44 protein-coding genes (1 of these 44 running past the window's edge) are annotated in these 57,671 nt (G+C 72.5%); 30 read left to right on the top strand and 14 right to left on the bottom strand.

Annotated features, from left to right (window positions below; all coding sequences use genetic code 11):
- Together HW837_RS26540 and HW837_RS26535 are read left to right on the top strand one after the other, a co-directional pair.
- On the top strand, nucleotides 1–210 hold the final stretch of the coding sequence (locus HW837_RS26540; protein WP_045562496.1) for a Pvc16 family protein. The gene continues 447 nt to the left of window position 1, outside the view; only the last 210 of its 657 coding nucleotides appear in the window; the start codon falls outside the window, past its left edge; it ends in the stop codon at nucleotides 208–210.
- Nucleotides 207–2,273 (top strand): ATP-binding protein, encoded by a 2,067-nt coding sequence (locus HW837_RS26535; protein WP_193381751.1) that lies wholly within the window; start codon nucleotides 207–209, stop codon nucleotides 2,271–2,273. Before HW837_RS26540 ends, HW837_RS26535 begins: the two co-directional genes overlap by 4 nt.
- A gap of 13 nt (nucleotides 2,274–2,286) precedes the next feature.
- Here the strand turns inward: HW837_RS26535 and HW837_RS26530 are convergent, their stop codons facing one another.
- The 3 genes from HW837_RS26530 to HW837_RS50410 form a co-directional block, all read right to left on the bottom strand.
- Nucleotides 2,287–3,705 (bottom strand): ricin-type beta-trefoil lectin domain protein, encoded by a 1,419-nt coding sequence (locus tag HW837_RS26530; protein WP_193381752.1) that lies wholly within the window; start codon nucleotides 3,703–3,705, stop codon nucleotides 2,287–2,289.
- Between the two features lie 95 nt (nucleotides 3,706–3,800).
- On the bottom strand, nucleotides 3,801–5,249 hold the full coding sequence (locus HW837_RS26525; protein ID WP_193381753.1) for a hydrolase: 1,449 nt from the start codon (nucleotides 5,247–5,249) through the stop codon (nucleotides 3,801–3,803).
- An 87-nt stretch (nucleotides 5,250–5,336) separates the two neighbouring features.
- Nucleotides 5,337–7,328, bottom strand: coding sequence for an eCIS core domain-containing protein (locus HW837_RS50410; protein ID WP_390623559.1), 1,992 nt, complete (start codon nucleotides 7,326–7,328; stop codon nucleotides 5,337–5,339).
- Between the two features lie 233 nt (nucleotides 7,329–7,561).
- Between HW837_RS50410 and HW837_RS26515 the strand changes: the two genes are divergently transcribed.
- The 4 genes from HW837_RS26515 (at nucleotide 7,562) to HW837_RS26500 (ending at nucleotide 10,391) form a co-directional block, all read left to right on the top strand.
- The gene (locus HW837_RS26515) at nucleotides 7,562–9,139 is read left to right on the top strand and encodes a phage tail sheath family protein (protein ID WP_045562500.1); all 1,578 of its coding nucleotides are present in this window, start codon (nucleotides 7,562–7,564) and stop codon (nucleotides 9,137–9,139) included.
- 75 nt (nucleotides 9,140–9,214) lie between these two features.
- The gene (locus HW837_RS26510; protein WP_033526822.1) at nucleotides 9,215–9,658 is read left to right on the top strand and encodes a phage tail protein; all 444 of its coding nucleotides are present in this window, start codon (nucleotides 9,215–9,217) and stop codon (nucleotides 9,656–9,658) included.
- Nucleotides 9,658–10,236, top strand: a complete 579-nt coding sequence (locus tag HW837_RS26505; protein WP_193381754.1) for a hypothetical protein — start codon at nucleotides 9,658–9,660, stop codon at nucleotides 10,234–10,236. Before HW837_RS26510 ends, HW837_RS26505 begins: the two co-directional genes overlap by 1 nt.
- Nucleotides 10,233–10,391, top strand: a complete 159-nt coding sequence (locus tag HW837_RS26500; RefSeq protein ID WP_086786782.1) for a DUF6760 family protein — start codon at nucleotides 10,233–10,235, stop codon at nucleotides 10,389–10,391. The genes HW837_RS26505 and HW837_RS26500 overlap by 4 nt, the downstream gene beginning before the upstream one ends.
- 780 nt (nucleotides 10,392–11,171) lie before the next feature.
- Here the strand turns inward: HW837_RS26500 and HW837_RS26495 are convergent.
- Nucleotides 11,172–11,864 (bottom strand): hypothetical protein, encoded by a 693-nt coding sequence (locus HW837_RS26495; protein ID WP_193381755.1) that lies wholly within the window; start codon nucleotides 11,862–11,864, stop codon nucleotides 11,172–11,174.
- A 997-nt stretch (nucleotides 11,865–12,861) separates the two neighbouring features.
- Between HW837_RS26495 and HW837_RS26490 the strand changes: the two genes are divergently transcribed.
- The 11 genes from HW837_RS26490 (at nucleotide 12,862) to HW837_RS26440 (ending at nucleotide 26,422) form a co-directional block, all read left to right on the top strand.
- Entirely contained in the window at nucleotides 12,862–14,052 is a 1,191-nt protein-coding gene (locus tag HW837_RS26490) for a hypothetical protein (protein WP_193382703.1), read from the top strand.
- A gap of 58 nt (nucleotides 14,053–14,110) precedes the next feature.
- A complete protein-coding gene (locus HW837_RS26485) occupies nucleotides 14,111–14,536 on the top strand; it encodes a phage tail protein (RefSeq protein ID WP_045563263.1) in 426 nt (141 codons plus the stop codon).
- Between the two features lie 16 nt (nucleotides 14,537–14,552).
- Complete coding sequence (locus HW837_RS26480; protein ID WP_193382704.1) at nucleotides 14,553–15,278, top strand: CIS tube protein; 726 nt, start codon at nucleotides 14,553–14,555, stop codon at nucleotides 15,276–15,278.
- Nucleotides 15,278–17,194: a VgrG-related protein gene (locus HW837_RS26475; protein ID WP_093792348.1), complete on the top strand. Its 1,917-nt coding sequence runs from the start codon at nucleotides 15,278–15,280 to the stop codon at nucleotides 17,192–17,194. Before HW837_RS26480 ends, HW837_RS26475 begins: the two co-directional genes overlap by 1 nt.
- Nucleotides 17,195–17,279: 85 nt before the next feature.
- Nucleotides 17,280–17,750, top strand: a complete 471-nt coding sequence (locus HW837_RS26470; protein WP_060883216.1) for a GPW/gp25 family protein — start codon at nucleotides 17,280–17,282, stop codon at nucleotides 17,748–17,750.
- Entirely contained in the window at nucleotides 17,750–19,708 is a 1,959-nt protein-coding gene (locus tag HW837_RS26465) for a putative baseplate assembly protein (protein ID WP_086786155.1), read from the top strand. The genes HW837_RS26470 and HW837_RS26465 overlap by 1 nt, the downstream gene beginning before the upstream one ends.
- 112 nt (nucleotides 19,709–19,820) lie before the next feature.
- Nucleotides 19,821–20,378: a phage tail protein gene (locus tag HW837_RS26460; protein WP_045563258.1), complete on the top strand. Its 558-nt coding sequence runs from the start codon at nucleotides 19,821–19,823 to the stop codon at nucleotides 20,376–20,378.
- Nucleotides 20,375–21,985: an NADase-type glycan-binding domain-containing protein gene (locus HW837_RS26455; protein WP_193383460.1), complete on the top strand. Its 1,611-nt coding sequence runs from the start codon at nucleotides 20,375–20,377 to the stop codon at nucleotides 21,983–21,985. The genes HW837_RS26460 and HW837_RS26455 overlap by 4 nt, the downstream gene beginning before the upstream one ends.
- A gap of 287 nt (nucleotides 21,986–22,272) precedes the next feature.
- Nucleotides 22,273–24,471: an McrB family protein gene (locus tag HW837_RS26450; protein ID WP_193382672.1), complete on the top strand. Its 2,199-nt coding sequence runs from the start codon at nucleotides 22,273–22,275 to the stop codon at nucleotides 24,469–24,471.
- Nucleotides 24,468–25,841, top strand: a complete 1,374-nt coding sequence (locus HW837_RS26445) for an McrC family protein (protein WP_078853978.1) — start codon at nucleotides 24,468–24,470, stop codon at nucleotides 25,839–25,841. The genes HW837_RS26450 and HW837_RS26445 overlap by 4 nt, the downstream gene beginning before the upstream one ends.
- A gap of 26 nt (nucleotides 25,842–25,867) precedes the next feature.
- Nucleotides 25,868–26,422, top strand: coding sequence for a glycoside hydrolase family 25 protein (locus tag HW837_RS26440; RefSeq protein ID WP_045563255.1), 555 nt, complete (start codon nucleotides 25,868–25,870; stop codon nucleotides 26,420–26,422).
- Between the two features lie 27 nt (nucleotides 26,423–26,449).
- Here HW837_RS26440 and HW837_RS26435 read toward each other — a convergent pair whose 3' ends face one another.
- A complete protein-coding gene (locus HW837_RS26435) occupies nucleotides 26,450–27,148 on the bottom strand; it encodes an NADPH-dependent F420 reductase (protein WP_390623562.1) in 699 nt (232 codons plus the stop codon).
- A gap of 117 nt (nucleotides 27,149–27,265) precedes the next feature.
- On the bottom strand, nucleotides 27,266–27,478 hold the full coding sequence (locus tag HW837_RS26430) for an EF-hand domain-containing protein (RefSeq protein WP_045563253.1): 213 nt from the start codon (nucleotides 27,476–27,478) through the stop codon (nucleotides 27,266–27,268).
- A gap of 240 nt (nucleotides 27,479–27,718) precedes the next feature.
- Between HW837_RS26430 and HW837_RS26420 the strand changes: the two genes are divergently transcribed.
- Nucleotides 27,719–28,369, top strand: coding sequence for a GNAT family N-acetyltransferase (locus tag HW837_RS26420; RefSeq protein ID WP_193382188.1), 651 nt, complete (start codon nucleotides 27,719–27,721; stop codon nucleotides 28,367–28,369).
- 28 nt (nucleotides 28,370–28,397) lie between these two features.
- On the opposite strand, the gene HW837_RS26415 is transcribed toward HW837_RS26420, so the two are convergent.
- The 6 genes from HW837_RS26415 to HW837_RS26390 all read right to left on the bottom strand — a co-directional run bounded on the left by HW837_RS26415 (nucleotide 28,398) and on the right by HW837_RS26390 (nucleotide 34,885).
- A complete protein-coding gene (locus tag HW837_RS26415; protein ID WP_193382187.1) occupies nucleotides 28,398–29,021 on the bottom strand; it encodes an ADP-ribosyltransferase in 624 nt (207 codons plus the stop codon).
- Between the two features lie 125 nt (nucleotides 29,022–29,146).
- Nucleotides 29,147–30,370, bottom strand: coding sequence for a YncE family protein (locus HW837_RS26410; RefSeq protein WP_193382186.1), 1,224 nt, complete (start codon nucleotides 30,368–30,370; stop codon nucleotides 29,147–29,149).
- Nucleotides 30,371–30,488: 118 nt separating this feature from the next.
- On the bottom strand, nucleotides 30,489–30,992 hold the full coding sequence (locus HW837_RS26405; protein ID WP_045563249.1) for an ATP-binding protein: 504 nt from the start codon (nucleotides 30,990–30,992) through the stop codon (nucleotides 30,489–30,491).
- A 352-nt stretch (nucleotides 30,993–31,344) separates the two neighbouring features.
- On the bottom strand, nucleotides 31,345–32,112 hold the full coding sequence (locus HW837_RS26400) for an enoyl-CoA hydratase/isomerase family protein (RefSeq protein ID WP_045563248.1): 768 nt from the start codon (nucleotides 32,110–32,112) through the stop codon (nucleotides 31,345–31,347).
- A 96-nt stretch (nucleotides 32,113–32,208) separates the two neighbouring features.
- Nucleotides 32,209–33,465, bottom strand: a complete 1,257-nt coding sequence (locus HW837_RS26395; protein ID WP_193382185.1) for a L,D-transpeptidase — start codon at nucleotides 33,463–33,465, stop codon at nucleotides 32,209–32,211.
- 193 nt (nucleotides 33,466–33,658) lie between these two features.
- On the bottom strand, nucleotides 33,659–34,885 hold the full coding sequence (locus HW837_RS26390; protein WP_193382184.1) for a L,D-transpeptidase: 1,227 nt from the start codon (nucleotides 34,883–34,885) through the stop codon (nucleotides 33,659–33,661).
- Nucleotides 34,886–35,035: 150 nt separating this feature from the next.
- Between HW837_RS26390 and glgX the strand changes: the two genes are divergently transcribed.
- The 11 genes from glgX to HW837_RS26335 all read left to right on the top strand — a co-directional run bounded on the left by glgX (nucleotide 35,036) and on the right by HW837_RS26335 (nucleotide 52,561).
- Nucleotides 35,036–37,291 carry a glycogen debranching protein GlgX gene (gene glgX / locus HW837_RS26385; protein WP_193382183.1) on the top strand — a complete coding sequence of 752 codons (2,256 nt, stop codon included), beginning with the start codon at nucleotides 35,036–35,038 and terminating at the stop codon, nucleotides 37,289–37,291.
- Nucleotides 37,292–37,378: 87 nt separating this feature from the next.
- Nucleotides 37,379–39,268: an ABC transporter ATP-binding protein gene (locus tag HW837_RS26380; RefSeq protein ID WP_093792330.1), complete on the top strand. Its 1,890-nt coding sequence runs from the start codon at nucleotides 37,379–37,381 to the stop codon at nucleotides 39,266–39,268.
- Entirely contained in the window at nucleotides 39,265–41,223 is a 1,959-nt protein-coding gene (locus HW837_RS26375) for an ABC transporter ATP-binding protein (RefSeq protein WP_045563243.1), read from the top strand. Before HW837_RS26380 ends, HW837_RS26375 begins: the two co-directional genes overlap by 4 nt.
- A 128-nt stretch (nucleotides 41,224–41,351) precedes the next feature.
- The gene (locus HW837_RS26370; protein WP_193382182.1) at nucleotides 41,352–43,148 is read left to right on the top strand and encodes an ABC transporter ATP-binding protein; all 1,797 of its coding nucleotides are present in this window, start codon (nucleotides 41,352–41,354) and stop codon (nucleotides 43,146–43,148) included.
- Entirely contained in the window at nucleotides 43,145–44,956 is a 1,812-nt protein-coding gene (locus HW837_RS26365) for an ABC transporter ATP-binding protein (protein ID WP_237270395.1), read from the top strand. Before HW837_RS26370 ends, HW837_RS26365 begins: the two co-directional genes overlap by 4 nt.
- Nucleotides 44,957–45,015: 59 nt before the next feature.
- Nucleotides 45,016–46,278 carry a hypothetical protein gene (locus HW837_RS26360; protein WP_193382181.1) on the top strand — a complete coding sequence of 421 codons (1,263 nt, stop codon included), beginning with the start codon at nucleotides 45,016–45,018 and terminating at the stop codon, nucleotides 46,276–46,278.
- A gap of 71 nt (nucleotides 46,279–46,349) precedes the next feature.
- Nucleotides 46,350–46,571, top strand: coding sequence for a hypothetical protein (locus HW837_RS26355; protein WP_045563242.1), 222 nt, complete (start codon nucleotides 46,350–46,352; stop codon nucleotides 46,569–46,571).
- Between the two features lie 266 nt (nucleotides 46,572–46,837).
- Nucleotides 46,838–48,904, top strand: coding sequence for a M4 family metallopeptidase (locus HW837_RS26350; RefSeq protein ID WP_371272014.1), 2,067 nt, complete (start codon nucleotides 46,838–46,840; stop codon nucleotides 48,902–48,904).
- A gap of 240 nt (nucleotides 48,905–49,144) precedes the next feature.
- Nucleotides 49,145–50,815, top strand: coding sequence for a M4 family metallopeptidase (locus tag HW837_RS26345; protein WP_193382180.1), 1,671 nt, complete (start codon nucleotides 49,145–49,147; stop codon nucleotides 50,813–50,815).
- A 68-nt stretch (nucleotides 50,816–50,883) separates the two neighbouring features.
- Nucleotides 50,884–51,417 carry a DUF1990 family protein gene (locus HW837_RS26340; protein ID WP_193382179.1) on the top strand — a complete coding sequence of 178 codons (534 nt, stop codon included), beginning with the start codon at nucleotides 50,884–50,886 and terminating at the stop codon, nucleotides 51,415–51,417.
- Nucleotides 51,418–51,490: 73 nt separating this feature from the next.
- Nucleotides 51,491–52,561, top strand: coding sequence for a hypothetical protein (locus tag HW837_RS26335; RefSeq protein ID WP_093792354.1), 1,071 nt, complete (start codon nucleotides 51,491–51,493; stop codon nucleotides 52,559–52,561).
- A gap of 47 nt (nucleotides 52,562–52,608) precedes the next feature.
- Here the strand turns inward: HW837_RS26335 and HW837_RS26330 are convergent, their stop codons facing one another.
- Both HW837_RS26330 and HW837_RS26325 read right to left on the bottom strand, forming a co-directional pair.
- Nucleotides 52,609–53,013, bottom strand: coding sequence for a hypothetical protein (locus HW837_RS26330; protein WP_045563237.1), 405 nt, complete (start codon nucleotides 53,011–53,013; stop codon nucleotides 52,609–52,611).
- Nucleotides 53,014–53,145: 132 nt separating this feature from the next.
- Entirely contained in the window at nucleotides 53,146–55,776 is a 2,631-nt protein-coding gene (locus HW837_RS26325; protein WP_045563236.1) for a glycosyltransferase family 1 protein, read from the bottom strand.
- A 345-nt stretch (nucleotides 55,777–56,121) separates the two neighbouring features.
- On the opposite strand from HW837_RS26325, the gene HW837_RS26320 reads away from it, so the two are divergent.
- A complete protein-coding gene (locus tag HW837_RS26320) occupies nucleotides 56,122–57,333 on the top strand; it encodes a S8 family peptidase (protein ID WP_193382178.1) in 1,212 nt (403 codons plus the stop codon).
- Nucleotides 57,334–57,671 lie beyond the last annotated feature (338 nt).

Below are 57,671 nucleotides of genomic sequence, written 5' to 3'. Positions count from 1 at the left end.
GCGTTGGGAGGCGAGCTGAAGCCGTCCCTCGACCTCGTGGTCACCGCACCGTTCCCGGCCTTCCCCGAGTACGACGCCGGTCCCCCGGTCACCGAGGGTGCGGCGATCCGGGTGCGCGGCATCGACGGCTCGCCGGAGGGCTCGGAGGAACGCGCCCACCGACCGGGGCAGTTGGCGTCGGCGCCGGTCACCGAGGAGCGGCGCCGGTGACCGTGCACGTAGGCGCGGACACCGAGGGGCTCCTGATCCGGCTGGCCCGACTGCGGGGACGTGTGGCCGAGTTGGTGGCGGAGCGCGGCGCCGGTGATCCGACGGCGAGCGATCCGCTGCGGGGCCTCTACCTGTCCGAGGAGGGCGTACGGCACCTCCTGGAACCGTCCACGCGCCCGCACCCGTCCGTCTTCGCCGACCCGGAGCACGACCCGGACCCCGGCCGGAGGGCCGCCCCGGACGATCCGTTGGAGGCGCTCGCGGGGCGGCTGGGGCTGACCGAGCTGGACACACGGATCCTGCTCATCGCCCTGGCGCCCGATCTGGACCGCTCCTACGAGCAGTTGTACGGCTATCTCAACGACGACGTGAGCAGGCGTCGGGCCACGGTCGGGCTCGCGCTCGATCTGTGCGGGCTGCCCGTGCATCTGGCGCGGGCGCGGGCCCGGTTCCGCCCCTCGGCACCACTGAGCGCGCTCGGACTGCTGACCGTCGAGGACCCCGAACGCCCCTTCCTCGGACGCGGGTTGCGGGTGCCGGACCGGCTGGTCGCGCATCTCCTCGGGGACGACACGCTGGACCCGGCGCTGGTCGGCCATGCCCGTCCCTTCGGGTCGCCGTCGCCGTCCGCGTCCGCATCGGCGTCGGCGGTAACTCCTGGCGCGCCCTCGTCCGGGGAGGACGGCGGGTTCACGGCCCGGCTGGCCGCCCGGCTCGCCGCCGCTCCGGTCACCGTGCATCTGCGGGAGCACCGCGAGGGCGACGGCCTGCTGCGCGCGGGAGCCGCCCTGCGACTGGCCGGGACGGACGCGCTGCACTTCACGCCCCCGGCGGCCGAGGGCGAGCTGTCCGCGCTGCTGCCCCGGCTGCTGCGCGAGGCCCGGCTGCGCGGGTGCGCGGTCGTGGTGACGCCGTTGCCGGAGAAACCGGGGCCGCTGTTCCGGGCGTTGACGGCGGCCGACGTGACCGTGCTGTTCGCGGGGCCGCAGCCGTACGACCCGCAGTGGTGCGACCGTGATCCGCTGGTCCTCGACGTGCCCCGGCCGCCCACGGGCGCGGTGGACGCCTGGGCGGCGGCGCTCGGCGCCGGGACGGACGGGCCCGGGTTCGACCTGGCGGCCACGGTCGCCCCGTACCGGCTCGGCGGTGACCGGATCGAGCGGGCGGCCCGGGCGGCCGTGGACCTCGCGGCGTTCGACGGCACCGAGGTGACCGCGGCCCATCTGCGGCTCGCGGCGCGTCTGCAGTCCGCCTCCGGGCTGGAGCGGCACGCCCGCCGGATCCGCCCCGACGTCGGCTGGGACGACCTCGTGCTGCCCGACAAGCCCCTCGCCCAGCTGCGGGAACTCGCCCTGCGCGCCCGGCACCGCGACCGGGTGCTCGGTGACTGGCGGCTGAGCGCCGGGGGCGGCCGGGGCCGGGGGGTGCTCGGGCTCTTCGCGGGCGAGTCGGGCACCGGCAAGACGCTGTCGGCGGAGGTCGTGGCGGCCGAACTCGGGCTGGACCTCTATGTCGTGCAGCTCTCCTCGGTGGTCGACAAGTACGTGGGCGAGACCGAGAAGAACCTGGAGCGGATCTTCACCGAGGCCGACCGCACCGACGCCGTGCTGCTCTTCGACGAGGCGGACGCGGTGTTCGGCAAGCGCTCGGAGGTCAAGGACGCGCACGACAAGTACGCCAACATGGAGAGCGCCTATCTGCTCCAGCGGCTGGAGTCCTTCGACGGGATCGCCCTGCTGACCACGAATCTGCGGGCCAACATCGACGAGGCGTTCACCCGGCGGCTGGATCTCGTGGTCGACTTCCCGTTCCCGGACACCGCGCAGCGGCTGGCCCTGTGGCGGCACAGCCTGGGGGCCGTGCCCCGCGCCGACGACACGGATCCGACGGCGGTCGCCCGTGACTTCGAGCTGGCCGGCGGTTCCATCCGCAGCGCGGTCGTCACCGCCGCCTACGCCGCCGCCGGACGCGGCGGGCCCGTCACCACCGCCGACCTGCGGGAGGGCGCGGAGCGCGAGTACCGCAAGGCCGGACGGCTGGTGCCGGGCGAGGGCAACTGGTAGGCAGCCACGGTGGCTACTTCACGCGCCACTTCTGGTTCGGGGTGCCCGCGCAGGTCCACAGCTGGAGGTCGGCGCCGTTGCGGGTGCCGTTGTCCTTCACGTCGACGCACTTGTCGGCCTGCGGGTTGACCAGGTCGCCCTCGGTGCTGAGCACGAACTGCTGGGCGGGGTTGCCGCTGCACCGGGCGAGCTGGATGACCGCGCCGTCGTCCCGGGAGCCCCACGCCACGTCCATGCACAGCCCGAGGGAGCGCACGGTGCCGTCGCCCCGGAAGTCCCACTTCTGGTTGGCCGAGCCGGCGCAGTCCCAGATCTGGAGCGGGGTGCCGTCCTTGCCCTTGCCGTTCTGCGCGTCCGTGACGTCGACGCAGCGGTTGGAGCCCTTGCCGATGATCGCGAACCCCTTGACGGCCGACGGCTTCTTCTTCGGCGTCTCCTTGGTGTCCGGTTCCCGGTCCGCCCCGGAGCCCGAACCCCCGGAACCGGAACCGGAGCCGGAGCCGGAACCTGAGCCCCCGCCCGAACCGGAGCCGGGGCCCGGGTCCTCCTCGGGCTGCTCCTCCCGCGGGGGAGCCTCGGGCGTCTCGGAGGGCAGCGGCGCCGCGGAGATGGTGGGTGCCGGGGCCATCGCGGACGGGCTGGCGCTCGGCAGGGCGGTCGTACCGGCCTGCTGGAGGTCGCTCGCGGCGCTGACGACCTTGGGCTGGTAGGCGAACCACAGCGTCACGAAGGTGATCGCCAGCGCCACGGCCACCCCGAGGCAGGTGGCCAGCCAGCCCGGCAGGAATCCCCGCTGGACATAGGTGCCGTCGACGGACTGCGGTGCCACGCCCGCCCGTTGCACGGCGAGCGCGTACGGTCTCTCCTCCTTGGACCCGAACCAGATGATCTGCCGGGGCTTCAGCGTGGCCTTCACGAACGCGGCACGGCCGGGCTCGATCTGCACATTGCTCGGATGGATGTCGTACGACAGCTGGTCGCCGTTGTCGCTGCCGCCGACCGAGGCGGTCACCTTGGTGTTGCCGAGGTTGTCGATGGCGAGCTTCGGCCGCCCCCGCAGGCGTCCCTTCACGGTCGGCGGGACGAGTTCCGCCCTGACCTCCGTGAACGGCGTGATCGTCAGGTTGCCCTCGGGGACGGTCGTCGCCTCCGGGTGCTGCGTGGGGGTGATGCGCACGGCGTACGGGTGGGGCCCGGCCGTCGCGTCCGGGGTACGGGGCGGCGCGAACGTCAGCTCCACCGTGCCCGTCGTGCCCGGGTAGAGCCGCAGGGTCTGCGGCTCCACGGTCGTCCACGGCGCGACATCGCCGACGGGCTCGAACCGGTACTCGTCGACCACGTCACCGGTGTTGCGCAGGCGCAGCCGTACGGTCGTACTGCTCCCCGGGTCCACGGTCGCGGAGGCGGGTTCGAGCGAAGTCCAAAGGCTCACGGAGGGACGCTACGCGACCGGCCGCGTACGGTCAGGAGTCGCCGGGGCAGGACCGGCTGCCCCGACGGCCACCCGACCCCGCCCCAACGGCCTTGTCACACCGTGAACTTGACGGCTTCCAGCCAGATGCCGTTGTCGAGGGTGCCGCCGAAGATGTAGCGCTCCCCCTCGCCGGGCTTGTCGCAGGCCAGGTTCTGCCAGCCCCGGTCCTTCTGGTGGACCGACTGGCAGACCCCTCGGGCGCCCTCGTCGACGTTGACGGTGAAGCCCAGCATGGCCGGGGCGTCCTTCTTGGAGTCACCGACGTAGTTGTCCAGGCCGTCGGGCGCGCCCGACCAGGGCTCCACGTAATGCCCCTGACCGTTCGTCGAGCCGGGGTTGTGGACGAAGGCGGCGCTGGCGGTGCCGCCCACGCCGGCCACCGCGATGTTGAGCGCGGTGAGCGGCCTGCCCTGGCCGACCGTGCCGGCCGTGTCTCCGTCGCACTCGGGGGCCGTCCAGCCCTTGCCCTTCACGAAGGCGCGGTAGCAGATGTGCCGGCCGCCCGGGTCCGAGGCGGCCAGCTGCCGTACGGCGGTCGCGGCCGTCGGCGCCTTCTTCGGCTTCTCCTCGCCCCCGCCGCCGGATCCGCCGCCCCCGTCGTCACCGCCGCTCCCGCCGTCGCTCTTCGGCTCCTCCGTCTGCGGGGGCGCCGAGGAGACAGCCGGCGGGGAAGGCGTGGGCTCCGCGGGGGCGGACAGACTCGGCGAGGGAGAGGGCGGCAGCGTGCTGACGGCGGCCTCCCGCAGCTCCGTGGTGGCGCTGACCACCGGGGGCCGGTACGCCAGCCACAGCGTCAGGAACGTGATCGCGAGCGCCAGGAAGATGCCGAGGCAGGTGGCGAGCCAGCCGGGCAGGAAGCTCCGCTGCACATAGGTGCCCTCGACGTCGAGCGGTGTCACCCCCGACCGCTTCACCGCGAAGGTGTAGGGCCGCTCCTCCTTGGACCCGAACCAGATGATCTGCCGGGGCTTCAGCGTGGCCTTCACGAACGCGGCACGGCCGGGCTCGATCTGCACATTGCTCGGATGGATGTCGTACGACAGCTGGTCGCCGTTGTCGCTGCCGCTGACCGAGGCGGTGACCTTGGTGTTGCCCAGGTTGTCCACGGCGAGCTTCGGCCGCCCCCGGAAGCGGCCCTTGACCGTCGGCGGGACGAGCTCCGCCCGCACCTCCGTGAACGGGGTGATCGTCAGGTTCCCCTCGGGGACGGTCGTCGCCTCCGGATGCTCGGTCGGCAGGATCCGCACGGCGTACGCGTTCGGGCCGGCCGTCGCGTCCGGGGTACGGGGCGGCGCGAACGTCAGCTCCACCGATCCCGTCGTCCCCGGGTACAACCGGAGCGTCTGCGGCTCCACGGTCGTCCACGGCGCGATGTCACCGACCGGCTCGAAGCGGTACTCGTCGACCACGTCACCGGTGTTGCGCAGGCGCAGCCGTACGGTCGTACTGCTCCCCGGGTCCACGGTCGCGGAGGCGGGTTCGAGGGAAGTCCAAAGGCTCACACCGGGACGCTACGGCAGTGCCCGGCGGCGGGTCAGAGACGCCGGGGCAGCCTTCCCTGCCTCAAGGGGCAGCCTCGCACAGGGTCGTCAGCCCTTGCCCTTGACCCTCGTGACGTTGGCGTTCGAGAGGTCCACGGAGTTGGGCAGCATCGCCTGCGGACGCAGCAGGTCCCGCAGCAGGAAGTCCATCAGCTCGGCCCCGCTCATGGCCTTCAGCCGCTGGGCCAGCGGCGGGTTGGCCTGCTCGAAGCGGATGATCTCCACGATCGCGCGCTCCACCAGACCGGGGACGATGTCGGCGCCGGTGAGGATGTTCTTGTGCAGGAGTTCGGGCCGCTTGACCTCCTTCTCCGGGCCGTAGACCATCTCGTCGCCCGGCACCATGTGCGCGAACTGCCGGGCCAACGTGAGCGCCTGCTTCTGCTCCGGGTCGGTGATGTGCTGGAAGGCCGTCATCGAGTTCATCATGTCCTCGCCGTCGATCTGTCCCCGCCGGAACTCACGGACCGACTTGTGTCCGGCCTGCTTCGCCGCGGCTTCCCGCTGATCCGACTTCGCCTTGTGCTCCGTCAGGTCCGGCCGGTCCGCGGGGGCGACGAGTGCGGGGTAGTCGCGCTGGATGAAGTCGCTCAGCATGATCCATCCCTCGCTCACCAGCCGCTCGATGCCGAGTTCCAGCCGGATCTCGCCGAAGCGCGGAGCGCGGTCCGTCTTGCCCCGGGGCTCGATGTAGAAGAAGACGAAGCCGTCGTTGCCGAGGACCAGCTCGTCGACGTTCATGGTGTTGTTCTCGGCGTCGCCCAGCTCCGACTTGGGCTTGAGCTTCTTGTCCGAGCCGAGCATGGCCTGCGCCCGGTGCTCCTTGGTGTAGTGGGCGAGCACGCTGTCGCCCAGCGCGTTCTCCAGCTTGGCCCTGACGTCCCTGACCCAGGCCTTACCGCCGGCGCCGCCGATCTCCTTGGTCAGCTCCGCCCGGTTCATCTCCGACATCTCGCGGACGTAACTGGCGCCGGACATGTCGAAGTTCACGGTGCTCTGGGCGAACTGCTCATCCTTCCACATGGTGCCCCGGTCGGTCATGGCCTTGTACGGCGCGGCCGCCGACTCCGGCATGCCCGCGTCGCGCGCGACCTGCCCGCTCACGACCTCCAGCTCGGCGCGGACGGCGGCGATCACCTGGTCCAGGTAGCGCAGGTCGCCGGGGAGCGCGCCCTCGCGCAACGGCATGGCGAGCACCTGGAGGTCCGCCAGCTGGTTCATGCACTGCTCTGGGTCACGGACCGTGGAGCGGTCGTAGGCCAGGACGGCCGCCTTGACCGGTGCCACCACCTCGGAGGCGGGCTTCTCCTTGATCCAGCCGGCGAGCCGGCCGGCCAGCGTCGTCGCGGGGGCGTTCGCCACGCTCTCCAGCGTCTCGTGCCCCTTGCGCTGGACCGTGGGCCCGCGCCGGCCCGAGGGCGCGGCCGCCGCGCTCGGCTCTTCCGCGCGCGGCGGGCCGTCCGTCGCGCGCTGCACGGGGGCGGGCCCGCCCATCACCTGCCGGGCGGTGGTCTCCGCCTCCTGCTCCGCCCAGTCGGAGGGGTCGGAGACCTTCAGACCGGAACCGTTGTCCGTGCCGGGCACGGCGCCCTGCCGCTGCTGGCGGACGTGGTGCAGTTCATGGGCGAGGGTGTGCTTGTCGCGGCCGTCCCAGACCACATGGGACCCGGAGGTGTACGCCCGTGCCCCGATCTCCGCCGCGGACCGCTGGGCCACGGTGTCCGTGTGGACGCGGACGCCGCTGAAGTCCTCGCCGTCGAAGCGGCTCTCCATCTCGGTGCGCAGCGACGGGTCCAGCGGCGTTCCCGAGGTGCTCAGGACCTGGTGCACGGCGGAGCGCTGCACCGGGGCGTCGTGCCCGCAGTCCGCGCCGTGCCGGTGGCGCTCCTCCTCGACGGCGCGGGCCACCGCCGCGTTGCCCGCGGCGCGTTGCAGGGCCAGGAACGCGGCGGCGGTCCCCTGGAGCGGGACGCGGCCGGGCCCGCGGTCGCCTCCCGCCCGGCCCCGCTCCATGCCGTTCGCTGCCTTCTGCGCGCGCACCGGTTCTCCTCGGCTCGACGACTGGTCGGGGCGATCAGGCTTACCGGACCGGCGCCCGCCGCGGGAGGTACTCGGGGGCAGCCCCGGGGGCAGAGCGGGCCGCCGTTGCCCTCCGGTGTGCCCCTGCGGGCAACGGCACTGCCCCCGACCCGGCCCTCCGGGACGTTTCGAGGGACGCGCTTCGCGCGTGAGGGTGAGAGGCGACCTGTCTCGTACCCCAAGGAGAGCAGAGCATGCCGTCCTACCTGTCGCCGGGCGTCTACGTCGAGGAGGTGGCCAGCGGCTCGCGTCCCATCGAGGGTGTGGGCACCTCGGTGGCCGCCTTCGTCGGCCTGGCCCCGACCGGTCCGCTGAACGAGCCGACGCTGGTGACCAACTGGTCCCAGTTCGTCGCGGCGTTCGGCGAGTTCACCGACGGCTACTACCTCGCGCACTCGGTGTACGGGTTCTTCAACAACGGCGGCAGCGCCGCGTACGTCGTCCGTGTGGGCGGCACGGCCCAGGACGGCGCGTCCGCCGGCTCCCCGGCCGCCGTGACGGGGTCCGCCGCGCCGGCCGCGCTCCCGGCGGGCGAGCCGAAGCAGCTGGGCACCTTCAGTGTGACCGCGATCGCGGGCGGTTCGCTGAGCGTCGAGGTCGCCGACCCCGAGGGCGAGGGTCCCGCCGAGCGCTTCAGGCTGATCGTCAAGGACGGCGACAAGCCGGTCGAGACCTTCGACGTGACCGCCAAGAAGGGCGGCCGCAACTACGTCGTCACCCAGGTCAAGGAGCGCTCCAAGCTGATCACGGTCCAGGAGACCGTGCCGGCCGCGCAGCTCGTGCGCCCCGACAACCAGACCGTCGCGCTGGCGGCCCCCGCCGCCCCGGCCGCCGTCGCGCCCGCCGGCAACGACGACGCCCACCCCGGCCCGGCCGAGTACCTCGGTGACTCCGCCGACCGCACCGGCTTCGGCGGCCTGGAGGCCGTGGACGAGATCTCCATGGTCGCGGTGCCCGACCTGATGGCCGCCTACCAGCGCGGCGCGATCGACCTGGAGGCCGTCAAGGCGGTCCAGCTCGGTCTGATCGCGCACTGCGAGCTGATGGGCGACCGGGTCGCCGTCATCGACCCGCCGCCCGGCCTCAACGCCCGCCAGATCCGCGTCTGGCGCCAGGAGACCGCCGGCTACGACTCCAAGTACGCGGCCCTCTACTACCCCTGGATCAAGGTCTTCGACCCGGCCAGCGGGCAGTCCCGCGTCATCCCGCCGAGCGGCCACGTCGCCGGTGTCTGGGCCCGCAACGACTTCGAGCGCGGTGTGCACAAGGCCCCCGCCAACGAGGTCGTCCGCGGCGCGGTGGACCTGGAACTCCAGATCACCCGCGGCGAGCAGGACCTGCTCAACCCCATCGGCGTCAACTGCATCCGTGCCTTCCCGGGCCGCGGCATCCGCGTCTGGGGCGCCCGCACCATGTCCTCCGACCCGGCCTGGCGCTACCTCAACATCCGCCGGTACTTCAACTACCTGGAGGAGTCGATCCTGATCGGCACCCAGTGGGTGGTGTTCGAGCCGAACGACCACGCGCTGTGGGCCCGGATCCGGCGCAACGTCTCCGCGTTCCTGGTCAACGAGTGGCGCCAGGGCGCCCTGTTCGGCCAGCGGCCCGAGGACGCGTACTACGTCAAGTGCGACGAGGAGACCAACCCGCCGGAGTCGGTGGACCTCGGCCGGGTCATCTGCGAGATCGGTATCGCCCCGGTGAAGCCCGCCGAGTTCGTGATCTTCCGGCTGGCCCAGTTCTCCAGCGGCAGCGGCGAACTGGAGGAGTAGGCCGTCACCGGCCCGCGCCCCCGTTTTTCGCTGAAGCCCCTTGCCCCTCCCTGCCCTTAGAAGGACACAGAACAGATGAGTCTCGCGCCGGGTGACGCCCTTACTTCACACAATTTCGGCCTGCAGATCGACGGGGTGATGGTCGAGTACCTCGCGGAGGTCAGCGGCCTCACCCTCGAACAGGACGTCATCACGTACCAGCAGAACTCCGCCCAGGGCCGGCCCGAGGTCAACCTGCTGCCCGGTGTGCAGAAGAACGGGCAGTGCACCGTGGTCCGCGGCATGACCCAGTCGGCCGCGTTCAACACGTGGATCAACGACTCGATCAACGGTCAGATGGGCTCGGCGCGGAAGAACGCGTCGATCATCATGATGGATTATCAGAACAACCCGGTGAAGCGGTACAACATGCGCAACGCCTGGTGCAGCAAGATCGACGCGAGCACCCTCAAGGCGGGCGAGGCCTCCGCGCTCACCGAGACCGTGACGATCGTCTTCGAAGAACTGGTCATCGAGTAATGCGGCGCACGGCTGGCAGGTCGGGCGCGGGCTCGATCGTGGACGTACCGGGCGCGGGCCCGGCGGCGGGTCCGGTGCCGGGACCGGAGGGGGCCGGGGCTCCGGCGGCGGGCTTCGCTCCCGCCGCGCCGGGACCGGTGCCGGGCGCGGCGCCCGCCCCCGCTCCGGGTCCCGCCCCCGCTCCTGCTGTCGCGCCGGTGGCGCAGCGGCTGCGGACGGAGTTCCCGTTCGAACTGCCGCGCGGCTACGTCGACGAGGCGGGGAACGTCCACCGGGAGGGCGTGATGCGTCTCGCCACCGCCCGGGACGAGCTGATCCCGCTCCGCGACGTCCGGGTCCAGGAGAACCCGGCGTACCTGTCGGTCGTGCTGCTCGGCCGGGTCATCACCCGGCTGGGCAATCTGCCGATGGTCCACGACGGGATCGTGGAGAACATGTTCGCGTCCGACCTGGCGTTCCTCCAGGACTTCTACCGGCAGGTCAACGCGGAGGGCCACACCCGCGCGGCCGTGGAGTGCCCCCACTGCTCCGAGCCCTTCGAGGTCGAACTCGGCGGGAGCCGCCTGGGGGAATCGTGACGTACGCGACCGACCGGCTGCACGAGGAGATCGCGTACGTCGCCTTCCACTTCCACTGGAGCTTCGAGGAGATCCTCGACCTCGAACACCACGACCGCCGCCGCTACACCGAACAGATCGCGTCCCTCGTGACACGGGGCGGGTCGGAGGGCTGATCACGTGGGGTTCATGGATCGCCTTCGGGGCGCCGCCGGGTCGGCGGCGCGCCGGGGCGGGGTCGACGGGCGCGCGTTGGGCGACGGGGCCGGGGGTGCGTCGGGCGGAGAGGCCGGGGGCGCTTCGGGTGCTGGGGTCGGTTCGGGCGCCGAGGGTGCTTCGGCCGTTTCCGGCGGTGGGGGTGCTCTCGGCGGTGGCTGGGAAGGGCTCGGGCCGATCCAGCGGGCCCTCGGGGGGTCGGCCGCTGTCGCGGACGCCGGGTTCAGCGGGCGGTTGAGCACCTGGCAGAACCCGTCCTTCACCGGGACCCTGTCCCACGCCGTGCTCCCCGGCGCGCCGGGCGGTCTGGTCAAGAACGTCCTCACCACGTCGGCGGCGCCCGTCGCCGGCCTGGAACTGCCGTCGCGCACACTGCCGGTGGCGTACGAGGAGCCGGAGGCCCCGGTCGCCCCCTCCGTGCCCCCGTCCGCCGCCCCTGGGCCTGTGCAGCGAGCGCCGTACCGGGTCACGCCGTCCCGTCCGGCCGGCCCCCGGGTCACCCCGGCACGGCCCCACGCCACCCGTCCGGCCCCGTTGACCAAGGCCGCCGCACCGGCCGTCCAGCGCCGGACCCTGCCCGCGTCACGGCCACAGCCCTCCGGGCCCGCCGGGGCGCCGGAGGGTACGGCTTCGGGTCCGACGCCTTCGAGCAGCGCCGCGCCCGGGCGTACGGTGCCTGCGGCGACGGCAGCCGGGGGTACGCCGCCCGGACGTACGGCAGCGGACGGCTCCTCGTCCGGTCACACGGCTTCCGGTGGCTCGTCGGCGCCGGGTCCGGTATCGGGTCGTACGGCGTCCACGGGGAGCGGGGCGGGCTCGGCGAACTCGGGTACGGGCCCGGTCGGCGCGTCCGGCGGCACCCCTCGGGCGACGGCGCCTGCCGCGACGCCGGCCGGGGCCGAGACGCCTGCGGTCAGCTCCACGAGCGCGGCCGAAGCTCCCTCCGGCAACAGCGCCGCCGCTCCCGCTGACACGGGTCCGGCCATCCAGCGGGCGACGCCCGACCCCGCCGCCGGGACGACACCCGACTCCGGCGGTACGTCGGCGACCGGCGACCGGAGGGGGCCGAACCCTGTCGGGGATGCGACGCCGAGGCCCGGCGGTACGACACCGAACTCCGCCGGTACGGCGACGAGTCCCGCCGGCACGACGGCGAGTCCCCATCGCGGGACGGCGGGTCCCGGCCGCGCGCCGTCGAACCCGGTCGGCGCGACGCCAACTCCCAGTCGTACGACGCCGCCGCCCAGCCGTACGAGCACGAACTCCGCCGGCACGACCACGAGTCCCGGCCGTACGACGTCGAGCCCAGTCGGTCCCGCCACGACGAGCCCCGGCCGTACGACGTCGAACCCGGTCGGTGCCGCCACCACGAGCCCCGGCCGTACGACGTCGAACCCGGTCGGTGCCACGGCGAAGCCCGGTGCCGCGGCCACCGACTCCGGCCGTGTGGCGGCGAATCCCGCCGGTACCGTGCAGCGCGCCGCCAGCACGTCAGGGGAGCCCCGACGCGCAGCGGGCGACCCGGCCGGAATCACGCCCCCGTCCGACCCCACGGGCAACCAGCCTGCGGGGAGCCCCGCCGCCCCCGGACGGGGTGAGGTCAGCGTCCAGCGGGCGACGACCACGTCCCACGCCGCGACAGGCGAACCCGCAGGTACGGGCTCCGCCTCCACCCCCGTCCCCTCCGCCTCCGTACGCGGCGAGGTCGGTGTCCAGCGCGCAGCGCCCGGCCCCGGCGCCCCCTCGGGCCGTTCTCTCGGCGCCGGCACCGACTCCGGCGTGCCCGGCGGCTTCAAGGGCGACGTCCAGCGGTCCGCGCCCGAGGCCGGTGCCACGGCACCCCACCCCGCCGATACGGCCGGTCCCACCGCCCCGCGCACCGCCCCGGTCCGCACCCCGGCCACCCCCAGCCCTGCCGAGCGCGACGTCCAGCGGACAGCGACCGGTCCCAGCCGTACCGCGGCGGCCACCACCCCCACCGCGGCATCGGGGGGCGCTCGCGCAGCATCCGCCCGCCCCGGTGGCACGTTGCCCGGAACCAGCGCCCCGGCGGCCGTCAGCCGACCGTCAAGGGCAGGTCTCGGCACCCCGGTGGGCGACGCCGCTCCCCGGCCGGCGACACCTCACGGCACCACCCCCACCGGCCCCGCCACGCCCCGCACGGCCCCCGGGACAACGCCGCACGCCTCCGGTTCTACCGCCGTGCAGCGAGCGACGGCAGCCCCCAGCCGTACGGCAGCCACACCGCCCGGGACCGGCGCCTCGGCCACATCCGATCGCAGCGCGACGCCAACGGGCCTCGGCGCCACGCCAGTTGGCCCGAGCGTCTCCGCCTCCGCGACCGCCGCCGCCCCGCCCGCCCCCAGCGCGGCCGACGCGATCCAGCGGACAACCTCCAACCCCCGTGGCACGGCGCCCACCCCCGGCCCGATGTCCACACCCGCCACCACCAACTCCTCCCCCACCCCCCGGCGCATGGGCCTCGGCACCCCCACCTCCGGCCCTGTGCCGCCCGCCGCCGCCAGCGCACCCGCGCCCACACCCCCGGCGCCGACGACGCAGCCCACCGTCGCCCCCACCCCGACCTCCACCCCCCGCCAGCGCCCCCTTCTCGGCGCTCCCCTCACCACCCCGCCCCGCGACACGCAGCCCCTGGTCGGACGCCCGACCCCCGGCGCCCCGAGCCCCCTCGCCCACCCCTCTCCCGTACAGCGGGCAACGGCCCCCACCGGCCCGGCCCAACGCCGCCCCGAAGGGCCGCGGGCAACCGCGCGACCAGCCACGTACGGCCCGCAGCCGCCCCACACCCCGACCCGGCACAGCACCGGACGCACCACCACCCCGACGGCCCCCACAAAGCCGCAGACCCCCTCAGCCCTGCCGATGTCCGCCGCCGCCCTGCCCCTGTCCGGCGCCCTGCCCGTGTCGTCCACCCTGCCCACCCCCTCCGCCCCACCCGCACTCACCACCACCCCCGTGCGCCCCCTCACCCCCACCCGCGCCCTCACCACGGCCCTGCCGACCCCGGCCCCGCCCCCCGCGCTCCAGCGTCAGACCCCCGGGTCCGCCGTCCCCCTGCGCCGCCCCGCGACCCCCGGCACCGGCACCGGCACCGGCACCGGCACCGCCGTACAGCGCCTCACCACGAACAAGCCCGCCTCCCCCACCACCGTCGCCCCCACGACGCCCCCGCACTTCCAGCACGCACCTCAGAAGCCGACCCCCCTCCCCGCCCTCCCGGTGGTCCAACGCCGAGCGCCATCCCCACCCGCACCGCCCGTCACCCCCCAGGCACCCGCCCCACCCCTGCCCTCACCGCCCCCCGCACCCGCACCCGCACCCGCCCACATCCAGCGAGCCCCAGAAGCCCCTCTCCGCCCCACCCCCGCCACCACAACCACTGCCACCACCACCGCCACAGCTCACCGCACCGCGTCCGCCAACCCCCCGCCCTCCTCCACCCCGGCGGACACCGGAGCCCAGTTCGACCCCCGCTCCCTCACCGACTTCCAGCTGGACGAGCTGACCCACAAGCTCATCGGCCGCATCACCCGCCTCGTCCGCACCGAACTCCGCCTGGACCGCGAACGCATCGGCAAACTCCGCGACCCCCGCCACTGACCCCGACTCTGCCCCCCCCAACCGCAACAGACCCCCGTCCGCAGAAAGGCCCACCCCGATGCCCCGCGATCTCGACCCGGGCTCCACCATCTACTTCACCCTGACGATCGACGGCGAGAGCCTCGGGTACTTCAACGGGTGCGAGGGGCTGTCCTCGACGGTGGAGATCGAGCACCGCCAGGAGGGCGGGAACAACGGGTTCGTCTGGCAGTTCCCGTCGCGCGTGACGTTCTCGAACATCCGGCTGACGAGGCCGCTCACCCCGGACACGGCGAAGGTCGCGGCGTGGATCTCGTCCGTGGCGACGGGCGTGAAGCGCCCGACCGCCCAGATCGCGGCGCTGCGCGCGGACGGCTCGGAGGTGGCCCACTGGGGGCTGATCGACGTCCTGCCGGTGAGCTGGCAGGGGCCGTCCCTGGACCCGTCGAACCCGAGCGTGGCGACCGAGGTCCTGGAGATCACGCACCACGGATTCACGGACTGAGGGCGGGGCACGGATCATGGCGAAAGGCAGCAAGGGCGGCGCGGGCAAGAGCCTCGTGCGGGCCACCCTGGCCATCCACGAGCCGCCGGTCGGGACGAGCACGACCCCCGGCGGACTGATCAGGACGTTCAGCTTCGAGTTCAACCCGGCGGAGCTGACGCTGCGCCAGGGCGCCCAGTGGAAGACCACGATCAGCGCGGCCGTGCGCGACGGTGCCCTGCCGGAGTTCATGGGGCCGGAGGCCCGGCAGATGAACGTCGAGATCTTCCTCGACTCCTCCGCCCGGCCGAGCGGCACCACGGTCCTGAAGAAGGTGGAGTCGCTGCTGTCGTGCTGCGAGGTCACCTCCAAGAGCCTCGCGGCGAAGCAGCCGTCGCCGCCCTGGGTGGTGTTCCAGTGGGGGTCGTTCTCGACGGCCCGCTTCACGGCGTACGTCAGTTCCGTGGATGTCACGTACTCCCTGTTCGGGACGACCGGCGTGCCGATCCGGGCCACCTGCCGGCTGTCGCTGCACGAGATCCCCAGCAACACCAAGGGGCAGAACCCGACGTCCGGCGCGCTGACCGCGCGGAGTGTGCACCGGGTCGTCGCGGGCGACTCGTTGCAGTCGCTGGCGTGGCGGGAGTACGGCAACGCGTCCGCGTGGCGGGCGATCGCGGAGGCCAACGGCATCGACGACCCCACCCGGCTGCCCACCGGCATCGAACTCGTCCTCCCGTCGGCCGGAGAGGTGGGCTACTGATGGGCGGGTCCCAGGCCGGAAACCCGTCCTTCTCCAACGTCATCCAGGTCACCGTCGACGGCAGGCAGCTGCCGACCGACTACGCCGACCTGCTGGTCGGCGGCTGGGTCGACCTCGGGGCCGGGGTGCCCGGCGCGTTCCGGCTCACCTTCCGGGATCCGCACGGGCTGCTGCTGGGCAAACTGAACGTCAAGTTCGGCTCCGCTGTGGTCATCTCGCCCGTGGCCGGCGGGCAGGGCGCGGGGAACCCGGTGTTCACCGGCGAGGTCACCGGGATGGAGACCGACTACGACGGCACCGGCACCTTCACCGTCGTGCGCGGCTACGACGCCGGGCACCGGCTGATGCGGGTGCGCAGGGTGGCGGCGTACCGCAATCAGACGGCCTCCGACATCGCCCGCAAGCTGGCCGCGATGAACGGCGTCCCGGTCGGGCAGGTGCAGTCCACCAAGACCGTCTACGACTTCATCAGCCAGTCCAACGTGACGGACTGGGACTTCCTGGCGCGGCTCGCCGACGAGAACGAGATGGTGATGTCGCTGGACGCGAAGGGGAAGTTCCAGTTCGTCAGGCCGAAGCCGGCGTCCGGCGCCCCCGCGTCGAGCGCCCCCGGCCGGAAGAACCCCTTCGAACTGAAGGCAGGCCTCGACATCCTGCGCTGCCGTGCCGCCGTCACCGCCTCCGACCAGGTCGGCAAGGTCGAGGCGCGCGGCTGGAACGTCACGACGAAGAAGAAGCTGACCGCGACGACGCAGGCGGACGCCAACCCCGGTATCGCCATCGGCACCACCCCGCAGAAGGCGGCGAGCCCGTTCAAGGCCGCCAAACTGGTCGAGACGGACACGCCGTACGACCTGCAGAGCGAGGTCACGCACGCCGCCGGCTCCCTCGCCGACGACATCACCTCCGCCTTCGCCGAGTTGGAGGTCACGGTGCGCGGCAACCCGCTGCTGCGCCCCGGTGTGCCGATCACGCTCTCCGACGTGGGCGCTCCCTTCGAGGGCAAGTACACCTGCACCTCCGTACGGCACACCTTCGGCGACGGCAGCCACTACGAGACGTGGGTGACCGTCAGCGGCCGGCAGTGGCGCTCGCTGTTCGGGCTGACGTCGGGCGGCGGGACGGCGGCCCCGCGGCTGCCCAGTGTCGCCAACGCCCTCGTCACCGACGTACAGGACCCGCTGAAGCAGGGCAGGGTGAAGCTGCAGTTCCCGTGGCTGGACGACGCGTACGTCAGCGACTGGACGCGGACCGTGCAGATGGGCGGCAAGGGCGGCGGCGGGATCTTCCCGCTGGACGTCGGTGACGAGGTGCTGGTCGCCTTCGACCGGGGCGCGCTCGACCACCCGTTCGTCATCGGCGGCCTCTACAACGGCGTGGACAAGCCGACCCCCGTGAAGGACGTGCACCTGCACGACCCGGTCAGGAAGAAGGCGATCCGGCACACCCTGTCCGACCGGGAGGGCAACCGGGTGGACCTGCTCAGCCAGCAGACCGGCCTGCGCAAGCAGGGCGTTCGCCTCGCCACCGGCAACGACCGGCTGATCATCAACCTCGACCGGACGAAGACCGAGATCACCGTGGACAGCAAGGGTGCCGTCAGCATCACCGGCGGCACCTCGGTGTCGGTGAAGGCCGGGACCGATCTGACGCTGAGCGCGCGCCGCTCCGTGACCATCCGCAGCGGCGGCCCCCTGAACCTCCAGGGCCAGGGCATCGTCGGCCTCCGGTCGCTCGGCGGCGCGGTCAACGTGAACGCCGTGGGCGCCCTCACCATGAGCGCGGCCGGCGCCGCGACGATCAGCGCGGCCGGGACCGTGCAGATCAACGCCGTCGGGCAGGCGGCGCTGCGCGCGGCCAACGTCGACATCACGGGCATCGTGCTGGTCAACAAGAAGCCGTACCCGATCCCATGACGGCCGTCGTCCGCACCTCCCTACCTCCACACGTCCACATGTCCGCCGAGAAGTCGTACGTACCAGAAAGAGGGGTGGCCCGCTGATGGCCGAGCAGTTCGTCGGATCCGGCTGGGCGTTCCCGCTGCGCATCGGGCCCACCGGGGGCATCGCCCTGGTCAGCGGGGAGCGCGAGGTCGAGGAGGCCATCCGGCTCGTCCTGGCCACCGCGCCGGGCGAGCGGCCGATGCGCCCGGAGTTCGGCTGCGCCATCCACGACCTGGTGTTCGCGCCGGTCAACGAGGCCACCGCAGGCCGGATCCAGCACGAGGTGTACGCGAGCCTCGACCGCTGGGAGCCGCGGATCGAGGTGACCGACGTCGAGGTGACGGCGGGCGCCGACCAGGGCGTCCTCTTCATCGACGTCCGCTACGCGATCCGCGGCACCAACAACCCGCGCAGCCTGGTCTTCCCGTTCTACGTCATCCCCTCCCACGACGAGCCGGACCTGGCCCCCGGGGGTTCCGAGGGCTCCGACCGTCCCGACTTTCCCGACCGTCCTGAAAGCGACCGCTGATGGCCCTGCCCTCCCCGAACCTCGACGACCGCCGCTTCCAGCAGTTCGTCGACGACGCCAAGCGCTACATCCAGCAGCGGGCCCCGGAGTGGACCGACCACAACGTCTCCGACCCCGGCGTCACCCTGGTGGAGACGGTCGCCCACATGGCGGACCAGATCGTCTACCGGCTCAACCGGGTGCCGGAGAAGAACCATCTGGCGTTCCTGGACCTGGTGGGCATCACCCTGTTCCCGCCCTCGGCCGCCCGTACGGACGTGACGTTCTGGCTGTCGGCGCCGCAGGAGGAGCCGGTACCGCTGCCGGTGGGCACCGAGGTGGCGACCGTGCGCACCGAGAGCGAGGAGGCGGTGGTCTTCACCACCGAGCGCGAACTGGACGTCGTCCCCTGCGCGTTGCGGAATCTGGTGACCCAGCGCCCCGGTGAGCCGGTGGCCGACCGGACCTCCGACCTCGCCGAGGGCAAGGACCTGATGTGCTTCGCCGAGTCCCCGCGGCCCGGCGACTGCATGCTGTTCGGGCTGACGGCCGCCGTGCCGCACTGCGCCGTCGTGCTGGAACTGGACAGCGTGGTCGACGGTGTCGGCGTGGACCCCCGCCAGCCGCCGCTGGTCTGGGAGGCGTGGACCGAGGACGGCTGGACCGCCTGCGAGGTCGACCGCGACGGCACGGGCGGCCTGAACCGTCCGGGCGAGGTCGTCCTGCACATGCCCGGCGGGCACACCCTGTCCCGCACCGGCGGCCAGGAGGCCGGCTGGCTGCGCTGCCGGGTCACCGAACCCCTGCCCGGCCAGCCCTTCTACACCACCTCGCCGACCGTCCGCGCCGCCGAGGCCTTCACCATCGGCGGCACCACCACCGTCGTCCACGCGGAGACCGTGTACGACGAGGCGCTCGGCGAGTCCACCGGCCTGCCCGGCCAGCGGCTGCGCCTCGCGCACTTCCCCGTGGTCGGCGACACCCCGCCCGTGCTGCTCCAGACCGCCGAGCACGACGGCTGGACCGACTGGGACGTCGTCCCGTCCTTCGCCGCGTCCACCTCCTACGACCGCCACATCACCCTGGACTCGGCCACCGGCGAGATCGCCTTCGGCCCGGCGGTGCGGGAGCCCGACGGGAGCCTGCGCCAGTACGGGGCCGTCGCGCCCAAGGGCGCCGTCATCCGGGCCGTGCGCTACCGCACCGGCGGGGGCAGGGCCGGCAACGTCGCCCGGGGCGCCATCCGGGTGCTGCGCACCTCCGTGCCGTACGTCTCCGAGGTCGTCAACCGGGAGGCCGCACGCGGCGGTGTCGACGCGGAGACCGTGGAGGAGGCGAAGGTCCGGGCGCCGATCACCCTGCGCGCCCAGGAACGCGCGGTGACCCTGCGCGACTACGAGGAACTCGCCCGCCGCGCGGCCCCCGAGACCGCCCGCATCACCTGCCTGGAGGGCGAGGAGGGCGATCACGGGGCGTACGCGGTACGGGTGTTGGTGGTGCCCCAGGCGGTGCCGGACCCGGGCGGCCGACTCCGCTTCGAGCAACTCGTCCCCGGGGATGCCCTGTTGCGCCGTATCACCCGCCACCTGGACGAACGCCGCCTGATCGGGACGCGGTTGGCCGTCGGCCCGCCCTTCTACCAGGGCATCACGGTCGTCGCCACGCTGCACGCCTTCCGGGGCGTGGACACCGACCGCGTCCGTCGTCAGGCCCACGACGCGCTCTACCGCCACCTCGACCCGCTGACCGGCGGCGCCGACGGCCGGGGCTGGCCCTTCGGCCGCCCCGTCCAGTCCGGCGAGGTCTTCGCCGTCCTCCAGCGCGTCCCCGGCGTCGAACTCGTCGACGACGTCCAGCTCCACCCCGCCGACCCCCTCACCGGCAAACGCGGCGACCCCACCAACCGCATCGACCTCTCACCCCCGTCCCTGGTGTTCAGCTTCGACCACCGGGTCCGCGTGATCGGGGACAAGCAGTGAGGTCCTTCAACGGGGCGCAGCCCCGTCAGGGGCGCGGGGAACTGCGCGAGCAACCACGAACTACCCGCAGCCGCCTTACGACAGCACCCCCCGAGCTACTGGGCGGCCCATCATGAGGGGCTCCATAGACGGCCTCGGCTCCTCGCACCCCATCGCCACCATGCTCCCCGCCGTGTTCGCCGACGACGACCTCGCCCAACGCTTCATCGGCGGCCTCGACGACGTCCTCGCCCCGATCCTCTCCGTCCTCGACTGCCTGGACTCCTACTTCACGCCGTCCCTCGCCCCCGTGGACTTCACCCAGTGGCTCGCCGGCTGGGTCGGCGCCGAGACGGACGGCACGGAGCCGGAGGACCGCCTGCGCGCCGCGGTCGCCGCCGCCGCGTACCTGCACCGGGTGCGCGGCACCCGGCGCGGCCTGTCCGAGGCGGTGCGTCTGGTCTTCGGCGTGACCCCGGAGATCACCGAGAGCGGCGCCGCCACCTGGGACGCCCGCCCCCTCGGCCCGGTCCCGGGCGAACCCCGCCCGCGCCTGCACGTGGCCCTGCGCCTGCCCGACCCCACCCCGGCGGACGAACACCGGCTGGACAGCCTCGTCGCCGCCGCCCGCCCCGCCCACATGCCGTACACGGTCCAGGTGACCGCCGCCGAAAGGATCCCCGAGAGATGACCAGCCCGACCCCCGGCACCGGCCAGGCCCAGAGCTGCGCCGAATGCGGAACCCGCGGGGAGCCCGGCCAGTCCTTCTGCGACGCCTGCGGCGCGGTACTCGGCTGGTCCGGCACCGGCGCCGCCAGGAGCGAGGCCGCGCCCGCGACGGGCGACGCCCCGGCCGACGGCACCCGCACGCCGGACGCGCCCCCGAACCGCCCCGCCCCCGCGGTCGCGCCCGGCCCCGGCCACCCGAGCCCCGAAGCCCCAGCTCCCGCGCCGGCGCCGGCTGCCGCGGCGGCCACCACGCCGACCCCGGCGGGCGCCGACCGCCCCGCCACCGGCGGCGAACCCGGCTGGGACGCCTTCGCCCACCCGGGCGCCGGAACCGGCACGGCCCGCACCGCACACGACACGGCCCAGGCTGGAACGGCCCCGGCGGGTACGGCCCCGGCCGCCGCCACCGGCGTACGCGACCCGGACCCCGGCACGACGGCTCACCCGGACGCACCCTCCCCCGCCACCGCCCACCACGCGACCGCCCCGGCGACCCCCGCCGCTCCCGCCGCTCCCGAGGCCCGGACCCAGCCCCAACCCCAGATCCAGCCCCCGGTCCAGCCCCAGGCCCAGGCCCACCCGGTGGCGGCCCCCCACCCCCACCCCGGCGACGAGGACCCCACCACCCCCCTCCCCACGCACCCCTCCCCGGCGCCCGCCGCTCCCGCGCCCTCCGCCGCCGACCGGGCCAGGTCCCTCCTGGTCCCGGTGGCCGACCCCGAGCCCCGCGCGCCCGCGGAGCCGGCCGTCGCCCCCGTGCTGCCGGGCCGCCCCGATGTGCAGCGCCCTCAAGTCCGCGCCCCGCAGCCGGAGTTCGGCACCGAGGGCGGTGTGCCCTGCCCGTGGTGCGGGACCCCCACCCGGCCCGACCGGCACTTCTGCGCACGCTGCGCGATGCCGATGGCCGGCCGTACGGAGGCACCGGCCCGGCTGCCGTGGTGGCGCCGGGTGCTGACCGGCCGCAACACCGAGACCCCGTGGGCGGGCGACCGCCCCCGGCTGCGCCGCGGCTTCGGCCAGATCCTCAGCTGGCTGGTCGGCGCCCTCGTCCTGACCCTGATCGTCACCCTCGCCTTCCAGGCCGACGACGCCTACCAGGCGACCCGTGACCACTTCGCCAAGCGCGCGTCGGTCGTCCCGGACAGCTTCAAGGCGTCCCGTTCGTTCCCCGGCCACAAGCCGCAGCTGGCCTTCGACACCTACAGCAACACGTGGTGGGGTCCGGGTGTCACCCAGTCCGGCGAGGGCGAGTGGATCGAGGCCCGCTTCGAGGAGCCGACGCGGCTGCTCGACGTGGTCATCACCCCGGGCGTCTCCAAGAACGCGGACCAGCGTGCGGAGTCGGCGCGCCCGCACCGTATCGAGGCGAAGATCACCGCAGCCGACGGTTCGGTCTCCACCAAGACCCTCGTCCTCGACCAGAGCGCCGGCGGCCAGCGCCGCAAGTTCCGGGTCGGCGAGGCGGAGACCGTCCGCTTCACCGTCCTCTCCGCCTACGGCGCCGACGCCAAGAAGCAGGTCGCGATAGCCGAGATCGAGTTCTTCGGCCGCTCGGGCGGCACCAGCTGAGACCCGGCGCGGCCACCTAGGGCCTGTCGTTTGGATCATGCCGACTGCGGGCGACGGCTCCTGATAGCTGCTGGTGAGCGGGGCGTGGCGCGTGCAGCTGCAAGGCGGAGGAGGGAGTCAACGCGGAGCGTTGGGGACTGACGACAACGCGGCAGATGCGCGTGCCACGCCCCGCGGCCCAGGCGTGATCCAAACGACAGGCCCTAGCCGCCCGCCCCGTCACGTGACGATCGCCAAGGCCCCTCCTAGGGTGGGCACTTCGGACGTGAGAGGGGCGGGCGGTGGGCATGGGAGCGGACCAGCCGGTGGGTGCCGAGGTCGTGGCGGAGGTGCGGCGCGTCTTCCATGACGGGCTGCTGAGCGGGAAGTCGGCGTTCGCGCCGGAGACGGACGCCTGGACCGAGGCGACGGCATCGGATCTGCGCGCCCGTTTCGTGGACCGGCCGGACCAGTCGTCGGACACGTTCCTGGTCAAGCTGAGCCGCCAGCTCGACGGCGCACCGGCCGCCACGATCGTCCTGGCGGCCGAACTGCTCTTCGTGAACATGGCCCCGCTGAAGCCCGAGCAGATCGGCCTCAGGAAGAAGCTCCAGATCCTCGGCGAGGTCGTCTCCTGGGCCGGCCTCGACCGTCTGGCGACCCCGGAACACATGGAGCGGGGCCTGACGGGGTTCCTCAACGGCGGCCAGGGCTTCCTCAACTACCGCTGGGCGCAGTTCCAGATCCTGGTCCTGCTGGTGGAACGGCTCGCGGGCCTGCCCCACGCCGAGCGCGCGGCCGTGCTGCGCGACCCGTGGCGGTTCCGCGAGGAGTGCCTGGACGTCCAGCGCTCCGTGGGCCACAAGAAGGGCCGCGCGCAGATCCACGTCCTGCTGTACTGCCTCTTCCCCGACGTCTTCCAGCCGATCGCCAGCGCCCACCACAAGCAGGAGATCGTCAAGGCGTTCACCGACGAACTGCCGGAGGTCACCGGCGACGACGACCGCGACCTGCTGGAGCTGCGCAGGGTCCTGGACGCGCGCAGCGGGGAGCGGGTGTGGTTCTACGCCGACCCCTGGGTGGGCCGGTGGCGGCACACCGCCGTCGAGCACGAGCAGCGGGGCTGGCTGGTGCGCGGCTTCAACGTCGACGGACGCAACTTCGTGCCGGACTGGCTGGAGCGGGGCTACTGCTCGGTGTCCTGGAAGGAGCTGCCGGACATCCCGGCGGGCACGGCCAAGCAGGAGATCCAGCGGACCGTGCTGGACGGACTCCCCGACGACGGCACCCAGTCGCGCGGACAGTCCGTGTACCAACTGCACGCCTTCCTCACGCTGATACAGCCCGGCGACCTGGTGGCCACCGTGACCGCGGACGAGGTCCACGTCGGTACGGTCGAGGGCCCGGCGGTGTACGACACCTCGGACGGCCTCGACAACGCGCGGCGGCTGCCGGTGCGCTGGGCCACCGCCGAACGGCCGCTGAGGCGCGCGGAGCTGCCCCAGGCCGTGCAGAGCCGTCTGACCCGGCCCCCCACGGTGTACGACATCAGCAGCGTGGCCGCGGAACTCGCGGAACGGGCCAACCTGGAGGGCAGCGTCGCCGAACCGCTGATCACGGCCGATGTCACCAAGCCCCTCGAACTGCCGCCCGTGACACAGGATTTGGCCGACCAGCTGTTCATGCCCCTGCCCTGGCTGGCGGAGACCGCCCAGCAGCTCCAGGAGCAGCGCCAGCTCGTGTTCCACGGACCGCCCGGTACCGGCAAGACCTATCTGGCCCGGGCCCTGGCCAGGCATCTGGCGGGACCGGACCGGGTGGAGCTCGTCCAGTTCCACCCCTCCTACACCTACGAGGACTTCTTCGAGGGCTTCCGCCCGGTACCCGGCGAGGGCGCGGCGGGCGGCTCGGGCTCGGTGGTGTTCGACGTCGTCCCGGGCCCGTTGAAACTGCTGGCCGAGCGGGCGCGGAAGGACCCGGCCAACCCGTACGTCCTGATCGTCGACGAGATCAACCGGGCCAACCTGGCGAAGGTCTTCGGTGAGCTGTACTTCCTGCTGGAGTACCGCGACGAGCCGGTCACCACCCAGTACAGCCCGCACGACCCGTTCCATCTGCCGGGCAATCTGTTCCTGGTCGGCACGATGAACACGGCGGACCGGTCGATCGCCCTCGTCGACGCGGCGATGCGCCGCCGCTTCGCCTTCCGCCGGCTCTCCCCCGAACGGCCCCCGGTGCACGGCCTCCTGGACCGCTGGCTGCGCCACCACAAGCTGTCGGAGCTGCCCGCCCGCCTGCTGGACGAGCTCAACCGCCGCCTCGGCGACGCGGACCGCGCCATCGGCCCGTCGTACCTGATGAAGCCCGGCGCGGACCGCCCCGAGGTGCTCGACCTGATCTGGCGCACCCAGATCCTGCCTCTGCTGGAGGACCAGGAGTACGGCACGGGGGTGAACGTCGAGGAGGAGTACGGTCTGGCCGCCCTGCGCGCGGCGCTGGGCTCATGACGACGGCGCTCCCCGGAGGCGGAGCGGGAGCCGGAGCCGGGGCGGGAGCCGGAGCGGCGGGAACCGGACCCGGGGCGAGAGCGGGAGCCGGAAAGGCCGCCGCTCCCTCCCTCCGGCTCACCGTCGACGAGACCGGGCCCGGCGCCGTGCGGGAGCTGACGGCCGACCAGGTCGCGGGGCTGCTGTCGGCCCCCGGTGCCGTACGGCTGACCCCGGCCCCCGGCGGTCGCTGGCGGGTGGCGGGGAAACAGAAGGTGGGCCTGGTCCGGCTGCGCACTCCGGCGGGCGAGGCGATCGAACTGCTGCTGCGGCCCAAACTCCCGGTCCGTGACCTGCTGTTCATGCTCTCCCACTCGCCCACCGACCCCTGGCACGCCGAACGGGAGCAGGTCACCGCGGCGACGGCGGACGAACTGCTGCCCGCCCTCGCGGACCTCCTGGCCCGGGTCGCGCGCCGCACCCTGGAGTCCGGCGTCCTGCACGGCTATCGCACGGTCGAGGAGGACCTCCCGCTGATCCGGGGCCGGGTCCGGACGGCGGACCAGCTCCGCCGCGTGGGCCTGCCCCTCCCGGTGGCCGTCCGCTACGACGACCACACCCCGGACATCGCGGAGAACCGTCTGCTCCTGGCCGCCCTCCGGCTGGCCGCCCGGCTGCCGGGTGTGCCCGCCCGCACCCGCTTCGCCCTGCGCCACCTCGGCGACCACCTGCGCGGGGTCCGCCTCCTCCACCCGGGCGCACCGCTCCCCCGCTGGACCCCGACCCGGCTCAACGCCCGTTACGCCCCGGCGCTCCGCCTGGCGGAACTGCTCCTCAGCCACCGTTCTGTCGCGCCGGAGGGCGGGACCCCACTCCCCACCGACGGCTTCCTGCTGGACATGCCGGCGGTCTTCGAACGGTTCCTGACCGTGACCCTCACCGCGGCCCTCGCCCGCCACGGTGTGCGCTGCGCCGCGCAGGAGACGCACCACCGGCTGGACGAGGCCGCCCGTGTCCCGTTCCGCCCGGACCTGGTCCTCTACCGGGGCGGCCGGCCCGTCTCGGTGGCGGACGCGAAGTACGCGTACGTCACCCCCGCCGCCCCGCCCACGTCCCACCTCTACCAGCTGCTCGCCTACTGCACGGCCCTCGGCCTCCCCCACGGCCACCTGATCTACGCGGCCGCCACCCCCGCCGCCGGCCTCGGCCCCGCGCCGCACGTCGTCCGCCGGTCCGGCATCACCGTCACCGCCCACACCCTCGACCTCGCCGTGCCGCCCGCCACGCTCCTCGCGGACGTCACGACCCTGGCCGAACGCATCGCCGGTGAACAGATCGCCGGTGAACGCGTCGCCCCGGGGCGGACCGCCACCGCCCCCGCACCCGACTGACTCCCCCCACCCCTCCCGGAGACCCCATGCTGCGCGGCATCGACGTCAGCTCCTACCAGCCCTCCTCGTACGACACCACCGGCCTCTCCTTCGTCTTCGTCAAGGCCACCGAGGGGCGCTCGTACACCAACCCCAAGCTCGCCGCCCAGACCAGGACCGCCCGCGAGGCGGGCCTGGTCGTCGGCTTCTACCACTTCCTCTGGCCGGGCAACCTGACCGCCCAAGCCGAGTACTTCGTCAGCAAGGCGCCGGAGCGGGCGGGTGACATCCTGGCCGTCGACTGGGAGACGACGGGCGAGGGCACCCACGCCACCAACGCCGAGAAGGACCGCTTCCTGCGCACCCTGAAGAAGCTCCGCCCGAACCACCGGGTGATCCTCTACTGCAACCGCCACTACTGGCTGACCGTCGACGCCACGTCCTACGCCGCCGACGGCCTCTGGATCGCCGACTACGTCACCGCGGGCAAACCCCGCATCAAGGCCAAGTGGCGCTTCCACCAGTACACCGACAACCCCCTGGACAAGAACGTGGCGGACTTCCCGACCCGCGCCGCCCTGCGGGAGTGGGCCGGCGGCTGACGGGCCCCGCCGGTCCGTGGTGGTGGACTAGCCCCGGAAGTCCGGTGTCCGTTCCCGGGATGCCTCGGCGAGGGCCTTGGTCACTGCCTCGGTTCCGGCCTGGAGGCCGTAGACGGGGGTGTCGGGCTGCTGGCGCCAGGAGTCGTCGAGGCCGCCGGCGTCGACGGTGTCGAAGCCGAGTTCGTCGATGAGGGAGCGGATCTTCTTCTTGGCCGCCTCGTCGTCGGCGGCGACGGGGAGGGCCATGCGGTCGGGGGCTCCGGCGGGGCGGTGGCGGTCGAGGATGTCCTGGGCGTAGGTGCCGTTGAAGGCCTTGACGACCGTGTGGCCCAGCTGCTGTTCGATCCAGCGGCTCTCGGTGAGGCCGTCGTCCTCGATGGCGGCGATCCTGCCGTCGCGCTGCTGGGGGTAGTAGTTGTTGGTGTCGATGACGGCGACACCGTCGGCCGCCTCGGCCAGGAGGCCGGACGGCAGGTCCGGGACCGCCTTCAGCGGGACCGTGACCACCACGACCTCGGCGCCGCGCGCCGCCTCCTCCACCGGGACGGGGGTCGCGCCCGTCTCCTCGGCCAGTGCGGTGAGGGTCTGCGGGCCCCGGGAGTTGGCGACGGAGACGTCGTGGCCGAGGGCGGTGAGCCGTCGGGTGAGGTTGCCGCCGATGTTGCCCGCGCCGATGATGCCGATCTTCATGTCAGGCCACCTTAATTTTGATGCATACGCATGTATTGCTGGGCTCAACCCCCGTCCGTTCTTCGCTATTCCCCCTCCACCATCCCCCCGCCCCGGCACGACGAAGGGGCGCCCCCGTCGCACATGACGGAGAACGCCCCTCGGCCGCTCGGCTCACTTGTTCAGGTGGGCCCAGAACTCGTCGAACGACAGGAGCTTGTCGCCGTTGAGGTCGCGGGTGCGGATGATGACCTCCGCCACGGACTCGGTGACGTTCCAGTCGCCTTCCTGGGCCAGGGCGGTCTTGAACTCGGCGGCGGTGATGAACCCGTCACCGTCCGCGTCGATCCGCTGGAACTCCTTGCGCGCTGCCTCGATGTCCGCCACCGATCCGCCCCTTCTTGGTGCTCTGCCACTTCCGGGCAGTCCTGCCGACAGTCCTACTGACGCAGGTCAGATTAACCGGCCTCCCGAGCACGCAGTGCGGCGACCACCCACGCGAACTCCTCGGCGTGCGCCGACAGCGGCTCCAGGCCCCGCACCAGCGCGGCCGGCTCCCAGAACCGTTCGATCATGTCTGGGAGTCTGGGCCTTCCAGCGGGTGGAGACTCAAGGAGCACGGCGGCGATGGAGAGCTTGCGGGACATTCTGGACGCGGCGGCCGCGGGAGTCTTCCCGCCGGCGGACGGCGGTACGACGGTCGTCGCCCAGCACTCCCCCCGGGACGCAGGGGTCCTGTGTTTCACGGCGCACTCCGTCGTGTTCACGGACGAGGACCCGCGGTGGGTGCGCGAGAGCCTCGCGGCGACGGAGTGCGACGCGCTGTCCGCCAGCATGAACCCGCGCTTCCTCGCGGCCCTCATGGAGCGGACGGGCCGTACGTCCGAGACGATCGACGCGATGCTGGTCGCCTCGCCCCTGCCGGGCGAACCGCCGCTCCCGCTGCGGGAGATCGAGGACCCCGGGCACCCCCGGGTCGCGTACGCGCGGCTGCGCCGTGACGACGTACGGGTCTGGACGGTGGACGGCGGCGTCCTGACGACGGGCCGGGGGATCGCCGGGCGGCTGGAGGTCTCGGTCGAGGTGGACGAGGACGCACGGCAGCGGGGGCTGGGCCGGGCGCTGGTGCGCGCCGCACGCCATCTCGTCGCCGAGCCGCTGTGGGCGCAGATCGCACCGGGGAACGCCCGCAGCGTGCGGGCGTTCCAGTCGGCGGGCTACCGGCCGGTGGGCTCGGAGATCCTCCTCATCCCCCGACAGCCGCGCGGAGGCCGGTGACCGCGCGGGGGCCGGCGGGGCGGCCGTGTCAGTGCCAGGGCTCGTAGCGCGGGTTGCTCACGCACTCGCTCATCTTCTCGGTCTTGGTCTTCTTGTCGACCGGGCAGACGCCGATGATGAACTCCGTCCTGATGCCGCCGGGGAAGGCGACCTCGACCTGGTCGGCCCATTTGTGCTGGTCACCGATGGTCCTGTTGACGTCGACGCCGCCGGGGGCGTCGATGTAGTAGTTGTAGCCGGACTTGTACCAGGTCTTGTACAGGTCGTGGTCGTAGGTCGTGGAGACGTACGGCGAGGGCTGGTTGACCAGGACGTACTGTTCGATGTCGTACTGCCCGTCGATGACGTCCCTGGGGTGGAAGCCCTGCTCGAAGACGACGGCCGGGCCCCGGCTGTCGCTGCGGTAGAGCGTGCCGCAGGTCGTGCGCCAGACCGGCTCGGGGGTGATGCGCTCGACGTCCACACGGCGGTCGACGGCGGCGTGCACCGGGTCCTCGAACCGGGGGCAGGTGGGGGCGGCGGCCCGCGCGGACGCGGCGGCGGGCGTCGAGGCGGACGACTGTGCCGGGGCGGTCGCGGCGGAGGTCACGAGGACGGCGGAGAGGGACAGGACGACGGCGGCGGCCCGGCGCCGCACACGAGAAGTGATCATGCGAAGCACGATCTCGGCTGTGCGGCACCGGGCCGGGGACCCTCACTCGTACGGAGGCGTGTCAGCCCGCCCGGTTGTCCTGTGTCACCGGTAGGTGCCGGGGTGAGACCGCGAGTCGCCTGTCGTCACCGGAAGACGCCCGTGTGCCCGAGGGAGTAGCGGCCGGGCTGCGGGTACACCGCGAGGCCGTGCGGGCCGCTGCCGACGGGGACGCGGGCGAGCTGCTTCCCGGTGCGGGTGTCGATGGCGTACACCTCGGAGTCGTAGCGGCCGGAGAGCCACAGGACCTTGCCGTCGGCGGAGACACCGCCCATGTCGGGACTGCCCCCGTCGGGCAGGTGCCACTTCTCGGTCAGCTTGTCCTGGGTGAAGTCGAAGACCGAGACGGTGCCCTCGCCGCGGTTGGAGACGTACATCTCGCGGGAGTCCCGGCCGACGTAGAGGCCGTGGGTGCCCTTGCCGGTGGGCAGCAGCTTCGGCTCGTCGAACGTGTCGCCGTCGAGGACCCACATGCCGTCGGCCATCATGTCGGCGATGTAGAACCGCTTGCCGTCCGGTGAGATCTTCACGTCCTGTGGCATGGCCCCCTCGAACGGCAGCTTCAGCTGCCCGATCACCTTCATCCTCGCGGTGTCGACCTTGAGCAGTTCGCCGCTGAACTCGCAGGACACGATGAAGTACGTGCCGTCGAGCGAGAAGTCGGCGTGGTTGACGCCGTAGCAGGACACGGGCTCGGTCCTGATCCGCTTCATGGTGTGCGGGTCGCGGAAGACGAGTTCGCGGTCGAGGGAGGCCATGACGACGGCGTACTTGCCGTCGGGGGTGAAGTACAGGTTGTACGGGTCGTGCACCTCGACCGGCTTGCCCGCCTTGCCGGTCCTCGGGTCGATGGGGGTGAGGGTGTGGCCCCGGTTGTTGTTGACCCACAGGGTCTTCAGATCCCAGGAGGGCACGACGTGCTGGGGCTGGCGGCCCACCGGGATCGTCTCGATGATCTTGTACGTCTCCGGGTCGATGACGGAGACCGTGTCGGACTCGCTGTTCGGGACGTACACCCGGGACGGGAAGTCCTTGACCACCGGGGAGAGCCGGTTCGGGCGGTCGGCGGCGTAGACGTCCTCGGGGTCGAGCACGGGCGGCATGCCGCGCAGCCCCCGGACCGCCGGCCGCTGTTTCTTCTTCCGCTCGGCGGCCTCGGCCTCGGCGGCCCGGTCGGCTCGGGCGCGCTGCTCCTGCTCGGTGGTCCCGGCCTCGGAGCCGCACGCGGCCACGGCGGCGAGGACGGCGGCCGCGAGAAGGGCGCGCTGCACGAGGGTGCGCTGCTTGAGGGGGGTGCGGGGCGTGGTCACGCGACCTTTATAGGAAGGTTCGCCCCGAATACCGGCGATTCGCCCGATCGACGGAGGTGCGCGCGGAGGTCCGGCGGAGGCGCGGCACGGGTCCGCGCGGAGGTCCGGCGGAGGGGCTCTAGCGGTCCGCGACCCGCATCTCGAACCAGGTCGTCTTGCCTCGCGGCAGCAGGTCCACGCCCCATCGATCGGAGAGTTTGTCGACCAGGAACAGGCCGCGTCCGCTGATGTCCATCTCCTGGACCGGGATCAGACAGGGCAGCCCGCGCGAGGGATCGCGGACTTCGACGCGGATCCAGCCCGGTCGGCGGCGCATACGGAGTCCGAAGACGCGGGCGCCGGTGTGCCGCACGGCGTTGCCCACGAGTTCGGAGACGAGTAAGACCGCGTCCTCGGTCATCTTCGGCGACAGGCGCCACTGGCGCAGGACGACGACCTGGGCGAGCCGCCGCGCGGTGGCCGCGGATTCGGGACGGGACGGGAGCGGAACCTCTCCCTCGGTGGGGTTGCCGAACAACTCCAGTGCCTTCTGCGCCCGTTCGTCCTCGATCGCAGGTGACCAACGCGCCGCGGTCGCACTCCCGTGCCGCCGCGGCTGTTCGATACCCTCCAGCCCCGCCATGCCCCCATCATGGCCGCCCAGAGCCCCCCGCGGGGCCGTTCCGCAGGAATACAACCCCCGGAACCAACCATTCCGGGGGTTTCGGTTGACATATGCCAGTGGCAGCAACCTGGCTGCCGCAGCCCGTCCGACCTGCGCGAACCGGCTGAACTTCGGTCAGGGTGAGGCCTCTTGGGCCCGCCGCCCTTAAGGCTGCCTTAAGGCTCGGACAAACCGCTCCTTCGGGGGACGCGGGTAAGACACGGCGTCAACTGCAAGAGGATCAGGAGAACTTGTCCACCGGATTCCGGGGAGCGCCGACCGGGCCCGCACGGCGTGACGGCAGGGCGTGACGACCCCGGTGCCGCCGCCGTCAGACGAACTTCGCCTTGCCCGGCCCCTCCTCCACGAAGCTGCGCATCCCGCGCTCCCGGTCCTCCGTGGCGAACAGCCCCGCGAACCAGTTCCGCTCGATCGCGAGCCCGGTCTCCAGGTCGGTCTCCAGGCCCGCGTCGATCGACTCCTTGGCGGCCCGCAGCGCGATCGCCGGACCCCGCGCCAGCCGGGCGGCCCACTCGTGCGCGGCGGAGTACACCTCGTCGGCCGGGACGACCTTGTCCACCAGGCCGAGCGTGAGGGCCTCGTCCGCCTTGACCATCCGGCCGGTGAAGATCAGGTCCTTGGCCCTGGAGGGGCCGACCAGGCGGGACAGGCGCTGGGTGCCGCCCGCGCCCGGGATCACCCCGAGCAGGATCTCCGGCTGGCCGAGCTTCGCGTTCTCCCCGGCGATCCGGTAGTCCGCGCACAGCGCCAGCTCGCAGCCGCCGCCCAGGGCGTAGCCGGTGACGGCCGCGACGACCGGCTTGGGGATCCGGGCCACGGCGCTGAAGGAGTCCTGGAGGGCGCGGGACCGGGCGACCATCGCCGCGTGGTCCATGGCCTGCATCTCCTTGATGTCCGCGCCGGCCGCGAACACCTTCTCTCCTCCGTAGAGGACGACGGCACGTACGTCGTCCCGGTCCGTCGCCTCCTCGGCGAGTTCCTTGAGGCGGTCCTGGGTCGCGATGTCCAGGGCGTTCATCGGGGGGCGGTCGAGGCGGATGGTGCCCACGCCTTCGGCGACTTCGAGATGCACGGTCATGCTCCGCAGGTTAACCGCCACTAACGGCGACGGCCCCGGTGCCGTACATCACACCGGGGCCGTGCGTCAGTTCCGCGGGTTCTCAGGCGGTGGCGGTCACGCCTTCCACTTGTCCCACGACATGTTCCAGCCGTTGTAGCCGTTGTCCGGGTCGACGATCCGGTCGTTGGAGTTCTTGACGACCACGACGTCACCGACCATCGAGTTGTCGAAGAACCAGGCGCCCGGCGCCTTCCGGTCCCAGCCGCCGCGGGTGTCGCGCAGGCCGATGCAGCCGTGGCTGGCGTTGTAGTTGCCGAAGGCGTCGCCGCCCCAGTAGTTGCCGTGGATGAAGGTGCCGGAGTTGGTCAGCCGCATGGCGTCCGGCACGTCCTTGATGTCGTACTCGCCGCCGTAGCCGACGGTTTCGCCGTTCATCCGGGTCACGCTCAGGCGCTCACTGATGACCATCTGGCCGTTCCAGGTCTCCATGCCGGGCTTGCCGGTGGTGACCGGGATGGTCTTGACCACCTTGCCGTCCCGCTCGACCTTCATGGTGAGCTTCTTGACGTCGACCGTGGAGACCTGGCTGCGGCCGATGGTGAAGGAGATCTTCTTGCTCTGCTCGCCGTAGACGCCGTCGCGGCCCTCGACACCGTCGAGGTTGAGGTCGACGGTGACCTTCGTGCCGGCCTTCCAGTACTTCTCCGGGCGGAAGTCGATGCGGTCGTTGCCGAACCAGTGGCCCTCGACCTCGACGGCCGGCTCGGTCTTGATGGTGATGGCCTTCTCGACGTCCTTCGGCGCGGTGATGCCCCGGGTGAAGCGGACCGAGAACGGCATGCCGACGCCGACCTTCGAACCGTCCTCGGGGGTGAAGATGCCGACGAAGGTGTTCTGCGGGGTCAGCGTGGTGAAGGACGAGTCCTCGGCCGCCTCACGCCCCTCGGAGTCCTTCGCGACGGCGTGCACCTTGTACTCGGTGGCCGAGTTGAGGTGGATGGACGGCTTCCAGCTGGAGCCGTCCGCGGCTATCTCACCGGCGATCTTCTCGCCCTTGTCGTTCTCGACCGTGACCTCGGACAGCTTGCCCTTGGCAGCCGTCACCTTGAGGGCGCCGCTGGTCGCCACGGCGTCGGCGCCGTTCTTCGGGGCGATGGAGACCACCGCTTCCGAGGGCCCGGTGGCCCCCGCCTTGTCGGAGGCGGCCTTGCCGGAGCCCTTCCCCTTGTCGCCGCCGGAGCCGGAGTCCGAGTCCCCGCCGCCGCACGCGGTGACGGCGAGCAGCATCAGGACCGGCAGCATGGCCAGGGCCCCCTTGCGCCGCCGTGTCCGCGCGCCAACCGACGCCCCCGATATCGGTCGCCCGTTCAACTCTCTGTTCTCCCCTCGCACGGCCTGAGCAGGCCCGCACCCCAACGCGCAGCGTGCGCGTCCGCACGTACATTAACCAGATGATCGGGATGATTTGGCCTCGGTGAATGTCACCGTTCAGTCCCAAGTTGAATCATCACGCGCGCTCCCCCTGCCGGTGCCGGGCGAGGTGTCATGTCGTCGCTATGTCGGTCTACTTCACCGCGGCACCCGCTTTCCATTCCTTCCACCCCATGTTCCACCCTCCGAGGCCATTGTCGGGAGCGACCTTTTTGTCGTTGCTGTTCACGACCTCGACGACGTCCCCGACGAGGCTGCGGTCGAAGAACCAGCCCGCGGGGGTGCCGGAGTCGCCGCCCTTCACATCGCGCAGGCCCACACAGCCGTGGCTGACGTTGGCCCGGCCGAAGGCGTCCGGGGCCCAGTAGTTGCCGTGCAGGAAGGTGCCGGAGGTGGTCAGGCGCATGGCGTGCGGGACGTCCGGGATGTCGTACTCGCTCTTGCCGTTCGCCTTCCGGAAGCCGACCGTGGCCCCGTTCATCCGGGTCACCTCCAGCATCTCGGTGACGACCATCTTCCCGTTGTACGTCGTGGTCCTGGGCGCCCCGGCGGTGACGGGCAGCGTGGCGAGCACGCCGTCGCCGCGTTCCACGCGCATGGTGTGCCGGGCCGCGTCGACCACGCTGATCTGGTGGCGGCCGACGGTGAACGAGAACGTCCGGTCCTGCTGGCCGTAGACGCCGGGCGCGCCCTCCACGTCCCGCAGCCGCAGGGCGACGGTGACCCGGGTGCCCGGCCTCCAGTACCGCTCGGGGCGGAAGTCGAGGCGGCCCCCGCCGAACCAGTGCGGGCGGACCTCGACGGCGGGCTCGGCGGTCACCTCGACGGCGCGTTCCACCGCCGCGCGGTCCTCGATCACCCGGTTGAACTCCAGGGAGACGATCATCCCGGTGCCGACGGTGGCCCGGTTCTCGGGCTTGGCGTACGCGATGAAGCGCTCGTCGGGGACGTGCGTGGTGAAGGTGACGTGCCGTGCCGAGCGCCGGCCGTGGCCGTCGAGGGCGACGGCGTCGACGGTGTACCGGGCGGCCAGCGCGAGCTTCGGTGAGCCGGTGGGGCGCCAGGTCAGCCCGTCGGCGGACATCCGGCCCGGCACGCGCGACTCCTGCGCGTCCTGGGACTTCACCACCTTGACGGACTCCAGGCGCCCACTGGGCACCCGTACTTCGAAGCGCTGCTCCGGGCGCACGCCCTTGCTGCCGTCCTCCGGAGTGACCCGGATCGTGTCGCCGGGAGCCTTTCCGCTGGTGAGCGGCGGTCCGGCGGAGCATCCGGCGACCCCGGCGAGCAGGCCGGCCCAGGTGAGCGCGGCGGCCAGGGCGGCCCCGGCGCGGCGCGCGTGCTTCTGTGCGTGGTTCACGTGCGGCCCAACGACGGCGCACGCCCCCGGGAAACGTGAGTGCGAGGCGTGCTCTGGGCAGAACCCTTGGGAGGACGACGCGATGGGGAGCGGTGACGGGACATCTCGCTCCCCTTCTCCGTCGCCCCACCGAGCCGCGGGAGGCCTGAGGTGTCGAGCGCAGCCGAGCAGGAGGAAGTACAGGGGACGCGGGGGGTGCCGGCCGCGCGGCCGGCCACCGAGCTGAACGGCGGCCGGCGTGCGGAGGCCGCGCCGGACCTCCGGCCCGTGTGGCCGGGGGCGTCGACACCGCTGGGCGCCCGGTTCCGGGTGGGCCCCGACGGGGTCGCCGGCACCAACTTCGCGCTGTGGGCGGGCGGGGCGGAGTCCGTCGAGCTGTGTCTGTTCTCGGCGGCGGGCGAGGAGACCCGGCTGAGGCTGACCGAGCTGACCCATGAGATCTGGCACGGCTTCGTGCCGGGCATCCTGCCGGGTCAGCGCTACGGCTACCGCGTGCACGGCCGCTGGGACCCGTGGACCGGCGCCCGCTGGAACCCGGCCAAGCTGCTCCTCGACCCGTACGCGCGTGCCGTGGACGGGGAGTTCGGGCTGCCGCCGGAGGTGTACGCGCACGTCCGGGACTGGCCGGAGCAGCGTGTCGCGGACACCGTGCGCGACGAACGGGACTCGGCGCCGCACGTCCCGAAGGGCGTCGTCGTCCACGATGACGACGACTGGGCGGACGACCGCCGCCCGAAGACGCCGTGGGCGGACTCGGTCATCTACGAACTGCACGTACGCGGCTTCACCATGACCCACCCCGGCATCCCGGAGGAGCTGCGCGGCACCTACGCCGGTCTCGCGCACCCCGCCGCGATCGAGCACCTGGTGCGGCTGGGGGTGACGGCGGTGGAGCTGCTGCCCGTGCACCAGTTCGCCCACGAGGACCATCTGCTGCGCCGTGGCATGCGCAACTACTGGGGCTACAACTCGATCGGCTACTTCGCCCCGCACGCGGCGTACGCCTCGTCGGGCACGACCGGGCAGCAGGTCGGGGAGTTCAAGCGGATGGTGCGGGCACTGCACGCGGCCGGCATCGAGGTCGTCCTCGACGTGGTCTACAACCACACCGCCGAGGCCGACGAGCGCGGCCCGAGCCTGTCGCTGCGCGGCATCGACAACCGGGGCTACTACCGCCTGCAGAACGACGCGCGGCGCTACGCCGACTACACGGGCTGCGGGAACACCCTGCACGTGGTCCAGCCGCACGTGCTGCGTCTGATCACGGACTCGCTGCGCTACTGGGTGACGGAGATGGGCGTCGACGGCTTCCGCTTCGACCTGGCGGCGGCGCTCGCCCGCTCGATGCACGACGTCGACATGCTCTCCCCGTTCCTCGCGGTCATCGCCCAGGACCCGGTGCTGCGGCGGGTGAAGCTGATCGCCGAGCCGTGGGACGTGGGCTCCGGCGGCTACCAGGTCGGGGCGTTCCCGCCGCTGTGGACGGAGTGGAACGACCGCTACCGGGGCGCGGTCCGGGACTTCTGGCGGGGCGCGTTGCCGGACGTACGGGACCTCGGCTACCGCCTGTCGGGGTCGAGCGACCTGTACGCCTGGGGCGGCCGCAGGCCCTACGCCTCGGTCAACTTCATCACCGCGCACGACGGTTTCACCCTGCGCGACCTGGTGTCGTACGAGCGCAAGCACAACGAGGCGAACGGGGAGGGCAACCGGGACGGCTCGGACGACAACCGGTCCTGGAACTGCGGCACCGAGGGCGAGACGGACGACGAGCGCGTACGGGCGCTGCGGCGACGCCAGTTGCGGAACCTGTTGACGACGCTGCTGCTGTCCACGGGCGTGCCGATGCTGGTCGCCGGCGACGAACTGGGCCGCACCCAGGGGGGCAACAACAACGCGTACTGCCAGGACAACGAGATCAGCTGGATCGACTGGGGCCTGCTGGAGGACCCCGCATGGAAGGCCCTCTTCGATCTCACGTCCCGGCTGATCGCGCTCCGCCACGCGCACCCTGTCCTGCGCCGCCGGGCCTTCTTCTCCGGCCGCCCCCACTCGGCCGACGGACTGCGGGACCTGGCCTGGTTCACCGCCCGCGGCACCGAGATGACCGAACGGGACTGGTACGCACCGGCCGCCACGCTCGGCATGTATCTGTCGGGGCGGGACATCCCCGGCCGGGACGCCCGGGGCGCGCCCGTCCTGGACGACAGCTTCCTCACCGTCCTGCACGCCGGCGACCGCCCGGTGAGCTTCGTCCTGCCGGGCACGCCGTGGGCCGGGCGCTACGAGGTGGTCGTCGACACCTCCCGGGAGGAACAGCGGGAGGGGCCGGGGGTGGTGCACCGGGCGGGGGAGGCGGTGACGGTGCCGGCGCGGTGTGTGCTGTTGCTGCGGGTACGGGACTGAAGGGGGTGGTCGTAGGTCTCAGGACGGAGCGCGGTCCGGCCAAAACTCGGTGGGCGATGTCAGTGGCGATCCGTAGGCTCGCTGCTGATGCCCACGACACGTGCAACCGCAGAGGAACCCGACCGGACCGAGGAACCGGGGGCGGCCTCCGGGCCCGCCGAACCCGAGCGGGCCGAGACGCCCGGGAAGTCCGCGGGGCGGTCCGCCGTACGGACGCTGCTGAGGCTGTGGCCGTATGTGCGGCCCGTGCGGGTACGGCTGTCCGTCGCCGCGGTGGTCGCGATCGTCGCCTCCCTCGTGGGCCTGTTCATCCCGCTGGTCCTGAAGTGGCTGGTGGACGGCCCGGTCGCCGACCGGGACCCGGCCGGTGTGTGGCTCGGCGCGCTGTACCTGCTGCTGCTCGGGCTCGCCGAGGCCCTGCTGTTCGGCTTGCGGCGCTGGCTCGTGGCGCGGCCCCTCGCGGGCGTCGAGGCGTCGATGCGCGCGGATCTCTACCGCCATCTGCAGCGCCTCCCGGTCGCCTTCCACGACCGCTGGGCCTCCGGCCAGCTCCTGTCGCGCGGGACGACCGATCTGATGCTGCTGCGGATGTTCCTCGCCTTCCCGCTGACGTTCCTGCTGGTCAACGCGGTGACCATCGTCGTCGGTGTGATCATCATGCTCGCCCAGGACTGGACGCTGGGGCTCGTCATCCTCGGGCCCGTGGTCCCGGTGATCGTGACCTGTGTCGTCTTCGAGCGGAAGTACAACGCCGTCGCCCGCCTCGCGCAGGACCAGGTCGGCGACCTGACGACGGTCGTCGAGGAGAGCGTGCTCGGCATCCGGATCGTCAAGGGTTTCGGACGGCACCGCAGCCAGGCGCGCGCGTTCCGTGAGCTGTCCCGGACGCTGCGCGGCACGGAACTGCGCAAGGCCCGTCTCCTGTCGGCGATCTGGGGCGTCATCATCACCCTCCCCGAGATCGCGATCGGCGCGGCGCTCGTCCTTGGCGTCGTCCAGGTCGCCGACGGCGTGCTGTCGGCGGGCACCCTGGTCGCCTTCCTGTCCACCGCGCTGGCGCTGCGCTGGCCCGTCGACTCGATCGGCTTCCTGCTGGCGATGAGCCAGGAGGCGGCGACGGCGACCGAGCGGTACTTCGAGGTGATGGACGAGAAGCCGGAGTCGTCGACGGCACCTGCCGGCGCGCGGCGCCCCCTCCACGACAGCGCCACCGGTACCGGTACCGCGCAACAGGGCGGGCTCCGCTTCCACGACGTCACGTTCCGCTACCCCGACGCCGGTCCCGACACGGCCCCCACCCTCGACCGCGTCACCTTGCACATCCGGCCGGGCGAGTCGATGGCCCTGGTCGGCGCGACGGGCTCCGGCAAGACCACCCTCACCGCCCTCGTCCCCCGGCTGCACGAGGTGACGTCCGGCCGTATCACGCTGGACGGCGACGACATCACCGAGATGGACCGGGACACCCTGCGCTCCCTGGTCGCCGTGGCCTTCGAGGAGCCCACCCTGTTCTCGGCCACCGTCGGCGAGAACGTCCTGATGGGCGCCCCGCCGGACGCGGGCGAGCCCGAGCTGGACCGCGCCCTGGCCATCGCCCAGGCCGAGTTCGCGCACGCGCTCCCGCAGGGCACGGCCACCCAGGTCGGCGAGCAGGGCCTCAGCCTCTCCGGCGGCCAGCGGCAGCGGCTGGCGCTCGCGCGGGCGGTGGTCGGCAGACCCCGCTTCCTCGTCCTCGACGACCCGCTCTCCGCGCTGGACGTGCACACGGAGGCCGCGGTGGAGGCCGCGCTGCGCCGCGTGCTCGCGGAGACGACCGCGCTGATCGTGGCCCACCGCCCGTCGACCGTACTGCTCGCCGACCGGGTGGCCCTGCTCTCCGGCGGCCGCGTCACGGCCGTGGGCACACACCAGGAACTGCTGCGCACCAACACCGAGTACGCGCATCTGATGTCCGGCACCGAGGAGGACGAGCGATGACGGCGCCCCTGACCACCGCGCCGGGCAAGGAACCGAACGAGGAGCCGGACGGCGTGGCGAACGGGCAGTCGGCGGGCCGGGCGGGCGGGACGACCTCCCTGGAGAAGGCGCCCGACGACGGCGACCAGTCCACCACCGCGCCCCCCACACACCAGGCCCCCGTCGACGACCCCTTCGACCACGACGACCTCCCCACTCCCCCGGGCGCCACCCTCGCTCTGCTGCGCTCCCTGCTCGCGCCGATGCGGGCCCGGGTGGTCGTGGCGAGCGTGCTGCTCCTGCTCCAGCAGGCCGCGGTGCAGGCGGGCCCGCTGCTGGTGGCGTACGCCATCGACAGTGCCGTACCGGCGCTCCGGGACGGCCGGCACGGGCCGCTGATCGCGGTGGGGGCCGGCTATCTGGCGTGCGCGCTGGCGGCCGGCGGGCTGCAGTTCCTGTTCATCGGGGCGTCCGCCCGGGTGAACCAGGACGTGCTGCTGGATCTGCGCGGCCGGATCTTCCGGCACGCGCAGGCGCTGAGCATCGACTTCCACGAGCGGTACACCTCGGGCCGGCTGATCTCCCGGTCCACCACGGACGTCGAGTCGCTGCGCGAACTGCTCAACGAGGGCCTCCAGGAACTCATCGGCGTGATCCTCGCCTTCGTCTACATCTCGGCGATGCTGCTCTGGCTGGACCTGGGGCTCGGCGCGGCGGCGCTGGCGTCGTTCGTGCCGCTGTACGGATTCGTGCGGATGTACCAACGGCGTGCGGCGAGCGTCTACACCGCCCGGTCCAGCGCGATCGCCGCGGTGATCGTGAAGTTCGCGGAGACGATGAACGGGATCCGTCCGGTGCGGGCGTTCCGCCGGGAGGCCGCGAACGACGCCGAGTTCGGCGCCCTGAACCGGCACCACGAGCGCACGAACGGCGACGCGATCCTGGAGATGGCCCGCTATGTGGTCTGCTCCCGGGTGGTCGCCAACATCACGGTCGCGGCGATCGTGCTCTGGGGCGCGTACCGGGTGGCGTCGGAGTCGCTGGCGCTGGGGGTGCTGGCGGCCGCGGTGCTGTATCTGCGGCGGCTGTACGACCCGATCGACCGGCTCGGCATGTTCCTCAACTCCTACCAGTCGGCGGCGGCCTCGCTGGAGAAGATCGCCGGCCTGCTGGCCCAGGCCCCGTCGGTCCCGGAGCCCGCCGAGCCGAAGGAGCTGCCGGTGGCGGACCGTGAACTCCCCGGCCGCGAGGTCGTGTTCGACGGGGTCCGGTTCGCGTACCGCACCGGCGGCGAGGTGCTGCCCCGCTTCGACCTCACCCTCGCGGCAGGCAGCACGGTGGCGGTGGTCGGCTCCACCGGCGCCGGCAAGTCGACCCTCGCCAAGCTGGTGGCCCGCTTCTACGACCCCTCGTCCGGGCGGGTCCTCCTGGACGGTGTCGATCTGCGCGACCTCTCGGTGCCCGAGCTGCGGCGCGGGGTGATCATGGTGACGCAGGAGTCGTTCCTGTTCTCCGGCACGGTCGCGGAGAACATCGCGATCGGCCGCCCCGACGCCGGCCGCGAGGAGATCGAGCGCGCCGCGAAGGCGATCGGCGCCCATGACTTCATCAGCGCCCTGCCCGACGGCTACGACACCGACGTACGCAAGCGCGGTGGCCGTATCTCCGCCGGTCAGCGCCAGCTCGTGGCGTTCGCGCGGGCGTTGCTGGCGAACCCGGCCGTCCTCATCCTGGACGAGGCGACCAGCTCGCTCGACATCCCGGGCGAACGGGCGGTGCAGCGCGCGATGGCGACGGTCCTGCGCGGGCGCACGGCCGTGGTGATCGCGCACCGCCTCTCCACGGTCGAGATCGCCGACCGGGTCCTGGTGATGGAGCACGGCCGCGTGGTGGAGGACGGCGCACCGGCGGACCTGATCGCCGGCACGGGCCGCTTCGCGGACCTGCACCGGGCCTGGCGGGACAGCCTGGCGTAGGGGCTGGAGAACCGGCCCGCAGGGCCGTTCTCCAGGGGCGCGGGGAACTGCGCGAGAAACCCCACCGGCCCGCACCCGACATCGCACCCACCCGTTCCTCATCCACGTCCACACAGAAACCGGGGCCGATGATCAACGCGTACGAGGACCCCGGCACACCCGACCGCCGGGGCGGCGCCCACTACCTGTGGTGGCTGGTCAAGCAGCAGGCCGGCCGCTCCGCCCTCGGTTCCCTCATCTCCTGCGCGTGGATGGTGCTGCTCGCCGCCACCCCGTACCTGCTCTCGCGCGCGATCGACGACGGTCTTGAACCCGGCGACCACCGGGCCCTGGCCGGCTGGACGGCCGCCCTCTTCGGTTGCGGCGCCTTCAACGCCTGGCTGAGCATCATGCGGCACCGCACGATGACCCGGGTCCGGATGGACGCCAACTTCCGCACGGTGAAGGTCGTGATGGCGCACGCCGTCCGGCTGGGGGCGGAGCTGCGGCGCCGGGTCGGTGCCGGGGAGGTCGTCACGATCGGTGTGGGGGACGTCCAGACGATCGCGGGGTCCCTGACGGTCATCGGGCCGGGGGCGGGGGCGCTCGCCGCCTACCTGGTGGTCGCCGGACTGCTCATGTCGGTCTCCCTGCCCATCGCGGCGGTCGTGCTGCTCGGGATGCCGCTGATCGCGGTGATCGTGGGGCCGTTGATGCGGCGGTTGCAGGGCACGGAGACGGAGTACCGGGAGCGGCAGGGCGTGCTGACCGCGCGGATCGCCGACCTCGCGGGCGGGCTGCGGGTCCTGAACGGGCTGGGCGGCAAGGGGCTCGTCGCCGACGCGTTCCACCGCGACTCGCAGCGGCTGCGGGCGCAGGGATACCGGGTGGGTGCGGTGACCAGCTGGATGCAGGCGCTCGGGGTGGGGCTGCCGACCCTGTTCCTCGCGGTGGTGACCTGGCTGGCGGCCCGGCTCGCGGCCCAGGGGGCTATCAGCGTGGGCGAGTTGGTGTCGGTGTACGGGTACGTCACCGTGCTGGTGCGGCCGATGTCGTACTTCGTCGACTGGGGGTACGAGGTCAGCCGCGGCCTGGTGGCGGCGCGGCGCGTCATCCGGTTCCTGAACCTGGAGCCGCTGCCGGACCACGGCACGACGGACGCCCCCGCCGAGCCCTCGACGCTGCACGACCCCGAATCGGGGGTGCGGGTGCCGCCCGGCCGGCTGGTCGCGCTGGCCGCCGACCGGCCGGCCGACGCGGCGGCGGTGGTGGACCGGCTCGGCCGGTACGCGCCGACCGCGGTGACCTGGGGCGGGATCCCGCTGGACGCGATCCCGCTCGCGCAGGTGCGGGCGCGGATCCTGGTCGCGGACCATGAGGCGGACCTGTTCGCGGGGCGGCTGAGGGAGCTGCTCGGCGGGCACGGGGACGTCGACGACGAGACCGCCGGGCGGGCGTTGCGGGCCGCGGTGGCCGAGGACATCGTGCAGGGCCTCCCGGACGGCCTCGACTCGGCGATCGACGCGCAGGGCCGCAATCTCTCCGGCGGTCAGCGGCAGCGGGTGCGGCTGGCGCGGGCGCTGGTGGCCGACCCCGAGATCCTGCTCGCGGTGGAGCCGACCTCGGCGCTCGACGCGCACACCGAGACCCGTGTCGCCGGCCGGCTCCGCTCCGCCCGCACGGGCCGCACGACCCTCGTCACGACCACCTCCCCCTTGGTCCTCGACCACGCCGACACCGTCCTCCACCTGGTGAACGGCAAGATCACCGCCACCGGCACCCACCACGAACTCCTGACGAGGGAGCCCGCCTACCGGGCTCTGGTGGCCCGGGACGCGGGAGAGCAGGGGGAGACACGAGGCGGGGGCACCCACGGCCCGGTGGCCGCGCCCGAGGCGAACGGTTCCGGTGGCGGCGAGCGTGCCGGTGCGGAGGTCGTGCGATGAGTGTGACGGGGGCGACGACGGGCAAGGCCGCAGCGGGCGGCGGTGGGCCCGCGCCCGATCCCTCCGGGCGGCTGCCCGTCGCCGGCGCGGCAGCCGTGCGGCGGGCGACCGTGCGGCTGGTGCGGGCGGACGGGCGGGCCTTCCTCGCCGTGCTGGCGCTGAACGGCGCGGCCGCCGCGACGGGACTGGCCGGCCCGTGGCTGGTGGGCCGGATCATCGACGAGGTGCGCGGCGGGGACGGCGTCGGGGCCGTGGACCGGCTGGCGGCGGCGATCCTGCTCTGCGCGGTGGCGCAGTTGCTGCTGGCGCGCTGGGCCCGCTACGTGGGGCACCGGTTCGGCGAGCGGACGCTGGCGCGGGTGCGTGAGGAGTTCGTGGACCGGACGCTGGCCCTGCCGGCGTCGGTCGTGGAGCGGGCGGGCACCGGCGATCTGACGGCGCGCGGCACGGCCGACGTGGACGCGGTGGGCAAGACCCTGCGCGACGTGGGCCCCGAGCTGCTGATCAGCTCGGTGCAGGCGCTGTTCCTGATCGGCGCGGTGTTCGCGCTGGACCCGCTGCTCGGGGCGTGCGCGCTGGTCGGGCTGAGCGGCATCGGGGTGGTGCTGCGCTGGTATCTGCGCCGGGCGCGCACCGGCTATCTCGCGGAGGGCGCGGCCGGTTCGGAGGTCGCGGAGATCGTCGCGGCGACCGCGTCGGGGGCCCGCACGGTCGAGGCTCTGCGGCTGGAGCGACGACGGATCACCGCGAGCCGTGACGCCCTGGAGGAGTCCCGGCGCCGCCGCTTCCACACCCTGTTCCTGCGCACGGTGTTCTTCCCCGGGGTCGAGATCTCGTACTTCGTGCCCCAGGCGCTCGTCCTCCTCGTCGGCGGCGTGCTGCTCGCGCGGGGCTCGGTCACCCTGGGCGCGGTGGTGTCGGCGGCCCTGTATCTGCAGCAGCTGAGCGGCCCGCTCGACGAGATCCTGATGCGGGTGGAGCTGTTGCAGAGCAGCGGCGCCTCCTTCGCCCGGGTGGAGGGGCTGGCCGGGGCGCCGCGCACCGGCTCCGCCGCCACCCCGGAGCCCGAGGACGACCGTATCGACGTACGGGGGGTGCGGTACGCGTACGAGCGGGGCGGCGAGGTGCTGCGCGGGGTGGACCTGACGGTACGTCCGGGCGAACGGCTCGCGGTGGTGGGCCCGTCGGGCGCCGGGAAGACGACGCTGAGCCGTCTGCTGGCCGGTATCGACGCGCCGACCGCCGGCACGGTGACGGTCGGCGGTGTGCCCGTCGTGGACCTCGGCCCGGAGCGGCTGCGCCGCCAGGTGGTCCTGGTCACCCAGGAGCACCACGTCTTCCTGGGCACGGTCCGCGACAATCTCCTCATCGCCGAACCGGCGGCCACGGACGAGGAGTTGTGGGCGGCGCTGTCGGCGGTGGGCGCGGACGGCTGGGTCCGCGACCTCCCCGACGGCCTCGGCACCCGCCTGGGCGAGGGCGGGCGCCGTACGGACGGCCCCCAGGCCCAGCAACTCGCCCTCGCCCGGGTGGTCCTGGCCGATCCGCACACCCTCATCCTCGACGAGGCCACCGCCCTGCTCGACCCCACCACCGCCCGTGACACCGAGCGTGCCCTCGCCGCCGTCCTCGAAGGCCGTACGGTCATCGCCATCGCCCACCGCCTCCACACCGCCCACGACGCGGACCGCGTGGCGGTCATGGAGGACGGCCTCCTCACCGAACTCGGCACCCACGAGGCCCTGGTGGCAGCGGACGGCGCGTACGCGGCGCTGTGGCGGCGGTGGCACGGGGAGGGGGCGGGGTGACAGGACTGCCGCACCGTGGCCGCTCCTGATTGAATCAAGGTGAACCGACGGGGGTCGTCATGGAGTTGGAGACCGTGCTCACGGTGGCCGGGCTGCTGGTCACCGTCGTGGCGATGCTCGTGGGCGTCGCGCTCGCCTACGCGCCCCAGCGGTTGGCCAGCCGGGAACGGAGCGTCGCGCTGTTCATCCGGACGCGGCAGCATCTGCGTTTGCGGAGACCGGAATTGACGACGGCGTGTCTCGGTGTCCACGCGGAGCACCGGGCCGACACCGAGCTGCCGCTGTTGACACGGCCCGGCTGGATCCCGCCCCGGCCCCTCCCGCTGGACGCCGTCCGGCTGACTCTGCGGGAGGCGCCGTCCGACGAGCGGGCGGCGAGTGCGCACACGACGCTGCGCCGTTACTGGCCCCACAGTGGGACCGCGGGACGCCTGACGGCGTACTCGGCGGCGATCGAGGCGTACGACCGCCCCGCCGTCTGGTTCAACGGGCCCTCGTACCGCCTGCTGGAGGTCGCCACGCGACCGGCGGGCACCCCGGAGGCGGGGCTCGACCTCACCCTTTCCCTGAGCCGCTACTTCGACGGTCTGGACACCGGCGAGGCCCTCGCGTACGAGGCGGCGCTGCGCGATCTGCGCGGCAGGGGCGGGGGCCGTCCGTCGGCCGGGCCCTACCGGCGCGGCCTGGGTGGTCCCTTCGCGCTGGGCGCCCGGGCCGCGCTCCCGGGAGTCAGCACCCTGACGATCCGGGTCGAGGACGGCCGGCCGTACTTCTTCCTGCACCGGCGGGAGGCGGGCAGGGTCGCGGTGGCCACGGGCATCACCCACGTCGTCCCGGCCGGTGAGTTGCAGCCGCACACGGACACCCTGCCCGTCTGGCGTTCCGACCTCGACCTGTGGCGCAACACGATGCGCGAGTACGCCGAGGAGTTCCTCGGCGCGGCCGACGCCACCGGCGACGGCGGAGTGACCATCGACTACGAGCGGGACCGACCGTACGCGGACATGCAGCGGGCGATGCGGGAGGGTCGGGCGCGCGTGCGGTTCCTCGGGCTCGGCCTGGACCCGCTGCCGTGGAAGCCCGAGATCTGCCTGGTCTGCGTCTGGGACGCGGACGCCTTCGACGAGATCTTCGCGGGGATGGGCGAGCGCAACGAGGAAGGTGTCCTCGTGGTGGGCACCCGCACCGGTGCGCACTACCAGGGCATCCCCTTCACGGAGGAGAACGTCCTGGGCTATGCGAACCACCTCGGCACCCTGGCGGCGGGGCGTACCTGCCTCGCGCTGGCCTGGCGCTGGCGACACGAACTGGGCCTGGGCTGACGGGGGCCCGGCGCCGCCCGGATCGACCCGGCAAGACCGAACACGCCTACGACAACGAGGAGTTCCCCGCCATGATGCCGCCGATGTGTGCCGTCTGCCCCGACACGCCGCACGCGGACAAGCCGCTCTCCAGGTTCACCCTGGTGTACTTCCGGGCGACCCGGACGTACGACGACGACTGGGTCGGTCATCCGGAGAACGCCGTCTGGTTCTGCGACGACCACGCACACCTGGCCGAGGGGCTGACCGACCTGACAGCCCCCGAAGCCCTGGCACGGATCCCCGCCAGGTGAACGCTCCGTATATCGAACACGATCAACCGGGCAACGGACCATTTCCGGCCAACTTATTGACGCGCTCCTGACAGGAAGCGCAATCTCCTGCAACGCTGCCCACAACCGCGGCACAGCAACCTCACAAGTAGCGCTCTCCCGTGCCGCGCGGCACCCCTCACGCATGTGGTTTCCCGTTCGTCAGTGCACACCTTGTTCTGCCCGGACGGCCACCAGTCGTCCGGTCTCCCCTGGCCGTGCGAACCGCGGCCACGCAGAAGGAGTCAGTGTTGAGACGTCAGTCCCACAGACGCACCTCCCACACCGGTAACACCTTCGGCCGCACCGCCCGTCGGCGCACGGCCGCCGGCGCGCTCGTCGCCGTCACCGCCCTGTTGGCCGCGGCCGTCCAGTCGGGCGCCGCCACCGCCGCCCCGGAGAAGGCACCGTCGGCAGCGGGCAAGGCCACCGGCACGGCCTCGGTCAAGCTCACCCCCGCCCAGCGGGCCGAGCTGATACGCGAGGCCAACGCGACGAAGGCGGACACGGCCGAGGAACTGAACCTCGGCGCCAAGGAGAAGCTCGTCGTCCGTGACGTGGTCAAGGACCGCGACGGCACCGTGCACACCCGCTACGAGCGGACGTACGACGGCCTCCCGGTCCTCGGCGGCGATCTGGTCGTCGAAAGCTCGAAGGCGGGCGAGACCGAGGGCATCGTCAAGGCCACCAAGGCGAAGATCTCCGTCCCGTCGCTGACGCCGGCCGTCAGCAAGGGCAAGGCCGAGAAGCAGGCGCTCGGCGCCGCGAAGGCCGAGGACGCCAAGAGCCCGGACATCAACCGCGCGCCCCGCAAGGTCGTCTGGGCCGCGAGCGGCAAGCCGGTCCTCGCCTACGAGACGGTCGTCGGCGGCTTCCAGCACGACGGCACCCCGCAGGAGCTGCACGTCATCACGGACGCCACCAGCGGCGCCAAGCTGTACGAGTGGGAGGCCGTCGAGACCGGCACCGGCAACACGGTCTACAGCGGCCAGGTGACCCTCGGCACCACCCAGTCCGGTTCGACGTACAACCTCACCGACGGCACGCGCGGCAACCACAAGACGTACAACCTGAACCGCGGCACCTCCGGCACCGGGACCCTGTTCTCCGGCCCCGACGACGTGTGGGGCAACGGCACCCCGTCGAACCTGGAGTCGGCCGCCGCCGACGCCCACTACGGCGCGGCGCTGACCTGGGACTACTACAAGAACGTGCACGGCCGCAGCGGCATCCGCGGTGACGGCGTCGGCGCCTACTCGCGTGTGCACTACGGCAACAACTACGTCAACGCGTTCTGGCAGGACACCTGCTTCTGCATGACGTACGGCGACGGCTCGGGCAACGCCAACCCGCTGACCTCGATCGACGTGGCCGCGCACGAGATGACCCACGGCCTCACGTCCAACACCGCCGGTCTGAACTACAGCGGCGAGTCCGGCGGTCTGAACGAGGCCACCTCGGACATCTTCGGCTCCACCGTCGAGTTCTACGCCAACAACTCCTCCGACGTCGGTGACTACCTCATCGGCGAGGAGATCAACATCAACGGCGACGGCACGCCGCTGCGTTACATGGACAAGCCGAGCAAGGACGGCTCGTCCAAGGACTCCTGGTACTCGGGTATCGGCTCGATCGACGTGCACTATTCCTCGGGCCCCGCGAACCACTTCTTCTACCTCCTCTCCGAGGGCAGCGGCGCCAAGACCATCAACGGCGTCAGCTACAACTCGGCCACCTCGGACGGCCTTCCGGTGACGGGCATCGGCCGCGACAAGGCGGAGAAGATCTGGTTCCGCGCGCTGACCACGAAGTTCACGTCCACGACCAACTACGCGGCGGCCCGCACCGGCACCCTCGCGGCCGCCGGTGAGCTGTACGGCACCACGTCCGCCGAGTACACGGCGGTGCAGAACGCCTGGGCGGGCATCAACGTGGGCACCCGGCCCGGCGGTGGCGGGGGCGGCGGTACGTCGTTCGAGTCCACGACCGACGTATCGATTCCGGACAACGGGGCGGCGGTCACCTCGCCGATCACGGTCTCCGGCCGGACCGGAAACGCACCCTCCAACCTCGCGGTCGCCGTGGACATCGTCCACACCTACGTCGGTGACCTCCAGGTCCAGCTGGTCGCCCCCGACGGCACGGCGTACACGATGAAGGCGTACGGCACCGGCGGCAGCTCGGACAACCTCAACACCACGTACACCGTCAACGCCTCCTCCGAAGTGGCCAACGGCGTCTGGCAGTTGAGGGTCCAGGACAACGCGGCGCAGGACACCGGCTACATCAACAGCTGGAAGCTGACGTTCCCGTAGACCGGCTCGGGCGCACGCGCGGGTCACCCCCGCGCACCCGCCTCCCGTTCCTGAAAGGCGCCGCCCCGGTGGGTCGATTCCCGCCGGGGCGGCGCCCGTTCATGTTCCCGCAACATTCACCGGACAGTTGACTTTCGGCCAACATCATCACCCCCTCCTGACATGAACACGACTCAGGTGTCACTCTTCCTCCACCCGCCGCACCAGCATCCCGGCAACTCCCCCACATAAGGAGCTCGTGTGACTCCCCGACGTCCTCTCTACGCGCGTCACAAGCGCACCACGCTCGCCGTCGCGACCGCCGTCGCCGCCGGCGCGCTCCTCACCACCGGCCTCACCTCCGGTGCCACCGCCCAGCCCGCGCCGGTCGCGGACAAGGCCAAGCCGGCCGGAGCCCCCGTCCTGCTGACCCCCGCCGCGCGCACCGCCCTGATCAAGGAGGCGGACGCGGCCACGCCCGAGACCGCCGACGAGATAGGCCTGGGCGCCAAGGAGGAACTGGTCGTCCGTGACGTCCTCAAGGACGCCGACGGCACGGTCCACACGCGCTACGAGCGCACCTACGGCGGCCTCCCGGTCCTCGGCGGCGACCTCGTCGTCCACGAGTCCAAGGCCGGCGACATCAAGAGCGTCAGCAAGGCGACCACCGCCTCCGTCAAGGTCTCCGACCTGACCGCGGACGTCACCAAGGCCACCGCCGAGAAGCAGGCGCTGAAGGCCGCCAAGGCCGAGGGCTCCACCAAGACGGCGGCCGACAAGGCCCCGCGCAAGGTCGTCTGGGCCGCGAGCGGCAAGCCCGCCCTCGCCTACGAGACGGTCGTCGGCGGCTTCCAGCACGACGGCACCCCGCAGGAGCTGCACGTCGTCACCGACGCGCAGACCGGCAAGAAGCTGTACGAGTGGGAGGCCGTCCAGACCGGCAGCGGCAACAGCCAGTACAACGGCCAGGTCACCATCGGCACCTCGCTGTCCGGCTCGACGTACCAGCTGAACGACGCCTCGCGCGGCGCCCACAAGACGTACAACAAGGCGCGCGCCACGTCCTCCTCGGCCGGCACGCTCTTCACCGACGCGGACGACGTCTGGGGCACCGGCACCGCCACCAGCTCCTCCACCGACCAGAACGCCGCCGTGGACGCCCACTACGGCGCCCAGGTCACCTGGGACTTCTACAAGAACGTCCTCGGCCGCAACGGCATCAGGAACAACGGCGTCGCCGCGTACTCCCGGGTCCACTACGGCAACGCGTACGTCAACGCCTTCTGGTCCGACAGCTGCTTCTGCATGACGTACGGCGACGGCGCGGGCAACACCAAGCCGCTCACCTCGCTGGACGTGGCCGGGCACGAGATGACCCACGGCCTGACCTCCAACACGGCCGGCCTGAACTACAGCGGCGAGTCGGGCGGCCTCAACGAGGCCACCTCGGACATCCTCGGCACGGCGGTCGAGTTCTACGCCGCCAACGCCAAGGACCCGGGCGACTACCTGATCGGTGAGAAGGTCGACATCCGCGGCAACGGCACCCCGCTGCGTTACATGGACCAGCCGAGCAAGGACGGCTCGTCGGCCAACTACTGGTCGTCGTCGCTCGGCAGCCTGGACGTGCACTACTCGTCGGGCCCGGCGAACCACTTCTTCTACCTCCTCTCGGAGGGCAGCGGCGCCAAGACGATCAACGGGGTCTCGTACAACTCCCCGACCTCCAACGGCGCCACGATCACGGGCATCGGCCGCGCCAAGGCCGTCCAGATCTGGTACAAGGCGCTCACGACGTACATGACGTCGACGACCAACTACAAGGGCGCCCGCACGGCGACCCTGAACGCGGCCTCCTCGCTCTACGGCGCGAGCAGCGCGGAGTACGCGGCGGTGAACGCGGCGTGGGCGGCGGTCAACGTCACCGCGTGACACACGGCTGACCCAGGGGCGGTACCCGGCGAGAAGGCGACTCCGGGTGCCGCCCTAGTCTGTGCGCCATGCCCGAAACCACCGGCCCGCTCCCCGAGGGCCCCTTCACCTACGAGGCCGTCGGCGCGACCCGCGAGGGCCACTGCCCGCCCGACTTCAGCCCCCTCCACGTCCGCTCGCGCATAGGCGAGGGCACGGACGTGTTCGAGCGCGCCGCGCACGCCGTCCACACCTGGGAGATGCACCGCGCGCTGGGCGTCGGCATAAGCGCCTCCGCCCCCGAGGCGGCCCCCGGCGTCGACGTGACGGTCACCCTGGGCGGCGTGATCAAGGCCCCCTGCCGCGTGGTCTGGACGGTCGACGAACCCCGCCGCAAGGGCTGGGCCTACGGCACGCTCCCGGGCCACCCCGAATGCGGCGAGGAGTCCTTCGTGGTCGACCGCACGGGCGACGGCACGGTCTGGCTGACGGTGACGGCCTTCAGCCGCGGCGCGAAGTGGTACGCACGGGCGGGCGGCGCGGCGACGCGGGGGCTGCAGCACGCGTACGCACGACGGTGCGGGGTGGTGCTGCGGAGGCTGGCGGGGAACCTCAAGGACTGAGGCGGGCGTCTCAGGCACCGGGGCGCGGCAGGTGACCCTGAACTCCGCTGGACAGCGTACGTACGGGGGTGTCGTGAGTCAGGTGCGGTACGGCGAACGGTCGAGGAATCCGCTGGCGCGGACCGTGGAGTTGACCGAGGAGCATCTGCGCAGGGGCGGCAGGACCACGCCGCTGAGCGAGCTGAACCTCGGCGCCATGGCCGAGGCGTTCCAGCGCGGGTACTGGGTCGGGGGCGGCGGGACGGAACGACCGCTGACGCGGCTGCCGAACGGCCCCGGCGTCGTTCCGGTGACCCGTGTCACCGGTACCTCCACGCCGGTGAAGGTGCGGCAGGCCGCCGAGTTCGCGCATCGGCTGGGGGAGTTGGCGGTACGGCGATGCGGTGGACCGGCGCAGGTGGCCGCCCTGGCGGACCGGGCCCGGGCCGAGGGCGTACCCCTGTGGATCGCGCGGCGGTACGCGGCGGGCCCCGCCGGTCCGGTGACCGTCGCCGTGGACCGGCGTCTCGTACGCGTCGACGTGTGGGGGCCGCACGCTCCCGTCGTACGGATCCGGGCCCCGCGCGGCTTCCACAGCGGCGCCCCGGAACCGTCCAAGGGCCTGCTGCTGACCGTCGGCGACGTCACGGCCCCCCTCGTCCTCACCAAGCGGCTGCGCAAGTCGAAGAGCTCCGTGGACGTGCGGCTGCCCGGCGGCCACTGGGTGCTGCGCCGGGAGAGCGGGACGAGTTCATGGCTGCTGCGCGACGAACGCCGCGTCGCCCTGCTGACCCGTCCACCGCGCCGCCAGGTGCTCGACCCGGGCGCGGTGCTGCTGCCGCTGGCACCCGTGCACCATGAGAGCGCCGATCCCCTGGACGCCGTCATGGCCCATGTCTTCTCCGTCGCCTTCGGGCTCGGGGACACGACAGGCCTGGCCCGCTTCCCGGCGAACCGCAAGCGCCCGGCGCGCGAGAGCGAACCGATCGCCCTCGACGAATGGTGGGACCGCACCTGGTTCAGCAACCTAGGCGACAGCAGCGACGACAACGAGCCCGGCGGCGGCGACGGCTGGGGCTCGGACGGCGGAGACGGCGGAGACTCGGGCGGCGGCGACGGCGGGGGTGGCGGGGACGGCGGCGGGGGTGGCGGGGGCGGCGACTAGGTGGCCGACCGGCTGAACGGACTCGATCGCTCTGTGAGGCCGCAACTTCAGTCCGGCTCGCCTTCGTCTCCGATGAGCGACGTCACCATCGTGTCGAGGCGCTCGTCGCTGACCTGAGGAACAGTCCAGTTGTTGCTGCGCGCGTGCGCGACGAACGCCGGGTCGAGCTCCACGTGGTGGCGACCCACGTAGTGGGCCAGGTCGGAGTACCACAGCCAATGTCCGTCGGTGAGCAGGTGCAGGCCTCCGATGAACGCGCCTGTTTCGCTCAGCACGTCAGGCACGGCTGAAGGCGTGGCGATCACAGTGGCGCCGGCACGCAGGTACCGAACCAGATCGCCTTCACCCTCCGACGGCGCCAAACGCGCAGCAGCTCGGATCGACGGCCCGTCCGGACTGCCGTACTCCAACTCCCTGAAGCCGCCGACGAGAGGGAATTCGTCGGAGATCACCCGGCCGAGCCTAGAGCACCCTTCGAGAGGCTACCGACCCAGATCTCAGACGCGGCCTCAGCGGCGCGTTTCTCGGTCGCTTCGCCGGTCGGCGGCGGGCGAGGTGGGGCGTGCTCACCTCGCCCGCTCGGGTCACCGCATCAACACCCCCGCCCCCTCCCCCAACTCCTCCGAAGGCACCACCAACAGACCCAGTTCGGCGGCGGAGGCCAGCAGGCGGTGGGTCGGGAGGATGCGGACCGTGTAGCCGAAGGAGCCCGTGCGGTCCAGGGAGAGCGGGCCCTCGTAGATCCAGCGGCCCTCGTCGTCGGGGCCGCTCGCCGGCTTCAGCGGGACGCAGGTGGCGTCCGTGATGCGGTCGTCGGTGTCCACGCGCCCGGAGACCGCCTGGACCTCGACGTCGTCCGGGACCAGGTCGCCGAGGCCCACCCGGACGCGCAGCACCAGCGTCGCGCCCAGCTCGGCGGCCGTGCTGAGCGGGGCCGCCGAGGTCTCCACGTGGTCCACGCTCACCCGGTGCCAGGCGCCCCGCACCCGCCCCTTCCACTCGGACAGTTCGCGGGCCGTGTCCGGGGTCAGGGCGCGGTGGGCGCGGGCGGCCGGTGTGTAGAGGCGGTCCACGTACTCCCGCACCATGCGGCCCGCCAGCACCTTCGGCCCCAGATGCGTGAGCGTCTCGCGGACCATCTCGATCCAGCGGTCGGGCAGGCCGCCCTGGCCCCGCTCGTAGAAGCGGGGGGTCACCCGCTGCTCCAGCAGGTCGTAGAGCGCCGCCGCCTCCACGTCGTCCCGGCGGTCCTGGTCCTCGTCCGTCGCCGTACCGTCCGCCGTCGGGATCGCCCAGCCGAAGTCCGGCCGGAACCATTCGTCCCACCAGCCGTCCAGGACGGAGAGATTGAGACAGCCGTTCAGGGCCGCCTTCATGCCGGACGTACCGCACGCCTCCAGCGGGCGCAGCGGGTTGTTCAGCCAGACGTCGCAGCCGGGGTACAGCTTCTGCGCCATCGCCATGCCGTAGTCGGGCAGGAACACGATCCGGTGGCGGACGCGCGGGTCGTCCGCGAACCGCACCAGCTCCTGGATCAGGCGTTTTCCGCCGTCGTCCGCCGGGTGGGCCTTGCCCGCGATCACGATCTGGATCGGGCGTTCCGGGTGGAGCAGCAGGTCCATCAGGCGGTCCTGGTCGCGCAGCATCAGCGTCAGACGCTTGTACGAGGGGACGCGGCGGGCGAAGCCGATCGTCAGGACGTCCGGGTCCAGCACGCCCTCGATCCAGCCGAGTTCTGCCGTACCGGCGCCGCGCTGCCGCCAGGAGGCGGCCAGACGTTCCCGGACCTCGACGACGAGTTGCTCGCGCAGGTCGCGGCGGAGGTCCCAGATGTCCTGGTCGGGGATGTCGCCGACGGCGTCCCAGCGCTCTGAGCCGCCGACCGACATGGCGTCCTCGGTCCGTTCGGCGCCGATCTGGCGGACGCCGAGCCGGAAGACCTCCGGGGCCACCCAGGTCGGGGCGTGCACCCCGTTCGTCACCGAGGTGATGGGGACCTCGTCCGGGTCGAAGCCCGGCCACAGGCCGGAGAACATCTCCCGGCTGACCTGCCCGTGCAGCAGCGAGACCCCGTTGGCGCGCTGCGCGAGCCGGAGCCCCATCACCGCCATGTTGAAGACGTTCGGGTCGCCGCCCGGGTACGTCTCCATGCCGAGCCCCAGGATGCGGCCCACGTCGATGCGCGGGAGTTCGGCGTCGGGCCCGAAGTGGCGGGCGACCAGCTCACGGTCGAAGCGGTCGATGCCGGCCGGGACGGGCGTGTGGGTGGTGAAGACGGTGCCGGAGCGGACCGCCTCCAGGCCGGCGTCGAAGTCGAGCCCCTCGTCGCCGAGTTCGGCGATGCGTTCCAGGCCGAGGAAGCCGGCGTGGCCCTCGTTGGTGTGGAAGACCTCGGGCCCGGCGTGGCCGGTGAGACGGCAGTACGTGCGTACGGCCCGGACACCCCCTATGCCGAGCAGCATCTCCTGGAGGAGCCGGTGTTCGCTGCCGCCGCCGTAGAGCCGGTCGGTCACCCCGCGTTCGCCGAGGTCGTTCTCCTCGACGTCCGAGTCGAGCAGCAGCAGCGGCACCCGGCCCACCTGGGCCTCCCAGATCCGGGCGTGCAGCCGGCGGCCGCCGGGGAGCGCCAGGCCGACCTGCGCCTGGCTGCCGTCGGCCTCCTGGAGCGGCACCAGGGGCAGTTCGTTCGGGTCGAGCACCGGGTAGTGCTCCTGCTGCCAGCCGTCCCGGGACAGGGACTGCCGGAAGTAGCCGTGCCGGTAGAGCAGGCCGACGCCGATCAGCGGGACCCCGAGGTCGCTGGCCGCCTTCAGATGGTCGCCGGCGAGGATGCCTAGGCCGCCGGAGTACTGCGGCAGCGCGGCCGTGATGCCGAACTCGGGCGAGAAGTAGGCGATGGCGGCCGGGAGTTCGGAGTTCTGCGCCTGGTACCAGCGGTCGCCGCCGACGTAGTCGCGCAGGTCGTCGGCGGCTGCGGCCAGCCGGCGCAGGAAGCGCCGGTCCTCGGCGAGTTCGGCCAGGCGCCGGACCGAGACGGAACCGAGGAGCCGCACGGGGTCGCCGCCGGAGGCGGCCCAGCGCTCGGGGTCGACCGACTGGAAGAGGTCACGGGTCTCCGGGTGCCAGGACCAGCGCAGATTGCGCGCCAGTTCGCTGAGCGGATGGAGGGGTTCGGGCAGGACGGGTCGGACGGTGAATCTGCGGATGGCCTTCACAGAGGATTCCACCTTCGCGCCAGGACGTACGGGCCGGGGGACGCACTCCGCTGTGCGCCGTTCGTCACCCCCCGACGGTAGCGGCGCGGGGGCCGTGGCAACTACGGCGCGTCCCTCCGTATGCGATTACGGCGCATCCGTACCCCGGCCGCCCGGCGGGGCAGTCCGGTCCGGGCCGTTCAGTCCTGAATTCGCCGCAACCCGGCAGCAACCTTCACATGTACCCCACGGGTGATATTGGCCGATTCCACCCCTCTGCGCGGCCTTGTGGCGCTTCACACCGCACGAGAGGCTTCCGGTGAACCCCGGTGTGGGAGCGCCGGGTCGAGGAGGGGGTTCTCAGACATGCACCAGCCGGCAGAGGCGAGAATCAGGCGTGCGCGCCGGGCGGGCGGGTTCACGGCGGTGATGACGGCCGCGGTTCTTTCGGCCATCACCCTGCCCGCGCACGCCGCACCGGAGGGGTACGTCCACGGCGCCGGTGACCCCGGCTCCGTCAACGGCAGTTACATCGTCACCCTCGAACCGGGAACGAGGGCTCCGTCGACGGCGGGAAAGCGCATAGCGTCGAAGTACGGGGCGAAAATACGCCATATGTACAGCGCCGCCCTGAACGGCTACTCCGTGACTGTCGGTGAGAGGCAGGCCAGGCGGCTCGCAGCCGACCCCCGTGTGGCGTCGGTCGTCCAGGACACCCAGGTCACCCACGACGGCCGCCGGACCGACCCGCCCTCGTGGGGCCTGGACCGCGTCGACCAGCCGGACCTGCCCCTCGACAGGAGCTACACCTGGCCGAGGTCGGCGGGCAGGGGCGTCACCGTGTACGTGATCGACACCGGGATACGGGTCACCCACAAGGACTTCGGCGGACGGGCGGGCAACGGCTGGGACTTCGTGCAGAACGACCGGACGGCACAGGACGGCAACGGCCACGGCACCCATGTCGCGGGCATCGTCGCCGGCACCGCGTACGGCGTCGCCAAGAAGGCGAAGGTGGTCGCCGTACGTGTGCTCGACGACGCGGGCGGGGGGACGACCGCGCAGGTCATCGCGGGTATCGACTGGGTCACCGCGCACGCGAGGAAACCGGCCGTGGCCAACATGAGCCTCGGCGGCCCGGGCAACGCCCAGCTCGATGCGGCCGTACGCAACTCCATCGCCTCCGGGGTCACGTACACGGTGGCCGCGGGCAACGACGGACGCGCCGCCGGCCGCTACTCGCCTGCCCGCGTCAAGCCGGCGATCACGGTCGGCGCCACCGACCGAGGGGACGCCCGCGCCGACTTCTCCAACTGGGGTCCGAGCCTGGACCTGTTCGCCCCCGGGAGGTCCATCACCTCGACCTCCTACCGGAGCGACACCGCGAAGGAGACGCATTCCGGTACGTCCATGGCAGCGCCGCACGTCGCGGGCGCGGCGGCCCTGTATCTGGCGGACCGGCCGCGGGCCGCCCCGGCGGAGGTGGCCGAGGCGTTGGTGGGGGGTGCGGTTTCGGGCAAGGTCAAGGACAGATATCCGGGTTCCCCGAACAGGCTTCTCCTCGTCGACAACCTGTAGGGGCCCGTAACACCACTGGTGAACGGCTCTTTACCGAGAGCGACTACAGTGACCGGCCTCGCCCCCTTCGGACGAGGCCGGTCTTGTGTGTAGACATACGCGTGAGTAGTTAACAAAGTGCCGGAATGCCCACCCGCACTGTGTGGGAAGGCTCCACCGGTACGTCCCGCTGGCCCCACCTCCCCACACCCTCATCCGCCCACCCACGTTGACGCGGACAGGAGCGGTCATGCCCGCCACGCACCACTCGTCACCACCCCCGACGACCAGTACCACCCCCGCCCCACCCGACGGCACCGCCGCGCAACCGGCCAGGCCGCCGGCTGCCGGGTGGGGTG

Origin of the sequence: Streptomyces caniscabiei, from assembly GCF_014930365.1 — a bacterium.
GTDB classification, from domain to species: Bacteria; Actinomycetota; Actinomycetes; order Streptomycetales; family Streptomycetaceae; genus Streptomyces; species Streptomyces caniscabiei.
This window is presented reverse-complemented; position numbering and strand designations above follow the sequence as displayed.

Coding starts and splice junctions, on each gene's coding strand:
- HW837_RS26460 (WP_045563258.1), top strand. CDS start 19,821: ATGAGGGGCTCCATAGACGGCCTCGGCTCCTCGCACCCCATCGCCACC.
- HW837_RS26505 (WP_193381754.1), top strand. CDS start 9,658: ATGCGGCGCACGGCTGGCAGGTCGGGCGCGGGCTCGATCGTGGACGTA.
- HW837_RS26355 (WP_045563242.1), top strand. CDS start 46,350: ATGATGCCGCCGATGTGTGCCGTCTGCCCCGACACGCCGCACGCGGAC.
- HW837_RS26450 (WP_193382672.1), top strand. CDS start 22,273: ATGGGAGCGGACCAGCCGGTGGGTGCCGAGGTCGTGGCGGAGGTGCGG.
- HW837_RS26360 (WP_193382181.1), top strand. CDS start 45,016: ATGGAGTTGGAGACCGTGCTCACGGTGGCCGGGCTGCTGGTCACCGTC.
- HW837_RS26445 (WP_078853978.1), top strand. CDS start 24,468: ATGACGACGGCGCTCCCCGGAGGCGGAGCGGGAGCCGGAGCCGGGGCG.
- HW837_RS26480 (WP_193382704.1), top strand. CDS start 14,553: ATGGCGAAAGGCAGCAAGGGCGGCGCGGGCAAGAGCCTCGTGCGGGCC.
- HW837_RS26485 (WP_045563263.1), top strand. CDS start 14,111: ATGCCCCGCGATCTCGACCCGGGCTCCACCATCTACTTCACCCTGACG.
- HW837_RS26440 (WP_045563255.1), top strand. CDS start 25,868: ATGCTGCGCGGCATCGACGTCAGCTCCTACCAGCCCTCCTCGTACGAC.
- HW837_RS26375 (WP_045563243.1), top strand. CDS start 39,265: ATGACGGCGCCCCTGACCACCGCGCCGGGCAAGGAACCGAACGAGGAG.
- HW837_RS26455 (WP_193383460.1), top strand. CDS start 20,375: ATGACCAGCCCGACCCCCGGCACCGGCCAGGCCCAGAGCTGCGCCGAA.
- HW837_RS26515 (WP_045562500.1), top strand. CDS start 7,562: ATGCCGTCCTACCTGTCGCCGGGCGTCTACGTCGAGGAGGTGGCCAGC.
- HW837_RS26405 (WP_045563249.1), bottom strand. CDS start 30,992: ATGGCGGGGCTGGAGGGTATCGAACAGCCGCGGCGGCACGGGAGTGCG.
- HW837_RS26490 (WP_193382703.1), top strand. CDS start 12,862: ATGTCCACACCCGCCACCACCAACTCCTCCCCCACCCCCCGGCGCATG.
- HW837_RS26365 (WP_237270395.1), top strand. CDS start 43,145: ATGAGTGTGACGGGGGCGACGACGGGCAAGGCCGCAGCGGGCGGCGGT.
- HW837_RS26400 (WP_045563248.1), bottom strand. CDS start 32,112: ATGACCGTGCATCTCGAAGTCGCCGAAGGCGTGGGCACCATCCGCCTC.
- HW837_RS26420 (WP_193382188.1), top strand. CDS start 27,719: ATGGAGAGCTTGCGGGACATTCTGGACGCGGCGGCCGCGGGAGTCTTC.
- HW837_RS26510 (WP_033526822.1), top strand. CDS start 9,215: ATGAGTCTCGCGCCGGGTGACGCCCTTACTTCACACAATTTCGGCCTG.
- HW837_RS26415 (WP_193382187.1), bottom strand. CDS start 29,021: ATGATCACTTCTCGTGTGCGGCGCCGGGCCGCCGCCGTCGTCCTGTCC.
- HW837_RS26465 (WP_086786155.1), top strand. CDS start 17,750: ATGGCCCTGCCCTCCCCGAACCTCGACGACCGCCGCTTCCAGCAGTTC.
- HW837_RS26380 (WP_093792330.1), top strand. CDS start 37,379: ATGCCCACGACACGTGCAACCGCAGAGGAACCCGACCGGACCGAGGAA.
- HW837_RS26370 (WP_193382182.1), top strand. CDS start 41,352: ATGATCAACGCGTACGAGGACCCCGGCACACCCGACCGCCGGGGCGGC.
- HW837_RS26475 (WP_093792348.1), top strand. CDS start 15,278: ATGGGCGGGTCCCAGGCCGGAAACCCGTCCTTCTCCAACGTCATCCAG.
- HW837_RS26470 (WP_060883216.1), top strand. CDS start 17,280: ATGGCCGAGCAGTTCGTCGGATCCGGCTGGGCGTTCCCGCTGCGCATC.
- HW837_RS26340 (WP_193382179.1), top strand. CDS start 50,884: ATGCCCGAAACCACCGGCCCGCTCCCCGAGGGCCCCTTCACCTACGAG.
- HW837_RS26320 (WP_193382178.1), top strand. CDS start 56,122: ATGCACCAGCCGGCAGAGGCGAGAATCAGGCGTGCGCGCCGGGCGGGC.